Genomic DNA, 46,634 nt, shown 5'->3' with positions numbered 1-46,634 from the left:
TATATAAGGTATAAAAGACCCCTTACTTTCGACTAATAAATGACTTGGGTTTTGCATTGTAGCAACAGAAATAAAAAATTTGACATACTTTTGTTTCTTCAAAAACTGATGAATGGCTAAGAATTTAGTAATCGTAGAATCGCCTGCAAAGGCCAAAACAATAGAAAAATTTCTGGGAAAAGACTTTAAAGTTGAATCCAGTTTTGGCCATATAGCTGATCTTCCTTCCAAAGAGTTAGGGGTTGATGTCGAAAATGACTTTAATCCTAAATATATTGTTGACGAGGACAAAAAGGCCCTGGTTAAAAAGCTGAAGGCCCTTGCGAAAAAAGCAGACACCATATGGCTGGCGAGTGATGAAGACCGAGAAGGAGAGGCAATTTCGTGGCATTTGGCGGAGACACTGGACCTTGATAGATCCAAAACTAAACGTATTGTGTTTAATTCCATTACCAAATCAGCTATTCAAAAGGCCATTGAAAACCCCAGAGAAATAAATTATAACCTGGTAAATGCCCAGCAGGCAAGAAGAGTTCTTGATAGGTTGGTTGGATATGAGTTATCACCTGTTCTTTGGAAAAAAATTAAACCCGGTTTATCTGCAGGAAGGGTTCAATCTGTATCTGTTCGTTTAATTGTTGAGAGGGAACGGGACATTGAGGTCTTTAATCCTGAAGCTTCCTATAAAGTAGTGGCGGAATTTAAAACAGTGAATGGGAATGTATTTGGAGCAAAACTTGGGAAGAGCTTCCAAACCAAAGCAGAGGCTCAGGTATTTTTAAATAAAAATGCGGGGTCGCTATTTAATGTTGCAAGTCTGGATAAAAAACTCGCAAAAAAATCACCTGCCGCACCATTTACTACTTCCACTTTACAACAGGAGGCATCCCGTAAATTATATTTCTCAGTAGCCAGAACTATGCAGGTTGCCCAGCGTTTATATGAAGCTGGTCTGATTACTTACATGAGGACAGACAGCGTAAATTTATCAGGGGAGGCAATAGGGGCTGCTAAAGACACCATTATTCAGAATTATGGTGAACAGTACAGTAAAGTCAGAAATTATAAGGGCAAATCTAAAGGAGCTCAGGAAGCACATGAGGCGATACGGCCCACGGATATGAATTTGCAATCTCCTTCACTGGAAAGAGATCAGTCTAAGTTATATGAATTGATTTGGAAACGTACACTTGCCTCACAAATGAGCGATGCACAATTAGAACGTACTAATGTAAAAATCAAGTCGAACTCTTATCAGGAAGAATTTACTGCGAATGGAGAAGTCATTAAATTTGATGGGTTTTTAAAAGTTTATCTTGAAGGTAAAGACGAAGAGGATATAGCTGAAGAGCAGGAAGGTTTGCTTCCGGCAATGAAAACCGGTGATCAGTTATTCTATAATTATATAACGGCAACAGAACGGTTTACAAGACCCCCGTATAGATATACAGAGGCTACTTTGGTAAAGAAACTGGAGGAGCTGGGTATAGGAAGACCCTCAACTTATGCCCCAACAATTTCGACCATTCAAAACAGGGGTTATGTGGAAAAAGGAAGTATTGAAGGTCAAGAGCGAAAGTATTCACAACTGATTTTAAAATCAGATAAAGTTGAGGAAAAATCTCTCACTGAAGTGATAGGTTCAGATAAAGGCAAATTGGTGCCCACAGATATAGGGATGATTGTCAATGATTTTTTAGTGAATCATTTTGCGCATATTTTGGATTATAACTTTACCGCCAAAGTGGAGAAAGATTTTGACGAAATTGCTGAAGGTCAGGAAGATTGGAAAAAGGTAATGAAAGATTTTTACAAGGACTTTCACCCAAAAGTACTGGACGTTGAAGAAAACGCGGAACGTGCAAGCGGAGAACGTGTCCTGGGTAAAGACCCTAAAACGGGAAGACAAGTTGCTGTTCGTTTGGGACGATTTGGCCCTATGGTTCAAATTGGTACGGTCGAGGAAGAGGACAAGCCATTATTTGCCAGTTTACTCCCTGAACAATCCCTTAATACGATTACTTATGAGGAAGCAATGGAGTTATTCCAACTACCCAGAAAGTTAGGAGTATTTGAAGGAGAAGAAGTAGAGGCTAATGTTGGCAGATTTGGTCCTTATGTTAGATTCGGCAAAAAATTTGTCTCTCTGGACAAAGGTGAGAGTGCCTTTGATGTCGATCTTGAAAGGGCAATAGAATTAATTCGCGAAAAGCAAAAGGCAGATGCACCTATTGCAGTTTATGAAAAGAAAGATGTTATCAAAGGTAAAGGTCGCTTTGGACCCTTTATCAAATGGGACGGTATGTTCATAAATGTGAATAAAAAGTATGACTTTGACAATCTTTCGGAAATTGATATTATTGAGTTGATAGAATCTAAAAAGCAAAAAGAGGCAGAGAAACTTATCAAGGAATGGTCTGATGAAGGCATCCGGATTGAAAAGGCGCGATGGGGAAGGCATACAATTATCAAAGGGAAGACTAAGGTTGAGCTTGCCAAAGAGGTAGATGCTGCCAATGTTTCCCTGGAAGATGCAAAAGCATTACTCGAAAAGAAAAAACCGAAAAAGAAGACTAAGAAAACCTAAGATTAACGTACCAATATGGCGTTTGATTTTTTACTTCCTGTTGATGAAATGGCCCTCGCGCACTGTGAGCTATTACCACCACAATCTCTTGGCAGGAATATTCACAAGCATACAGAGAAAAAAGGGTTACCTGTCCTGGCCAATGCATCATTTGCATTAATGGGAGTTCTGGAATCGAGAAATGCATTTGAAAAGAAAACAGAACGACTAGATACCACTGAGATCAGAATTCAGCTGTACAAGCTAATGATGGGCAATTGGAATTCAGTCTTTGTCGACCTCGGTGATATAGAAGAAGGAGAATCGGTTGAGGACACCTATTTTGTTGTAAAGGAAATTGTAGCAGAATTACTTGAAGAAAATGTAATTCCGATTATAATTGGTGCGACTCAGGATATTACTTACCCTACCTATAGGGCATTTGATAAAATTAAGGATATGGTAAATCTGGTGTCAATAGACAGCAGGTTCGATTTCGGGGCAGATGAGGAACTTATTTCTTCGCATTCCTATATGAGTAAAATAATTACTGATAAGCCCAACAATCTTTTCAATTTTTCTAATATTGGTTATCAAAGCTATTTTAATGCTCAGGAAGAAATAGATTTGATGGACCGCCTATTTTTTGATGCCTACAGACTGGGAGAAATAACCTCCGACATTTCCCTTGCAGAACCCGTATTGCGAAACGCACATATTGTAAGTATGGATGCCAGGGCAATTAAAGCTGGCGAGATTGATGGGTCTAAGAATTTTTCACCAAATGGATTTAATGGAAGAGAAATATGTGCTATAGCCAGATATGCGGGAATGAGTGATAATGTCGCAATATTCGGAATATATGAAAGCGAGAATACCGTACAATCATTTCAATTAATATCACAGATAATATGGTATTTTATAGAAGGATATAATTTTAGAATAAAAGAGTTACCGAGTGCTAAAAGCAAAGACTTCAACAAGTTTAATGTGCCTACGGAAACCGAACAATTGATTTTTTATAAAAGTTTACTTACCGAAAGGTGGTGGGTTGAGATTCCATCAATTTTATCTTCACATAATAAAATAAATTCACCTGCGTTATTACCATGCACCGAACAGGACTATTTAGACGCATGTAACCAAAATATTCCCGAAAGGTGGTTCAAGGCCTATAAGAAAGGTTTTAACTAACACTAAATTATTTTAAAGGATAGACCGTTTTATACAATAAATTATTCAAAATGCAGTTTTAGAGAATAATAATTGTGAATACTGTTTATAGTCTTAATCGAAATTTAACCTAAAGTATGAAGAAGCTATTGTTATTATCTATAGCGTTTGTTTTTTTGCTCACTAGTTGTGGGTCTAAGACAAAAGGAGAACTAGTCGGAGTCCAGGGTAAAAAGTGGTATCCGGAAAAACCTTATGGAATGGAACTGATCCCTAGAGGAGCATTTATCATGGGTAAAAGTGAGGAAGATGTAGGAAAGGTTCTTAATGCGCCAACCAAAACTGTAACCGTAAGATCATTCTACATGGATGATACGGAAATAACTAACAGTGAATATCGCCAGTTTGTAGAATGGGTGAAAGATTCCATTGTAAGAACTAAGTTGGCCATCCTGGCTGATGAACTGGGAATGGGACCGGAGGATGAAGGTATTGGAGAATATGCATTTAAGGATGCAGATACTACCAATATGTCTACATATGATAAGTACATGTTGGATAATTATTCCGGGATGGGTGAGACTGGTTATGAAGGAAGAAGCCTAAATAGAGATCAGGATTTGGTCTGGGATATTTCGGAATATCCTGATGAATACTATACAGAAATAATGGATTCAATATATATTCCTGAAGAGGAATCATATAATGGTCAACGCACTGTAGATGTCACAAAGCTTAAATACAGTTACAACTGGATGGACATTGAGGCAGCTGCACGTTCAAGAGATGCCAGAAGAAAGGATTTTATTAAACATGAGGAATTGGAGATCTATCCGGATACGACAGTTTGGATAAGAGACTTTCAATACTCCTATAATGAACCAATGCATAATGACTATTTCTGGCACGATGCCTATAGTGATTATCCGGTTGTTGGAGTTTCATGGCAGCAGGCCCAGGCTTTTTGTAACTGGAGAACGAAATTTAAAAATGATGACCAGAAGAGCAGAGGCAGACAATTTGTTAACGGATTCAGGTTACCTACAGAAGCCGAATGGGAATATGCCGCCAGAGGGGGAATCGAAAGTGGAACTTATCCATGGGGTGGTCCTTATGTGATTAGCGATACGGGTTGCTTTATGGCTAACTTTAAACCACAGCGAGGTGATTATGCAGCTGATGCAGCTTTGTATACAGTAGAAGCGAAGTCTTATGAGCCAAATGATTATAATCTTTACAATATGGCTGGGAATGTTTCTGAATGGACTAATTCCAGCTATGACGCAAATTCATATGATTACGTATCTACTATGAATCCCAATGGAGGTGATTATGGTAATAAAAGAAAAGTTATACGTGGAGGTTCTTGGAAAGATGTTGCTTACTTCCTACAGGTAAGTACCAGAGATTATGAGTATAGAGATTCGGCCAGAAGTTATATCGGTTTTAGGACCGTACAAGATTATATGGGCGAGGAAGACTCAACACAATAGTTTTTCCGTATATAAATAAATCAAACAATAAACCAAATACTTATTTTTAACATTAAACTTAAATTAAATTTAGAATTATGGCACAGTCAAAATCAACAAAGAAATTATTTAACATGGCCTATGGCCTGGGAGCATCGGTGGTTATCATTGGTGCATTATTTAAAATCCTGCACTGGGAATTTGGACCTCTAACAGGTGGTCTTCTTCTGGCGGTAGGTCTTATTACAGAAGCTCTTATTTTTGCAATTAGTGCATTTGAACCGGTAGATGATGAATACGATTGGTCTCTGGTATACCCTGAATTAGCAGGTGGTATGTCTGGTAACAAAAATGATGTTCAAGATGCGAAAGAAGCAGAAGGCATATTATCCAGAAAATTAGATGAGCTTCTAAAAGAAGCTAATATAGACGCTAACCTTATGGAGAGCCTTGGAGAAAGCATTCGCAATTTTGAAGGTGCTGCAAAAGGTATTGCTCCTTCAGTAGATGCAATGGAATCTACCAAAAAATATTCAGATGAAATGGTAGAGGCAGCGTCTCAAATGGAGTCTTTAAACAGCTTGTATAAAGTACAATTGGAAAGCGCTAGCAGACAGGCTTCTGTAAATGAAGAAGTTGTTCAAAATGCAAGTGCTCTTAAAGACCAAATGGAATCTCTTGCTTCCAATCTTTCTTCCTTAAATGGAGTATATGGAGGTATGTTATCTGCAATGAGTAAAAACTAATTAGTGAATTAGTAAACCCAAATCAAAATTTTAATCAAAACTAATTAGAAAACATGGCAGGAGGAAAATTGTCACCACGTCAGAAGATGATAAACTTAATGTATTTGATCTTCATCGCGATGCTGGCGTTAAATATGAGCAAGGAAGTTCTGGCTGCGTTCGGTCTTATGAACGAAAAGTTGGAAGCTTCTAACGCAAAAACCACGGAGAACAACGTAGCGTTCTTAAATGGTTTAGAAACTAAAGCATCTGAAAATGCGGAAAAATTTGGTCCGCTACTGGAAGATGCCAAAAAGATTAAGGAATTGTCCCAGGATTATTATGACTATCTGGAGGCCCTTAAAGGTAAAATGTTAACCGAGATTAAAGATCCTAAAGACTATCAGGTTATGGATAAGTCTGATTATTTAGATCAGAAATTTTTTCAAGGTGATAACCTGGCTCCGGAAGGAAAAGAATTCTTAAAGAGGATTACTGATTACCGTACTCAAGTTTCGGCTGTTTTACCAGAAAGCATGAATGAAGTTAAGGCTTCTGTTCAAACCAGATTTGAAACTGGTGATGCTAATGGTAAAGTTGAGAAAAGAGATGGAACAAAACAGGATTGGATCAATTATCATTTCGAAGGTTTTCCGGTTGTTGCTTCTCTAACTAAAATAACACAGATACAAGCTGATGTTAAGGCTACAGAGCAGGATGCTTTACAGTCTATGTTAGAAGGTCAGTTGACCAGTGAAGTTTCTATGACTAATTATACCACGCTACTGGAGCAGGAAAAATCGGCATTTTATGCTGGTGAGAAATTCTCAGGGGCAGTTGTATTAGGTCGTAAAGATGCTACAACAAGGCCAAATGAGGTAAATCTTACTTTAGATGGAAGAAAGCTGAATGAAGGTAAGGATTATGAGATCAAAAATGGTCAGGTAAAACTTTTAGTTAGTGCCGGAGCTCCCGGAGACCATAAGATTGCCGGTAACCTGGTATTTATTCAGGATGGTGAGAGAACGGAAGTTCCTGTTTCTCAAACATTTGCCACGATCACTAAGCCTAATGCAGCATTAATTGCAGCAGATAAGATGAATGTGGTATATCGAGGGGTTTCTAACCCAATGTCGATTTCGATTCCTGGAATTCCAAATAACAAGGTTAGTGCATCGGCACCAGGTCTTAAGAAAAGAGAAGGCAGTAAGTATATCATGAACCCGGGAACGGGAAGAACAGTTACAATTGTCGCATCTGGTACGTTGCCTGACGGCCAACGTGTTTCCTCAAAATCTGAGTTCAGAATCAAGGATATTCCAAGACCATCCGGATCTATTCGAGGAGAAACAGGAAGTGCTAAGATGCCCAGAAGAAATCTTGAAATTGCAACAATTGGTGCATTACTTGAAGATTTTGATTTTGACTTGAATCTTGCAATTAGTGGATTTAAATTCAAAGTGCCTGGACAACCTACGGTAAGTGTAAATGGCAATAAGCTGGACACAAGAGCTAAATCGGCCTTAAAAAGAGCTAAAAGAGGTGATGCTGTTCAGGTATTCGATATTCAAGCGTATATCACGAATAACAAAAGCTATAAACTGAAGAAAGTATCTCCGGTAATTATAGAGATTACGAACTAAGAATAGTATAAATTATAATTTTATGAATTGGAAGAATGTTTTAATTGCTGGAGCTGTAGCGCTACTACCAATATCCATGATGGCACAGGCTAATATTTTAAATGCCAAGATGCCTGAGGAAATTGGAAAAAAGACAGAAGCGCAAATAGCGGCGGATAATGATTCTCCGCTGCCATACGGCTATGTGGATGACAGGGATATCCTTTGGTCTAAGACTGTATGGGAGGTAATTGATCTTGATGAAAGAGTAAATTTTCCACTGTATTATCCGCTTGACACCATTGATATTGGTGCGGACAGAAGGTCGTTATATGATGTTTTTATGAAAAACATTAAAAACGGTAAACTTACTGACGTATATGTGGATTCCTATTTTACTGAAAAAAGAAATTTCAGTGACCTGGCAGCTACTTTGAAAAAAGTAGATACCACAGATCTTGGATATGAGCAAATCAATGCCGGTGAACAACTTTCCCCCGAATATATTAACCGGAGGGAACTTACTGCAGCGGATATTGAAGAATATCGTATCAAAGGGATATGGTATTTTGATAAGCGGCAGGGCGAATTGAAGTATCGACTGTTGGGTATTGCCCCGGTAGCACCCGATGTCAACTTTGTAGATGATGAATCTATGGATCCCAATGAGAATAAAGTTGAACTTTTTTGGGTTTGGTATCCTAGTGCCAGAGAGATATTACACAGAGCCAAGGTTTTTAACCAACAAAACTCAGCGCAGCCAATATCTTTTGATATGTTGTTGAATGCCAGACGTTTTAATGGTCTGATCTATAGAGAAGACAATGTTCAGGGTGATCGTATAATTAATGATTACATAGCAGACAATGCGCTATTCCAGTTGCTTGAAGCAGATCGTATTAAAGAAACAATACGAGACAGGGAACAGGACATGTGGGCATATTAGAAGCAAGCTTTAAATTCCAATTCAGAGATAAATTAAAAAACGCTGCACCATTTGGTGCAGCGTTTTTTAATTTTACATTATGGTAGATTACTTAATAGTAGGCCTTGGACTGGCCGGGATAGCATTTTGTGAAAAACTTGATGAGCATGGTAAAACCTTCACAGTGATCAATGATGACTCTCAAACATCATCTAATATTGCTGGAGGCTTATATAATCCTGTAATTTTAAAAAGGTTTAATCTTGCCTGGAAAGCTGATGAACAACTGGGCCTGGCTCAGAACTTTTACAAAAGCTTAGAGGTTAAACTGGGCGTATCCCTGGATCATAAAGTACCGGTTTTAAGAATATTTGCATCTGTTGAGGAGCAAAACCTTTGGTTTGAGGCGGCTGATAAAGAAAAATTACAGCCATACCTTTCTACAAAATTGCTCATCAATGATAATCCTTGCCTAAAAGCCCCATTCGGTTTTGGGGAGGTCCTGCATACGGGAAGAGTAGATACGCAGAAGTTGGTGAAAGCATATTCCGGTTATTTATCTAAAAAAAGGCTATTATATGCAGAGACTTTCAACTTTGAGGAATTAAAGACAGGAACAAACGGGCTTACCTATAGAGACATTAGTGCCAAAAGAATTGTTTTTGCTACAGGATTTGGACTAAAAAAGAATAGCTATTTTAATTACTTACCCCTCAACGGAACAAAAGGAGAACTCTTAACTATAAAGGCTCCGCTTCTTAAGGAAGAGAGGGTTATTAAATCTTCCGTCTTTATAATTCCTATAGGGAATGATCTATACAGAATAGGGGCTACCTATAAATGGAAGGATAAAAACAATGAGCCAACTTCTGAGGCCAGACTGGAACTCCTCACAAAGCTAGAAACCTTTTTAAATTGTGAATATAAAATAGTGAACCATGTAGCCGGAATTAGGCCAACGGTGGCCGATAGGAGGCCTTTGGTAGGTAAACATCCTGTTTTGGATCATATATATGTATTAAATGGTTTTGGCTCCAGGGGTGTTATGATTTCCCCTTATGCTTCAAACCAGTTATATGAATATATAGAGAGAGGTGTGCCTATTGACCCCGAAATGGATATCTCAAGATTTAAAAAAGCCTATATTAAAGTTTAATCTATTTGAACAGTTCCTGGGTCGTATTTTATAAAGATGTTGATCCATATATTTCTGGAAAGCCTTATAATAAAGGGTAAAAAGACCACCATGGTAACCACTATTGCAATAAATGTATTAAGTAAACTCGTGCCAATTATTAAAAAAGCAATGACAAAGGCCGCTACCGCAAATGCTATTCCAACAGCATAACTTACGTACATTGCCCCGTAGAAGAAGGACGGCTCAATTTTGTACTTTGTCTTGCAGTGCGTGCAACGTTCCTGCATTTTAAAAAGAGAACCCAGATGATAAGGATTAGTATCTGTATACATACTTTCCTGGTGGCATCTTGGACAACTTCCTGTTAAAATGCTGTAGAGTTTGTTTCCTTTTTTTAACATTTGCAAAAGTTTAGGCAAAACTACGATTTTGCAAAGTTTCTAATTGTAACACCAATCACAAAATGCTAAATATTCATAATCTTTCTGTTTCTTTTGGAGGAGAATACCTATTTAAAGAAATCGCCTTTAGATTAAATGCCGGGGATAGGGTTGGGCTTATTGGGAAAAATGGCGCAGGGAAATCTACCTTGCTTAAATTGCTTTCTAAGGAAATGGAACCAGATGCGGGTACATTGGCTACAGAAAAAGATATAAAAATAGGCTGTCTAAAACAGGATCTCGATTTTGAGCATGGAAGATCGGTACTTGATGAAGCCTATGAGGCTTTTGTTGAATTAAAAGCATTAGAAAAGCAGTTGGAGCATATAAATTTGCAATTGGCAGAAAGGACCGATTACGAGAGTGACTTATATAATCAACTAATAATAGACTTAAATGATTTAACCCATCAATATGAAGTTCACGGAGGATACAACTATCAGGGCCAGACTGAAAGAATCCTTTTAGGTCTTGGCTTTAAAAGGGAAGATTTTGATAAAAGCACAGATACATTCTCCGGTGGATGGCGGATGCGTATAGAATTAGCTAAATTACTCTTACAGAATAACGATGTTCTCTTATTGGATGAACCTACAAACCATTTGGACATTGATTCTATACTTTGGCTGGAACAATTTCTGCTTAATTATTCCGGTGCACTGGTGATAGTGTCGCATGATAGAATGTTTTTGGATAATGTCACAAATAGAACAATAGAAATTTCCCTTGGAAGAATTTATGATTACAACAAACCATATTCTAAATATTTGCAACTGCGGGAAGAAATCAAAGTACAACAACTAAGTGCCCAAAAAAACCAGGAAAGAGAAATTCAACAAACAGAACGGCTAATAGACAAATTCCGGGCCAAGGCCTCAAAAGCTACAATGGCTCAATCACTTATTAAGAAACTGGATAGGATGGAACGCATTGAAGTTGATGAGGATGACCTTAGTGCGATGAAACTGCGGTTTCCAATTTCCGTAACTCCTGGAAAAGTGATATTTGAAATGGAGGACCTTTCCAAAAGTTACGGTAACAAAGAAGTATTAAACGGAGTAGACATAATTTTGGAAAGGGATAGCAAAACAGCTTTTGTAGGACAGAATGGACAAGGAAAAACAACCCTGGCGAAAATTCTTGTCGGGGAATTGGAATATCAGGGCAGGTTAAAATCCGGTCATAACGTTGAGATAGGTTATTTCGCCCAAAATCAAATGGAATATCTGGATGGCAATAAAACCATTCTTGATACTATGATCGATGCTGCCAATGAGAAGAATAGGAGTAAGGTAAGGGATATATTAGGATCTTTTCTATTTAGCGGTGACGATGTAGATAAATATGTAAAGGTTTTGTCTGGTGGAGAAAGGAACAGGTTGGCTTTGGCTAAAATGCTGCTGCAACCCTTTAATGTACTTGTTATGGATGAGCCAACAAATCATCTCGATATCAAATCCAAGCATGTTTTAAAAGAGGCATTGAAACAGTTCGAAGGTACATTGATTGTAGTTTCACACGATAGGGATTTTTTGCAGGGCCTTACTAATAAGGTTTATGAGTTTAAGGAAAAAAGAATAAAAGAGTATTTAGGGGACATCAATTATTTTCTTGATCAACGCAAAGTTGAAGATTTCCGGGAAATAGAAAAGAAACAAAAAGATCAGAAAAAGAAAGAAAAAAGTACCAGCAAGCCTTCTGATTATGTAGGTCAGAAAAAATTAAAGTCGCTAAAGAATAAGTTAAGTACTCTTGAAAGTGACATAGCCGGGTTAGAGAAGGAGATTGCTAAAACAGATCACGACCTGCTGATGGATTATGATACTACAATAGCGATTCCGGATTTTTTCGATACTTATCAGGCTAAAAAAAAGAAGCTGGAGGAGTTGATGATAAAGTGGGAAAATGTCACTTTAGAGCTGGAAAATAGTGGGATGGAGGGATAAAATGTAGCGCGAAATTTTTTTCACAACAGAAAAGAGGGCTTTCACAACAAAAACGTGCACTTCATCGATTATATGGGTTGTTTATCTATTAAAAATAGTATTTTTGTAGGGTAATTCTTTAGTAAAGTGGTGTTTTTATTTAATAAATATACAACTATTTCTTAAAGTCGAATTCTATGAAAAAGCTGCTCCTTATTCTGGTTGTGTCAATAACTGTAAACCAGGTGATAAATGCGAAGGTTAGTAAAGCTGAAAAAATGGCTTTAATTGATCTTTATGAAAGCACCAATGGAACTTCCTGGTTAAAACCATGGTATATAGACCAGCCGGTATCAGAATGGTATGGGGTTAAGGTTGAAGGAAATCATGTGGTGGAGATAAATTTATTTCGCAATAATCTTTCTGGTCCAATTCCTGAAAGCGTTGGCAACTTAAATCACTTGCGAATTCTTAATCTGGCATTTAACACCTTGAGTGGAGAATTACCTGGTACTATTACACAGCTACAAAGCCTGGAGGTTCTGAAAATAGAGATGAACAGGTTTAAAGGAAATCTTCCGGACGAGATAGGAAACATGGAAAATTTATTGGAGCTCACTGCTTTTAACAATTTTTTCTCAGGAACGATTCCTAATAGTATAGGGAATATAGCTAAGTTGCGGGTACTAAACCTTTCCAGTAATAATTTTGTTGGCCATATACCAGATTCAATAGGAAATCTTACAAGACTGGAAAGTCTGGGGCTTTTTGAGAATACATTGGAGGGTGATATCCCACGAAACTTAGGACAACTGGTTTTACTCAAGGAACTTGTACTGGCAAATAATCAATTAGGAGGGGAGATCCCGGCAGAATTTGGTCAGCTGGCTAGTCTTAAGGTCTTACAAATTCAGAATAACAAATTTAATTCATATAAAAACCTTGAACTTATGGATACCAGGGAGTTTCTGGTTTTTGATTATGACAAGGGAGATGTAAAATTAGATTTCAAGGATGTCAATTTTTCTAAAACCCGGATGGCGGATACGAAATTTGAGGATGAAAATGAAAATGAATAGTTGGCTTATACTTTAGTTAGTTTGGTTAAAGGGATGCAGACTGCATCCCTTTTGTTTTATAAAACAACAAAATACTTAAACAAAATTTAAGAATTATTTAACATTAGTTGCATATGCAACTAATCATTTTTAACGTTACATTTGCAGCATGAATAATACAGACATTTTAGTGGATTTTGATAAATCTGTAGGTCGCTGGATTGGCAGCACCTCTAAGATGGTTGATAATTATTTACACGAAGCTTTTCAATGCGAAGGACTTGATCTTAGTAAAGAGCAAATGATAGTTCTTAAAAAATTACATGAAAATGATGGTCTTATTCAAAATGAACTGGCCTATCTAACCTTAAGGGATAAATCTTCTTTGGCAAGATTACTGGCCAAAATGGAACGTAAAAACTATATAAGCAGGGAACAGGATGATTTCGATAAGCGGGTAAACCGGGTTTTTCTTACGGAATCCGGTAGAATAACATTTAAACGAAGCAGGCCAATAATAGTTGGACTAAAAGAAATCATGGAAAAAAATATTACAGAAGAAGAGATATTTCAACTTATAAATACGCTCCAACGTATTCAACACAATATTACCTCCACGGAGGCACTACTTAAATAATAAACTAATGAGAAAAATAGTATTATCCATATTAGGAATTGTAATTATAATAGCCTCATTTTTTTTGGCTAAACAAATTGCTAACAGTAAATCCAGACCAAAGGCGAAAGTAGAAAAAGTGGTGAAAACAGTTTTTACTCAAACTGTGGTGAATGGTACCGTTCCAATTATAGTCCCTGCGAATGGTAATTTAAGGGCAAAAAGGAGGGTTGAACTCTATGCCGAAGTTCAGGGCGTTTTCCAAAAAGGGAATAAACTGTTTAAAGCTGGACAACCTTACAAAACAGGTGAAACAATTATCAAAATAGATGCCTCTGAATACTATGCAAGTGTACAGTCGGCCAAGAGTAATTTATACAATTTAATTACTTCGATCATGCCCGATTTGCGGCTCGATTATCCTGAAGTATTTCCAAAATGGCAGGCATATCTAAGTAATTTCGACCTCAATGAAACCACTCCACCTCTTCCGGATATGTCCAGTGAGAAGGAAAAATATTTTATTTCGGGTCGTGGAATTTTGACAAACTATTACAATGTTAAAAATATGGAGCAACGGTTGCGAAAGTATCGCATCTCGGCCCCATTTTCAGGAATACTTACAGAGGCTTTAGTTACGGAAGGTACGCTGGTGCGACCAGGTCAAAAATTGGGAGAATTTATAAATACGGATATCTATGAAATGGAGGTATCTATAAGTAAGACTTTTAGTGACCTTTTAAAAGTTAATGAGGAAGTAGAGTTGGTGAATTTGGACCGTACGAAAACTTATAAGGGCTTTGTTGCCCGGATTAATGGAAATGTAGACGTAGCTACACAGACCATAAAGGCATATATAGATGTTAATGATCCGGACTTAAAAGAAGGCATGTATCTGGAAGCTAACCTTAATGCAAAACAAGAAACGAATGCCATTGAAATAGATAGGAATTTGCTTCTTGAAAACAATCAGATTTTTGTAGTTAGAGACACCTTGCTTGACCGTATTGATGTGAATCCAGTATATTTTTCTGATAAAAAAGTAGTTCTTAAAGATGTTCCTGATGGAATTTCAATACTAACCAAACCCGTTGTTGGTGCTTTTGAGGGAATGTTGGTAAAAAAATATAAAGGTGAAACAGCCAAAATAGAAAACTAATGCGAAAAATAATCTCTTATTTCATAAAATATCACGTTGCTGTAGACGTGATAATTATAGCATTTTTCGTTTTCGGAATTGTTGGAGCTATTTCTTTGAAATCTTCATTTTTTCCTTTGACAGATTCAAAAAACATCTCAGTAAATATAACCTACCCCGGTGCATCTCCACAGGAGATTGAAGAAGGTATCGTTTTGAAAATTGAAGATAATCTTAAAGGACTCGAAGGTGTTGATAGGGTAACCTCAACTTCAAGGGAGAATAGTGGAAATATCAACGTGGAAATTGAAAAAGGACGGGATATTGATTTTATGCTTCTGCAAGTAAAAAATGCAGTTGATAGGGTACCTACATTTCCTACCGGGATGGAACCCTTAATAGTTTCAAAATTAGAAGCAGTAAGACAAACAATAAGTTTTGCAATTAGTGGCGAAAATATTCCTCTGGCAACCCTTAAACAAATTTCCCGTCAGATAGAAAATGATATTCGGGCAATGGATGGAATATCCCAGATTGCTATTTCCGGGTTTCCACAAGAAGAAATTGAAATTGCGGTAAATGAAAATAATCTCCTGGCATATGGTTTGTCTTTCTCTGAGGTTGCAAATGCAGTCTCGAATGCCAATATCCTGGTGACTGGAGGGAATATAAAAACTAGTGAGGAGGAATACCTTATCAGGGCGAATAACAGGTCCTATTACGGGGATGAACTTTCCAATTTAATAATAAGGGCTGATGCGGCGGGACAGACAGTTCGCTTAAAAGATATTGCCTTACTTAGGGATAGATTTTCAGAAACTCCAAATGCTTCTTATTTCAACGGAGACCTTTCGGTACGAACTACAATTACAAGTACGAATACTGAAGATCTTATTTCTTCTGCTGAAAAAGTTCGTAATTATATTGAAGATTTTAATCAGAAAAATAATAATGTTAAGTTAAGTGTGGTAAGTGATCTTTCAACGACACTCACACAGCGTACCCAACTGCTAACAGAAAATGCCATATTGGGTATGATTCTGGTGCTTATTTTCTTATCCGTATTTCTTAATACGAGATTGGCTTTTTGGGTCGCATTTGGTTTGCCTGTTGCCTTCTTGGGGATGTTTATTTTTGCCGGTTTTTTTGATGTTACAATAAATGTACTGTCACTTTTTGGAATGATAATAGTTATTGGTATCCTGGTAGATGATGGGATTGTAATAGCTGAAAACATATATCAGCATTACGAGAAAGGGAAAACCCCGGTACAAGCAGCAATAGATGGAACTATGGAGGTAATTCCTCCTATTGTATCTGCAATTATTACCACGGTACTTGCGTTCTCAATTTTTTTATTTCTGGACGGAAGAATCGGGGAATTCTTTGGAGAAGTTTCCGTAATAGTGATACTTACTCTGGTAGTTTCATTGGTAGAAGCGCTTATAATTCTCCCAGCTCACCTGGCTCATTCCAAAGCATTACATGCAGAAGATAAAAGACCAAAAAAGGGGATTGCCAAAATATTTTCAAGGCTTAGGATTATCAATAAAGGTGGGGATCAGATTATGGTGTGGTTTCGGGATAAGGCCTATAGCCCCACATTAAAATTTGCCTTGCGATATAAACTGTTAACTTTTTCTTTTTTCGTATTTGCACTAATTCTCACCTTCGGATCAATAGGTGGGGGAATTATCAGAACGGCCTTTTTCCCACAAATTGCCAGTGATAGGGTTCAGATAGAATTACTTATGCCCAATGGCACAAATGAAAAAATAACAGATTCCATAATAACCTTGATTGAAGATAAAGCTGAACTTGTCAATCAGGAATTAACAGAGCAATACCTTAAAGGCACAGGTAAAGTACTTTATGAAAATGTAATAAAAAATGTAGGACCTGGTTCTTCAGCGGCAACACTTACTATAAATTTATTACCAGGTGAGGAACGTCCGAATGCCATCAGGTCAGATATGGTAACCAATCGCCTACGGGAATTGGTAGGACCGGTAATAGGTGTTGAAAGTCTTATATATGGCTCCGGCGGCAATTTTGGAGGTGACCCTGTATCCGTTTCTTTATTGGGTTATAATATTGAGGAATTAAAGGCTGCTAAAGAGGAGTTAAAACAAGCAATGCTAAATAACCCAGACCTTAAAGATATTGCAGATAATGATCCGGCTGGGATCAAAGAAATCCGCCTGGAGCTTAAGGAAAATGCCTATATGCTGGGCCTTAATCTAAGGACAGTAATGAATCAGGTTAGAGCGGGCTTTTTTGGAACTCAGGCTCAACGATTTCAAAGGGGCCAGGATGAAATACGAGTTTGGGTAAGATATGATCGTGAAAACAGATCCTCAATAACAGATTTGGATGAAATGCGCATAGTTACTCCAAATGGCAGTAGGATTCCATTAAAGGAAATAGCCACTTATACCATTGAACGGGGAGATGTAGCTATAAATCATTTAGAAGGTCGTCGCGAAATACAATTATCATCGGACCTTAAAGACGCCAAAAAAGTAAGTGCCACAGATGTTATGACTGATATACGTACAGAAATAATGCCTGAAATTCTGGCCAAATATCCAACGGTTACTCCTTCATATGAAGGTCAGAACAGAGAAGCAGGTAAACTTTTGGGTTCCCTTCGCTTTGTTGGCCTTACAGTATTACTTCTTATTTATATTACAATTGCATTCACATTCAGGAGCTTTAGCCAACCATTAATGCTTCTACTATTGATTCCTTTTAGTTTAACTGCCGTGGCCTGGGGGCATTGGATTCATGATTTCCCAATTAATATCTTGTCTATGTTGGGAATTATAGCTCTTATTGGGATTATGGTGAATGATGGTTTAGTACTTATTGGGAAGTTTAATAATAATCTGAGAGCGGGGATGACGTTTGATGATGCCATTTATGATGCAGGTCGCTCCCGATTCAGGGCTATCTTTCTAACTTCATTGACCACAATTGCAGGTTTAGCGCCTTTAATACTGGAACAAAGCAGACAAGCACAGTTTCTGATACCAATGGCTATTTCAATTGCCTATGGGATAGCTTTCGCCACTGTTCTAACGTTGGTAATGCTGCCTATTTTTCTATCTTTTAGTAATAAGGTTAAGGTAAATGCTAAATGGCTGGCTACTGGTAATAAAGTGGCTAAAGAAGATGTTGAACGTGCTATTAAGGAGCAAAAAGAAGAATTGGATCAACACAACCAATTGGTTACTAAACTTATTAAAGAATCGCCAAAAGGTTCAGAGAATGGGCAAAGGAAAGAACAAACTTCAATTGAACTAGAAGGTAAAGAAAAATGAAAAATTATATCAAGGTGATTGTGCTTTTAGCATTGAGTACGAATGCTATTGCACAAGAAAAATTATTGTCAAAAAGTGAGGCTATAGCCTTGGCATTAGAGCAGAATTTTGGTATAAAATTTGCTGAAAACACGGTTGAAATTGCCGATAATAATCAGGGAGTACTAAACACAGGGTTTTTACCAACCCTAACGGGTACAGCAGGAGCTACTTATAACAGGGATGATTCTACTATTGAATTTCCAGGCCAGGTAGATGAAAATGGAAATCCCAGGCCGAATTTTGAAATTAATAAGGCAGAAGCACAACGCTATAATGCGGGACTAAATTTAAATTATATTCTTTTTGATGGCTTAGGGCGCAGATACAATTATAAGATACTGAAGGAACAGTACCAATTAACCGAATTGCAGGCCAGGGAAACTATCCAAAATACCATACTTCAGTTGCTAAGTATCTATTTTGAAGTTGCCCGTTTATCTGAAAATGAATATGCACAGAAACAAGCTTTGGAGGTTTCTAAAGACAGGATTAAAAGGGCCCAATACGCCTTTGAGTATGGGCAAAATACACAGTTGGATGTTTTAAATGCGGAAGTTGATGTTACCAATGATAGTATAATTCTCCTAAATACCCAGCGATTATTGAATAATACCAAACGCGATTTAAATGTTGTATTAAATCAGGGGGTATCCAACTTATTTGAAGTAGATACCCTAATTAGTTTTATCCCCATGTTGGAAATACAGGCGATGGTTGATGATGTGTCCGTAAATAACCTTGCCATCCTTCAAACCGAAAGGAATTTAGCAATAAATGAATACGACATCAAGGTAAGTAAATCTGGTTATTTGCCGGTGATTGGCCTAACGGGTTCATATGGTTGGAATTTAAATCAGAGTGCTGCCTCAGCATTCTTTCCCGGGACCAACAATAACAATTTAAACCTTGCGCTTAATGCCGGCCTTACCTGGAACCTTTTTGACGGAGGAAGCACAATAACCAGGGTTCGAAACGCTAAAATAGTTTATGAAAATCAGGAGTTATTAAAGAAGCAGGTTGAACTAGAGGTTGCAAGGGATATTGAGAATGCACTGGAAACTTATGAAAACAGATTAACGATATATGAAATTCAGGAGAAAGCTGTCATTACCAATCAGAATAATTTTGAACGATCAAGGGAGCAATACCAACTGGGAAGGATTACGTCAATAACATTCAGACAGGCTCAGATTAATCTTTTAGCGGCGCAAACAACCAAAAATCTTGCAAAATACGATGCTAAACTAGCCGAATTAGAGCTATTGCAACTAACAGGTCAGTTATTGAATGTAGATTTTTAATACTGTTTTCTTAATTTGAGAGAGGTCATTTATAAATTAAAATTTATATCTCTTTAATGTACGAACACTACTTTCAATGCCCCTATTGCTGGGAAGAAATATCGATGCTGTTAGACCCCTCGATTCAACAGCAGAATTACGTTGAAGATTGTGAAATTTGCTGTAATCCAATAGAAATTAATTCACAATTCAATAATAGCAACGATCTTGAAAGTTTCCAGGCCAATAATCTGGAACAATGATTACTTCTCAAAACAATACCCATAATTACCCGATTTTTATTTAATTTCATCTCTTTACTTGATCTCTAATTATCACCTCAGTATTCCAGGTATATTCATAATTAGTATCTGGTTAATCGGTTTTAAGTATCTTAACAATTGGAAAATCGCATCAGAAGTAATATTCCGTTTTTCTTTTTGAACAGAGACGCATTAAAAAGTATAATTTATGAAAGGACTTGATTCATTAGATTGGGTGGTAATTACGGCTTACTTCCTTATATTACTGGCAGTAGCCTGGTGGGTTATTAAGCAGAAGCAAAAGAATACAGAGGACTATTTCCTTGCCGGCCGGAATATTGGGTGGTTTATAGTTGGGGCCTCTATTTTTGCTTCAAATATAGGTTCTGAACATGTGGTAGGGCTCGCAGGCAATGGCGCCGGAGACAAAATGCCGCTGCTTATTTACGAGTTACATGCCTGGATTGTATTAATGCTTGGCTGGGTTTTTCTACCTTTTTATGCACGAAGTGGCGTATTTACCATGCCCGAATTCCTTGAAAAACGCTTTGATTCCAGATCCAGATGGGTCTTGTCTGTTGTGTCCTTAATAGCCTATATTCTAACCAAAGTTTCAGTTACTATCTATGCGGGAGGTGTAGTGGTTTCCGCTTTGTTGGGCATTCCTTTTTGGATTGGCGCTGTGGCCACAGTAGTACTTACAGGCATATATACTGTACTTGGAGGTATGCGGGCCGTAGTTTATACAGAAACCATTCAGGCCGTTGTATTGGTTCTGGGTGCAGGAATACTAACTTTTCTGGGTTTGGACGCTGTAGGAGGATGGGGTGAGTTAAAAGAGACTATAGGGCCAGAATATTTTAATATGTGGCGCCCTAATTCTGACCCGGATTATCCCTGGCTCCCACTTTTTATTACCAGTACGGTTGTTGGTATCTGGTATTGGTGTACAGATCAGGTAATTGTACAGAGGGTGCTTTCTGCAAAAAATATTAAGGAGGGTAGGCGGGGAAGTATATTTGGAGCGCTTTTGAAGCTTATGCCGGTATTCCTTTTTTTAATACCGGGAGTAATTGCGCTGGCACTTAAAATGCAGGGCAAACTTCACTGGGATAGTCCGGATGAAGCCTTTCCCGTACTAATGAGTAATTTAATGCCTTCCGGACTTCGGGGTTTAGTTGCAGCCGGTTTATTGGCTGCTTTGATGAGTTCTCTGGCTTCAGTTTTTAATTCTTGTTCCACTTTATTTACACTGGATATTTATAAAAAACTAAGACCGGAAAAACCAGAAGAAGAATTGGTAAAAACAGGACGAATTGCCACCTTTTTTGTGGTAGGCCTTGGTCTTTTATGGATTCCAATTATTACTACACTTTCCGATGGACTTTATGAGTACCTTCAAAATGTGCAGGCCTATATTTCCCCGCCAATAGCTGCAGTTTTCTTATTGGGTATTTTTTATAAACGAATTAATGCCAATGGCGCTATTGCTACCCTGATTGGAGGTTTTATAATTGGTTTTGGCAAGCTTACCCTGGAGATTGTGAAATCGAGTTTTACTGAAGGTAGTTTTATTTATGCAATAGCCGATATAAACTGGCTGGTTTTTGGCGCTTATTTCTTTGCCCTGTGCATAGGAATAGCGGTAGTGGTTAGTATGATGTACCCGGCTCCTTCCCAGGCACAACTGCAAGGGCTCACTTTCGGAACTATTAGTCCTGAACAAAGGGCTGAGAATAAGGCAAGTTATAATTGGGTGGATATTGTTACATCGGTATTGATAATTGCAATAGTGGGATATATTATGATTTCTTTTAGCACAATGGCACTTTAGATTTTAGCAGTACTATCCATGAATTGAAAGAAATTACATGAAAAATTTAGCTATACTCGCCATACTGATGTTGCTTTCATCATGTGCGGAGCAAATAAAAGAGGAGAATACGAAACCCAACATTGTTTTTATTTTCGCCGATGATTTAACCTATACGGCAATTAATGCTTTTGGGAATAAGGAAATACAGACTCCCAATTTAGACAGATTGGTAAGCGCAGGGACCACCTTTAGTCATGCCTACAATATGGGTGCCTGGAACGGTGCCGTTTGTGTGGCTTCACGGGCAATGATGATATCGGGAAGAAGTGTATGGAATGCGGATAGATTCCGTCAGGAATGGCTGGTGGGTAAGGGGATGGACAAAACATGGGGTAAACTTATGGAAGGTGCCGGATACGATACCTATATGACCGGAAAATGGCATGTTGATGCTAAGGCAGAAAGTGTTTTTCAGAACGTGGTTCATGTAAGGCCCGGTATGCCCCGTGATGCATGGAAAAATGACGAAATGGTGGAAAATTTAAGAAGTATTGAAGGTACTGAAATATCTCCTGCAACGTTTATGCCTGTTGGTTACAACCGGCCGCTTGGCGAAGATGATTTAAGCTGGTCAGCCTCGGATCCTAAATATGGAGGTTATTGGGAAGGTGGAAAGCATTGGAGTGAAGTTTTAAAGGATGATGCACTTGGGTTCATCACGAATACTAAAAACAGAGATAATCCCTTTTTTATGTATCTCGCCTTTAATGCACCTCATGACCCCAGGCAGGCACCTCAGGAATACCTAGATAAATATCCTTTAGAAAATATCAGCATTCCAAAAAGTTGGATGCCTGAATATCCCTTTAAAGATAGTATTGGAAATGGTCCGGGTTTAAGAGATGAAGCTTTAGCCCCTTTTCCAAGAACGGAATATGCCACAAAAAAACACATCCAGGAATACTATGCCCTTATAACCCATTTGGATGATCAAATAGGGACCATTTTGGATGGCCTGGAAGAAAGTGGACAAATGCAAAATACCTATGTCATTTTCACGGCAGATCATGGATTGGCAATGGGCAGGCATGGGCTACTTGGCAAGCAAAGCCAGTTTGATCACAGTATCAGGGCACCTTTTATGATAATGGGGCCAGACATACCAAGGGGTAAAATAATTCCGTCAGACATTTATTTGCAAGACGCCATGGCTACAAGCCTCGAATTAGCTGGTATAACCAAACCAGAATATGTGTATTTCAATAGCGTTATGGATATCGTAAAAGGAAAACAGGACAAAGGTCATTACAATGCCATTTACGGTGCATATGTAGATTTACAAAGAATGATACGCAAGGATGGTTTTAAACTCATTGTTTATCCAAGGCTGGAAAAGGTTTTATTGTATGATATGGATCATGACCCGGAGGAAATGAATGATCTTTCTGATAAGCCAGCTTATCAGTCAAAAGTTGATGATCTTTTTCAGGATTTATTAAGCTTGCAACAAGAATTGAACGATACTTTGGATATCAGTTATATAAGAAAAAAGAGTGTTTTGTAAGAACCAGCGTGCTTAGTGATGAGTCCGGAAAAACGTAAAGATTCTATAGAAAAAATCAGTAGGAAAAATAACTCCGGGGTGTTATTATGACCAGATCTGGTTTAAATTAGTATGAACTCTGTAAGTTCTGTAACCATAGATTGCCACCACAATAAAACATATAAGTGGCAAAACAAATGAAAAATTCACTTCCGGAACGCCAAGTATTTTAATATCCGTATATCCGGAACCTCCCAAGTCCAAAATTGAACCCTGGAGAACAGGCATAATGGCACCACCCACAATGGCCATTACTAAAAAAGCTGCTCCAAACTTTGCATCTTCCCCAACACCCTCCAAAGCAATTCCGTAAATAGTTGGAAACATTACTGACATGCACAATGAAATACCAACCAGGGAATATAATCCTGTCATACCCGGTATAAAAATGGCCCCAAGTGTAAAGATTATTGCCCCCAACGCAAAATACATCAGCAATTTACCCGAACGGATATACTTTAATAAATAGGTGCCAATCCAACGTCCTATTAAAAAGAGAATCAATGCCCAATACGCATAGGTCACAGCACTTCGGTTGTCAATTCCCAAAGTCTCCGCATATTGATAAATATAGGTCCAACACATAATCTGAGCTCCAACATAGAACATCTGCGCTATTGTGCCTTCGACAAACTTTTTATTCTGAAACAAACGTTTTACTGCATTAGTCACTGAACCCCCGGCTTCTTCTTTTTCCTCAGGCATCTTTACGAGTGCGATAAGCACAAGCATGAACAATACAAACAATCCAAGAATGACGTAGGGGTTTCGCACAACCATTAAATCAGATGCTCTTATAGCTGTTTTTGCTGTTTCAGTAAGGGTATCATATATTGCATTTCCTTGCGCATCCAGGTCGTCTGACTGCAGAGAGCCCAAAATAAATGTTTGCGCTATAAATAGACCAGTTAAGGCCCCAATAGGATTAAAGGCCTGGGCCAGGTTTAATCTGCGGGTGGCTGTTTTTACATCACCCATAGATAAAATAAACGGATTTGCTGTGGTTTCAAGAAAAGCCAAACCAAAAGTCAGAATGTACAAGGCGGCAAGAAAAAAACCAAATTCCTCATAGGCGGCGGCAGGGTAAAATAACAAGGCACCAAAAGCATATAAAATCAGGCCTAAAATAATTCCTTTTTTATAGGTGTATTTTTTAACAAACATGGCCGCCGGAAAAGCCATAGTAAAGTATCCTCCATAAAAAGCCATTTGAACCCAGGATGCCTGGGTATTGTTCAATTCCAAAATCTTCTTAAAGGCAGATACCATGGGATTGGTGATGTCGTTTGCAAATCCCCATAATGCGAATAAAGAAGTTATTAATATAAAAGGGACTAACACTTGCTTAGAGACTACCGGTATTCTCTTTTCGTTTTCCATAATGGTTGTTTCCTGGCTGGTTTAGGTATTGTCTTGAGTTAATAAGGATCTATCCAGATGAACATAACCTCCATCAACAGTAATGAACTGCCCGGTAGTATGCGAGGATTTTTCAGAAATAGTAAACAAACATGTGTCTGCAATTTCCTGAGGGGTTGTCATACGGTTTTCCAATGGAATATTTTTTATGATAGACTTAAGTTTTTTGTCTCCGTTTTTAATAGATTTTATCCAGGTGTCGTATGAGGGGGTCCAGCTTTCCGCAATAATTATGGCATTTGAGCGTATTCCATATTGAATGAGGTCTACCGCCCATTCACGCGTAAGTCCCAAAACGCCGCCTTTAGCAGCGGCATAGCCCGATGTTCCTCCCTGACCTGTCAGGGCTACCTTAGATCCGATATTAAGAATATTCCCCTTTGATTCTTTTAATAAGGGTAAGGCATGTTTGACTATCAAAAAATAACTTACCATATTCAGTTTTAATGAATTCATGAATTCCTCATATGACGCATCTAATCCTACGCCATCATTTACTCCTACATTATTAATGACCACATCTATCCTTCCGTACTTTTTGGAGATAGTTTCGATGGCATTTTGAATTTGTTCCGGATCAGTCACATCTGTTTTGCAAAAGATGGCATCAATACCTTTTTCCTGAATTTCTTCAACATATTTAGAGCCTCTGTCATTCCTGTCAATAATGGCAGGAATAGCCCCTTCTTTTACCAAATTCTGCAAAATGGTTTCCCCAATGCTGCCAACCAGTCCTGCAGCTCCGGATATTACAACAACCTTGTCTTTTAACCCTAAATCCATATCCTTGAGTTTTAGATTATATCCTTATATTCTTGTATGTTTCAAATTTGGTCAGGGGCTAAAATGTTATACATTTAAAATGGCTTTTTTCATTCCTTTATTAATGATTGCATCCAGCGCCGAAGCAATTTCAATTTCCATGCCTTTAATTTTCGCTAAATTTATACTCCACAAATTTGTATTAGATAATACGCTATTAACGATTTTGGCTATGCTCTTTTCGGAACCATCTACCTGTGACCATTGGGATTTAAAAAAATCCAGTACTTCCGGATCATCAGCAAGATTAATTATTTCACCATTTCGATCCCCTTTATAGAAAGCAATCAATGCTGCAAGGGAGAATAACAAATGTTTGGGAAGCTCATTTTTTCTTTTTATGTATTCCAATACAGAAGGTAAAACCCTTGTTTTGTATTTGGAAATGGAATTAAGTGAAATACTCATTAGGGCATGTTCTAAATATGGGTTTTTAAATCTGTCCAGAACATCATTGGAGAACTTAATTAATTCTTTTTCAGGGAGGTCCAGGGTTGGGCATATTTCATTAAATATGACATTTTTTAAAAATCTACCAACTACAGCGTCTTCCAAAGATTCCCGCACCTTTTCTATCCCATACAGGTATCCAACCGGGACTAGTGAAGTATGTGCTCCATTTAATATTCGCACCTTTCTGGTTCTGTATGGTTCCATATTGTCTGTGAAAACAACATTCAATCCACATTGTGAGGCAGGAAACTCCTCTTTCACTTCTTTCAGTCCTTCAATAACCCATAAATGAAATTGTTCACCTTCAACTACTAAATTATCTTTATAACCTAATTCTTCTGTGATGACGTCTATTTTGTCTTTTGGATAGCCGGGTACTATTCTATCTACCAAGGTATTACAGAAAATATTATCTTCATTAATCCATCGGATAAATTCATTCCCCAGTTCCCAATCTACCGCATATTGAAGAATTATTTTCTTTAAGTTATCTCCATTTCGGTCTATTAATTCGCATGGAAGAATGATTAGTCCATTCTTTGAAGCACCCTTAAAAATTTGGTATCTCCTGTATAAAAGTGCGGTCAGTTTTCCCGGATAACTTTTCTGTGGGGCATCTTCTAACCGATCATCTTTATGATAGGCAATTCCGGCTTCTGTAGTGTTGGAAATGACGAATCTTAAATTCGGATTCTCAGCATTTGCCAAATAAATAGGATAATTTTCATAAGGGTTGATTGCCCTTTGGATACAATCGATGATTTGATATTCGCTCACCGCCTTTCCATTTTTAATTCCGTTTAAGTACAGGGTATACAAGCCATCCTGATCACTAAGTATTTTGCAAAGTCCATTAGCTATGGGTTGCACAACCACTACTCCTGAATCAAAGCCCACTTTTTTATTCATTTCGTGAATCATCCAATCCGCAAAAGCCCTCAAAAAATTTCCTTCCCCAAATTGTATTACCCTTTCAGGATAGGAATGGGTGGGTACTATGCTTCTGCTTAATTTTTTCAATGGTTCTTAAGTTTTTTGAGCTGCTTTGGTGCTTTTTTCAGGCTTATAATGAGATGCCTCTTTTCCATGGAATAAAATCGTTCTGTCCTTTGGTCACAGCCTTCGCCACAAGTTCCCCACTCGCAGTCGCAATCAAATACTCCAGGATTTTTTCTCCCATACTTTCAATACTATCTTCACCACTTATTACCGTACCTGCGTTAATATCTATGATATCCTTCATTTTTTCATACAAATGGGTGTTACTTGAGAGCTTTAAAACAGGGGCTATTGGATTTCCTGTTGGCGTCCCCAAACCAGTTGTAAACACTATAATATTGCATCCCGAACCAGCGAGGCCGGTTGTGCTTTCCACATCATTTCCGGGGGTACACAAGAGGTTTAATCCGGGTCTTGTAATTTTTTCGGTATAATCTAACACATCAACAACCGGTGAAGTTCCTCCTTTTTTTGCTGCCCCGGCAGATTTCATAGCGTCCGTAATAAGGCCATCTTTAATATTGCCTGGTGACGGATTGTTCTCAAAAGCGGAACCCACAGCTTTAGCCGCTGCAGAATAAGAATCCATAAGTGCTGCAAATTTTTTTGCTGCTTCATCGGTCTCACATCTATTTATAAGTTCTTGCTCAACTCCATTTAATTCCGGAAACTCTGAAAGTACGGTGGTGCCACCTAATGCGACCAATAGATCCGAAGCGTAACCCAATGCCGGATTGGCTGAAATTCCCGAAAACCCGTCAGATCCCCCGCATTCCAATCCTAAAACTAAATTCCTTAATGGAGCTGGCTTTCTTTCCAATTTATTTGCCATTGTTAATCCTATAAACGTGCGTTTTACGGCCTCTTCAATAAATTCACGTTCACTTCTGCTATTTTGCTGCCGCAGGTAAACTACTGGTTTTGAAAAGTTTGGGTCCTTTTGTTGAATCGATTTTTGCAGAATTTCAACTTCTGCGTTCTGGCAACCCAAACTTAATACGGTGGCTCCGGCTACATTTGAATTTGTAATATAACCGGCTAAAAGATTACATAGTGCTTCAGAATCCTGACGGACTCCGCCACAACCCCCGTCATGTTTTAAAAATTTTATTCCATCGACATTGGGAAAAACTCTGTTTTTAGATATTTCATCTTTGGTATGAATGATAGATGTAGCGTATATTTCTTCTTCACTCGCCCCCGAATTATACTTATTTATCAATGCCTGGGTATCCACAGCAAAATCCTTTTTGGTTATATATCCTAAAGCTTCAGACAGGGCTGCTTCCAGGACATCTACATTCCGGTTTTCACAGAATACCATGGGAATAATCAACCAATAGTTAGCAGTACCAACACTACCGTCCTCCCTGTGATACCCCATAAACGTTCTTTCTTTAAAATTTGAAACATCCGGTGCGTTCCATTTAAAGTTTTCTTTTGTGTTATTATATGCTGAGGATGCATGTTTGACATTATCAATGGTTATCGCACAACCACTGTGTATTGGCATGATAGCCTTCCCAATCAGGACACCATACATGTAGATTTCATCACCCAGACTAAAATTCTGTAAGGCGAATTTGTGTTTTGCCCTGATATTTTCCCGTAAAATAATGTTCTCACCATTGATATCTATCACGGTTCCTTCTTCAAGGTCTGTAATAGCTACGATAATATTATCCCTGGGATCTATTTGAACATATTTTTTGGACATATCTTTTGGTTAATTAGCTCCTGACTGATTTAATTATATCCAGTGTCTTTCTTACATCTTCTTCCAACTTTTTAAAATCTTTTTGTGCGAGGATTTCCTTAGATATCAATTTAGATCCCATCCCCACGCAGGTGACTCCTGCTTCGAACCACCCCCTGAGATTAGATTCTTCTGTGCTGACACCCCCAGTGGGCATAATATCTGTCCATGGAGATGGCCCTTTAATCGCTTTTACAAAACCCGGTCCATAGGTAGATCCCGGGAATAGCTTTACTATTTCACAACCCAGTTCCTCTGCCCTGGCTATTTCTGTAAGAGAACCGCAACCGGGAGACCAAAGTACTTTTCTCCGGTTGCAGACTAATGCAATGTCTTCCCGAAGAACAGGCGTGACAATAAAATTGGCCCCTAACTGCATATACAAAGAGGCTGCCCCCGCATCTGTTATTGATCCAACACCCATTATCATTCCTGGTAGTTCGGCCAGTGCAAATTTGTTGAGTTCGGCAAATACTTCATGTGCAAAATCACCTCTGGAAGTAAATTCCAGCAGTCTTGCACCGCCCGAATAGCAAGCTCTTAGTACTTTTTTGCCTAATTCTACATCTGAATGAAAGAACAAGGGTATCATCCCACTTTCTCGCATCGCCATTGCCACTTCTAATCTTGAATATTTTGCCATTGTACGTTATTAAATAATTATCTGGCTACTCTGCCTGAGGCATCACCGCCCATCAATTTTTGGACCTCTTCCACTGTTACCAAATTTGCATCTCCCTTTATCGTGTGTTTTAAACAGGATGCTGCCACTGCAAAATTTAAAGCATTCTGATCATCTTCGGGGTAGGTTAATAATCCATAGATCAAACCCCCCATAAAAGAATCTCCTCCGCCAACTCTATCGACGATATGGGTTATTTGATATTGGGGTGATTCAAACAAAGTCTTACCATCATACATTACGCCGGCCCAGGTATTGTGTGAAGCAGAAAGTGAGCCCCTAAGCGTTGTGATCACTTTTTTTGCCCTGGGAAACTTTTCCATCATTTGTTGGCAGACCGAGAGAAATGCTTCGGCCTTTACATCATGCCCCTGGGTAGTGATGTCGAGACCTTCGGGTTTAATTCCAAAATGTTTTTCAGCATCTTCTTCATTTCCTAAAATAATATCACAATAGGAGGTAAGTTCGGTCATGATTTCCTCGGGTTCAACTCCGTACTTCCAGAGCTTTGCTCTATAATTCAGGTCGGTGGATACAGTTATCCCCATTTCACTGGCTTTTTGTACAGCTTCAAGACATGCATCTGCTGCTCCCTGTGAAATGGCCGGTGTGATGCCTGTCCAGTGAAACCACCCTGCTCCTTTAAAGACCTTTTCCCAATCGATCATACCCGATTTAATTTCGGCGATGGATGAATGAGCTCTGTCGTAAATTACTTTACTTCCCCTTGATACCGCGCCTGTTTCCAGAAAATATATGCCTAACCGGTCTCCACCAAAAATAATGTCATCTACCCCAACACCTCTTTTACGCATTTCCATTAAAGCGCATTCTCCAATATCATTCTTTGGCAAACGTGTTACAAAACTAACCGGAATGCCATAATTGGCTAATGATACGGCAACATTAGACTCGCCTCCGCCATATATTATATCAAAAGAATTTGTTTGGGAAAACCGTAAAAATCCCGGGGGTGCCAGACGTAACATAATTTCCCCAAAAGTCACTACTTTTTTCATTCAAAAAATCGTTTTTAGTATCTTAAAAATTAACTGTTGCCTTTATCACGCCGTTTGTCGGCTCTAACCAACTATCGAAATGATGAATCATTTCGTCAAAGCTCACGTTATGAGTTATGAACGAATCCACAGGAAATTTACCCAGTTTTAAAATGTCTATCACATACTCAAAGTCTTCCAAGGTAGCATTTCTGCTACACATTATTGTGGCTTCTTTTGCGTGTATAGTCGGATGCTCAAATTCAATCTTCCCTTTAGATAAACCAACCAGAATATAGCGGCCACCATTAGCCATATAATTTAATCCTTTCTCCAGGGCCTCTTTATTACCGGTAGCATCAAAGACGGCAGTAGCCATCTCACCGTTAGTAATTTCTGTGATGATGTCCACTGCTGCATCACCAGCCAAAACGCTATAATCAATATCAATTTTATCTTTGGCGTACTTTAATCTTCCACAATCTACATCCATTGCAATTACCTTTGCGCCTTCGATCTGTGCAAATTTCATTATGCCTATTCCAATTGGGCCACAACCCACGACAACAATATACTCATTGGGCAGAATTTGAGCCCTTCTGATGGCATGAGCTCCAATAGCCAATGGTTCCGTAATTGCCATCTCAGCATAAGTTAATTTGTTTGCCGGGATCAAAAGGTTTATAGGCACCGAAATCTGCTCCTGCATCCCGCCATCGGTATGTACACCAAGTACCTTGAGTTCAGTACAACAATTGGTTTTTCCATTTTTACAGGCAATGCATTGTCCACAACTGATGTAAGGCATTACAATTACCTTATCACCTGCTTTGATATTTTGCTCATTTTCTTCTATTTCTATTACTTCAGCGGCCAGTTCGTGTCCTAGTACCCTGGGGTAGGTAAAAAATGCCTGTTTACCTTTATACGCATGCAAATCGGTTCCGCAAATCCCAATTTTCTTTATGCCAAGAATAGCCTGTCCTTCTACTTTTTGAGGTTTGCTTTTTTCTCTGAGCTTAAACCGACCAGGTTTTTCACATACAATATACTTCATCAATAGCTCTTCTAATTTTGAAAGGACACACGCTTAGGAACGATCTTTACTAAACTAATTCAAAAAAATTAAATAATTATTTTATTTGCCTTATAAAGTTATATAAACCAAATATAACTGAAGATGAACTCAACATTTTTGTAATTTAAGACTTTAAACAAACTTTGAGGAGACCGGTAAATTTTCTTATCTGAGCTTTCGTTAAGTATTTTTTTAGTAAATAATTTAAGCTTAAACCCTTTATTAAAGTAATGCACAACATCTAAATCATGCCTGTAAAATGCAAAGCTGCCATTGCAATGGGAAATGGCAATTTCACTATTGAAAATATCGTGGTTAATGAACCACGGGCGGATGAAGTTTTGGTAGCAATTAAGGCAGCTGCTTTGTGCCACACAGATTATGATTCATTAAATTGGGGAAAACCTCTGGTATTAGGTCATGAGGGGGCAGGCGTGGTTAAGGCGATCGGCATGGATGTTAAAGGTCTTCATGTGGGGGACTCAGTTATTTTGAATTGGGCTACTCCATGTTATAATTGTTTCCAGTGTAATTTAGGTAATCTGCACATTTGTGAAAATAATTCCCCTGTGGTGGCAGGAGCCAATGGATATACAAATGGACATGCACATTTGGAAGGAACCTTATGGAAAGACAAACCTATTGAGCGCTCTTTTAATATTGGGACTTTATCCGAATATACGCTTGTTAAGGCATCAGCAGTTGTCAAAAACACATCGGAAAGAATGTCTTTTGCATCAGCCAGTATAGTCAGTTGTGGTGTAATGACCGGATATGGATCTGTTATAAATTCTGCAAAAGTAAAACCCAATAGCTCTGTCGTGGTTTTAGGCACGGGTGGCGTTGGTTTGAGTGTTATTCAGGCAGCAAAACTGAGTAAGGCTTCCATGATTATCGCAATAGATATAAATGAACAAAGATTGGCTATGGCCAAAGAGTTTGGTGCAACTGACCTTATTCTTGCCAGTAAAGAAGATAAGGGCTTATTGAAGGCGGCTGAAGCTGTAAAGTTACTGACCGAAGGTAGGGGAGCAGATTATGCTTTTGAATGTACTGCGGTGCCGGAGCTCGGCGCAGCACCCCTGGCGATGGTCAGAAATGCCGGTACTGCGGTCCAGGTAAGTGGAATTGAAGAGGAAATTACTGTAGATATGAATTTATTTGAATGGGATAAAATTTATATAAACCCTTTATATGGTGGATGCAACCCTCAGATAGATTTTCCAAAAATCATTGGACATTACAAATCAGGTGAATTAATGCTTGACCAAATGATAACCCAAACCTACGATTTGGACCATTTGCAAGAAGCTTTTGATGATATGTTAGCAGGAAGAAATGCCAAAGGTGTTATTCTATTTGATTAATTTTAAGGATGTTCAGAACTATTGAAAAATCGGACCCGGCTTTTGAAAGCAATCATCTGAGTTTTATAACGGTAAAAACCAAAAACTTAAAAGGCAGGGGTGATATTTGTCTTTTTGTTCCTCCTGTAAAAGGCCTGAAGGACATCCCTTTGGTTGTGCTCCTTCATGGGGTATTTGGCAGCGCCTGGGCATGGTCGCAAAAGGCAGGTGTACACCTTACCGCATGGGATATGATTCAAAATAAGGAATTAGAGCCAATGGTGATAGCCATGCCCTCCGATGGACTCTGGGGTGATGGCTCAGCCTATTTGCCGCATAATGATTTTGATTTTGAAAAGTGGATTGTTGACGATGTAATCAATGCTGTTATTGATAATGTTGAGGTCTTGAGCGAAAAATCTGATTTGTACATTTCCGGGCTTTCTATGGGTGGTTTTGGGGCGCTGCGTTTAGGAATCAAATATTCCGATAAATTTAAGGCAGTTTCTGCACATTCATCAATTACCGAATTGGAGCAAATGTCTTTGTTTGTAGAGGAATCTATCAAAGATTACAAGCAGATTAACAAGCAGGACGAATCCGTTTTAGAGTTGGCACTTAGCAGAAAAGAACATTTACCGCAATTGAGATTTGATTGTGGGACCGAAGATTTACTGATTAGCCATAACCGACTTTTGCACGATCAATTAAAGAAGGCCCAAATAGCCCACGAATATGAAGAATTTGTCGGGGGACACGAATGGGATTACTGGCAGAAACACATAAAAGACAGTTTGCGGTTTTTTAATAAGTTTATCAAATAACTAAAACTATTTGTAACTTAAAATTAATTCTAAGAATTTGATTCGAAAATAAACCAGTAGAATTTTAGATATGGCAGCAATAAAAGACCTTGCGGATTATCATGAATTGGTATCCGACCTTTTTAAACAACCAAAGTCGCGCGAAGAATGGGATCAATACAGGCTGAGTGATGAACAGGTAGCTCATTTTCATGAATATGGGTATTTGTCGGGAATTAAATTATTGGAAGATGATCAGATTGAAGTTTTACGTGACCAATTAACGGAGGTTATGGATCCTAAACACCCTGCTCATGATTTATTCTATGAATTCCATAGCAATGAGTCACAAAATTCCGATTCTATTTTGTTTCATTCTTTAGGACAATGGCGTATTACCAATGCGTTTCATGATATTCTTTGGAATCCGGCATTCCTAATGGCTGCACATCAGTTGTTGGAAAATAAGCCGGTCAGATTCTGGCATGATCAATTATTTTATAAACCAGCTAAACACGGTGGTGTAGTAGCCTGGCACCAGGACTATTCGTATTGGACGCGTACGGTAGCCATGCAGCATTTAACCTGTTGGACCGGGCTTGATGATGCAACAATTGAAAATGGGTGTTTGCACTATGTTCCTAAAAGTCATAAATGGGGATTGCTGGATGCACCTTCATTAGCTGGCGATATGAACGGATTAATGAAATATCTCACCGAAGAACAAAAAAAGGAATTTAAACCGGTTGCTATAGAAATGAAAAAGGGTTATGGAACTTTTCATCATCCTTTAATGGTTCATGGTTCTTATGAAAACAATTCTGAAATGAGCAGGCGGGCATTTGTGATCAATGTATTTGCAGATGGTACCGTGAGCAATACGGATGATGAACTCTTAACCGGGGTTCCAATAATTCCCAAAGGAAGCAAAATGCAGGGTAAATTTTTCCCTTTACTTTATAATCCAGATGCTTAATTGCAAACTGAGATGTAGTACTCATTTAAACCGGGAGAACGCAATAGAATATTAAACCAATAAAAACCATGAAAGTTAATATTTTGAAAAAGGCATTAGAAGAAGGCAAAACTGTATTTGGGCCCTTCTGCAAAATGCTTGATCCCACTGTTGTTGAACTAGCGGCATTGGCAGGCTTTGATTTTGTAATCATAGATATGGAGCATGGGCCATACAGCATAGAAACTGTTCAACAAATGGTAAGAGCTGCAGAAGCCAGAGGTATCTCAGCAGTGGTTAGGGTACCAGAAAATAGTGAGACCTCCATTTTGCGTGTTCTGGATATTGGCGCCAGATCTGTCCAGGTCCCTCAAATTTCCACTGCAGAAGATGCGGCGAAGGTGGTCAGTTCTTCTTTGTTCTATCCTAAAGGGGAACGTGGGATGTGCCGATATGTAAGGGCTGGAGAATATACAGCCATTGAAAAAGAAGAACATTTTGGGAAATCTAATGAAAGCATATTAACTATTATACATATCGAAGGTGTTGCAGGTCTGGAGAATTTACCAACTATTCTCACTTATGACGGCATTGATGTTATTTTTTTAGGACCCTATGACTTGTCACAATCTTGCGGTGTTCCCGGACAAGTACATCATGAAAAGGTCGTAAAACGCATGGAAGAGGCTGTGGCGCTGGCCAGAAAAAGCGGAAAAGTTGTTGGTACTTTTGTGGAAAGTGTTGAGGATGCCAAAAAGTGGGAGAAAATAGGCGTTCAGTATATCTCATATGCTGTTGATACGGGCTTGATTTTAAATGCATTCAAAAATATAACCACAGGTTTAACAAATCATTGACCAATACCTTTTTAAAGCAGCTGGCTTTGCTCATCCATCGTTTCCCTAAAGGCTTTCCATTTTGTTGGTTCGCCGTTAATATAATAGGTGTCCGACTTTTTAAAAGTTGCGGATATTGCACCTACTCCCGTACCCATGATCCCAAATAATACCCCTGCCATGCCAGTAGTTTCACCTTGGCTAAACCATCCATCATCGCCTGTTGCTAACCCTAAAATTGCACCGGTTCCTGCCCCTATTGCCGCACCCAAAAAGATATTATGCCCTGCAGATCGTTTTGTTTTTATAAGACCAATCCTGCTTACTTCAATAGTCACAGGTTTTTCTCTGGGACCAGTTATCAGGGAGGTGTCAGTTACACTGGCAATTCTGCCCTTGGATATTTTTTTACCATCCTGGTCATATACTCTAACAAAAGGAGCCGCCTTATTTTTTGTTTCTTGAGCATAAAGCATACTGCAGGATATTAATACCAGAGTAAAAAACAAGAATTTCATAGGATGATGGATTAGATTATTTTGGATATAAATCAGAATAATTAATAGAAATGAAAAAATAATATCTTACTTATAAAAAAGGCCAATGCGACGAACATGGCAGGATGTGCCGCCTTTGAGGGAGTATTTAAAAATAGAAAAATATTTTCAAATAGTTCATAATATTTCAATTATTTGGAAGAACCAGGGCAGTGCTAAGTTAAATTTTCCAGGGCGGATTCTTCCTGTTCACTCCGCCGTAATATAGTATTACCAAATTACTATCCGGATCTTTTAATCTTGCTTCCCTCCATAACCAGGGTTTGTCATTAGGCAATTCATCAAATTGGATTCCTTTGGAAATTAATTCGTTCACCTGCGACTCCAGGTCTTCACATTCAAAATACACATATATTCCATCTCCTGTAGGTAGTTTCTCGGTTTGGTGTATGGAAAAAGTTGCATCACCAACAGGACATTCAAATCTTGCGTAATGTGGTAAGGCCTTAACAATTAGTTTTAAACCCAATTTTTCATAAAAAGGAATGGATTTTGTCAAATCCACAGATGGAACGGTAATTTGATTTAAGTTCATTTAAATGATCTATTCCGTTTTATGAACTTCCAATTCAATTTCTATCATAAATTCAGGTAATGCCAATTCCTTAACCCCAAGCCAGGAACCCGTAGGAAATTGTTTTGTATAAATGGTATTCCTATAAGCGGCGTGTTCCAGAAATAAAGACATATTAGTCGTAAATACATTTTCAACAACAACATCGTCAAAAGTGCAACCGTAATGCTTTAATATCTTATCCAGATCCGCGTAGCAATTTTTCATTTGTTGTTCAAAATCTCCTACAGCTGTAGGATTGCCGTCATTATCCATACTTACAGCACCCGAAATTTTAATGTCATTGCCAATTTTCACGGCATGGGAATATCCATAGGCTTTTTCAGTTTCCGGACGGAGAAGAAAATATTCGGGCTCTTCAACTTCAACAATTTGCTCTTTTTCGGCCTCCTTGGGTGCCTGATTGCAACTTTGAACTATAAAGGCAAAAACAAATAAGGGAGTAAGAAGTTTAATTAGGTTTGTGATAGGGTTCTTTTTTTTCATGTTTTTAGGTTGTGAGAGATTACTGATTTGCTGTTTCTGATTTTACGGTTATAAAAAACCGAAGTTAATAAAACTTTGATTTCAATGAATCATATATTCTCTATCTGGCAAGCAAATTAGTTTAATTGTTAGAATATTTTTTACCGTATGGAAAAGACGCAATAAGTATTGATAAGCACTCAACGTAATTGCTGTCCTAAATTTTCATAGCATATTTTTCTTCCCTCACTTATATTTCCTTAAATTCAAATCTTGTAAATCTTAATAATTTATGGCAAACTATAATATAGATGCAAAAAAGAATATGACTTATGACGCCATTGTTATAGGATCCGGAATCAGCGGGGGTTGGGCTGCTAAAGAGCTTTGTGAAGCGGGTTTAAAAACGTTGGTATTGGAACGGGGAAGAATCGTTGAGCATGTTGTTGATTATCCAACTATGAATAATGACCCCTGGGATCTTGAATTACGTGGAGCCCTGGGGCCAGAGGATCTTAAAAAACACGCAATAGGCGCACGGGCGGGTTTTGTCGGCGCAAATAATGAGCATTTTTATGCAAATGACGAAGAGAATCCTTATACCGAAGTTAAACCTTTTCTATGGGTGCGTGGTCATCAAATGGGTGGTCGTTCATTACTCTGGGGAAAGCAGTGTTACCGGTGGAGTGATCTCGATTTTGAAGCCAATGCCAAAGATGGTCATGGAGTTGACTGGCCTTTGCGATATAAGGATATAGAATCATGGTATACCTATGTTGAAAAGTTTGCAGGGATTAGTGGTCAGGCACTTGGTTTGCCACAACTACCGGACAGCCATTTTCTACCTCCTATGGAACTCAATTGCGTTGAAAAAGATATAAAAAGCAGAATAGAAAAAGAATTTCCCGGACGCGTTATGACTATTGGCCGGGTAGCACACCTTACAGAACCTTTGAATGGTCGCGGCCAATGCCAGTTTAGAAACAGATGTGATAGGGGTTGCCCATTTGGCGCATACTTCAGCAGTAATGCCGTGACTCTTCCGGCGGCTAATGCAACTAGTAATCTTACTATCAGGCCTTACTCTATTGTCAATTCCATTATTTATGATGATAAAAAGGGAAAAGCTACAGGGGTCAGAATTATAGACACAGAGACCAATGAGCATATAGAGTTTTATGCAAAAATTATTTTTTGTAATGCTTCTACCTTAAGTACTACTCAGATTTTATTGAATTCTACTTCCGACAGGTTTGAAAACGGCCTTGGAAATGACAGTGGTGAATTGGGTCATAACTTAATGGATCATACCTATAGAGTGGGTGCTATGGGCAGAGTTGAGGGCTATGAAGACAAATATTACAAAGGCAGAAGACCAAACGGAATTTATATCCCGCGCTATGTAAACATTGATGAAAAAACGAAAACAGATAAATTTGTACGAGGCTTTGGTTATCAGGGGGGTGGTGGCCGTGGAAATTGGAGTGCCGGGGCCAATCAGGAACAGTTTGGTGCAGAATTTAAAGATAGCCTAATGAAACCTGGCTCGTGGGAATTCTTTATTACCGGATTTGCAGAATGCCTGCCTTATTACGAGAATAAGGTTACGTTAGATAAAGAGAATGTCGATAAATGGGGCCAGCCTACATTAGCTATTGATTGTGAGTTCAAAGAAAATGAAAAAGCAATTAACAGGCAGATCAAGTCTGATGCAGTGGAAATGCTGGAGAAATCAGGAGTAAAAGATATTGTGGGATTTGACAATGAGCATGAACCGGGATATGGTATTCACGAAATGGGTACAGCCCGCATGGGTCTTGATCCGCGTACTTCGGTATTGAATGGAACAAATCAAATCCATGCCGCAAAGAATGTTTTTGTTACAGATGGTGCCTGCATGACTTCATCTTCATGTGTTAATCCATCTTTAACATATATGGCCCTCACTGCGCGGGCAGCGAATCACGCAATTTCTGAACTCAAAAAGAAAAACCTTTAAGATTATGGACAGAAGAGCAGCATTAAAAAAAACAGCCATGGCGGCAGGGTCTGCGGCCCTGGTGCCATCACTTTTTTCGCTATTACAAGCTTGTCAGAAGAAACCGCGATTGAATTGGGAGCCCATATTTTTAACCTTAAATCAGGCGGAATTAATTTCAACTTTAGTAGATACATTATTACCGAGAACAGAAACTCCCGGGGCGTTGGATATGAAAGTTGATCTATTTATTGATGTGGTATTTGCTAAATTGTTTGATAAATCTGCTCAACAAGCAATGATTGCTCAAATGGAGCGGTTAAATACAACTTGTGAAGAGAAATTTGGAAGCATATTCTCAGAATTAAGTGTGCAGGATCGCGAAGAATTTTTAAAAGAGCAAGAATCGACATCTGGGAAATATAATGGCAAAGTATGGGGGACAGCGGTAGGCGAACAAAAACCGGTAGGGTTTTATCGTACACTAAAATCACTCGCCTTATGGGGATATTTTTCCTCCGAAGAAATTGGAAAAAATGTATTGAATTATGATCCAATTCCCGGTGAATACCTGGGTTGTATTCCGCTTTCCGACATTGGGAATACCTGGAGTTTATAGAAGATGAACAAACATCTTCTAATCTCTATCTAATATTTTAGCCTCAATAATTATTTTTGTTACATTAAAAACTCTTTTATATGGTAGGATTAGAATTCGTTTAACTTAAAGTATCTGTGTTCATCGTAAACTTTATCGTTTTTGAAGATTGCATTTTTAAAAACACCTTCTTTTTTATATCCGTTATTTTCAAGTGCCTTCATTGAGGCGATATTAAATTCAAATACACCAGCATAAATTCTAATCAGTTTTAAGTCTTCAAATCCATAATTGGTAATTAATTTTACAGCTATTGTCGCTATTCCTTTTCTCCAAAAAGATTCTCCAATCCAATAACCAATTTCAGCTGATTTTCTGTAAACATCCTTTTGAATGATTAATCCTATTACCCCACATAGTTGGCCGTTGTATTCAATTCCGAAATTTTGTTTTGACTTTTGTTCTGTTAATGAGTTTATAAAAAATTCTGCATCACTTTCGCGATAAGGATAAGGAAAAGAATCTCTTAAATTATCCCGTATTTTTTTATTATTGGCAAGTTTTGCTAATTCCGATTTATCGGATAGATGGAGTTCTCGTAAATTTACTTTTTTTGGTTTCAACAGATACTTGTACTTTCGGTTTTGATGTCTGATATAAATATCAGTTGTAAGAGCGTCTCTTCTTATTGTAACCTTTTTTAATGAATTTTGTACAGTAAAAGTTCATCATCTTCATTGGGAAGTTTAATTGTACCTGCCATTTCTAATCCTAATTTTTCCAGAAGTCTTTGAGAGGAAATATTCTCTTTAGATGTAATTGCGTTAATTTCTTTAATTTCAAATTCTTCAAAGGCCGCTTGTTTCAATCTATTTGCAGATTCAAAGGCATAACCTTTCCTTTCATATCCGGGGAGAAATGCAAACCCCAGATCTATGCCATCTAATCCTTCTCTGTCATAGAGTCCGCAAGTTCCTATTTTTATATGGTCTGATTTTCGAAATATTGTGTAATTAGAATATCCAAGTCTTTTGAGCTGTGGCAACATTTTGGTTTTAATATAATCTTTTGCACTTTCGACTGATTTGATATCTCTATCTCCAATATATTTAATAAACTTTGGAGTATTCATAAGTTTATAAATAAATTCTGCATCTCGTTCGGAAGTTGGCCTAATTAGGATTCTTTCTGTTTCAAATTCTTTGTACATTATTTTTTATTAGGCGCATTTTCATCCTCTTTTATAGCGAATTTACCTGGTGACAGAGAAACTTCCCCTTTCGAAATATTTATAAGGCGTTTTGCATATTGATTACCTTCAACCTGAAGCGTTTGATCGCACAAAACAACCTTAATAATTACTCATTTTAATTCGGTTTTTTTATTGTCAGGGACAGGTTTGTTTTTGACATATTTTTCCAACCATTGATCCTGCTCCCAAAGTAGATGCAGAATAGTTTCCTTTGCCCGATATCCATGACTTTCGTTTGGCAACATAACCAACCTTACCTGAGCACCTAACCCTTTAAGTGCATTAAAATATCGGATGCTTTGCATAGGATAGGTTCCTGAATTATTATCTGCTTCACCATGAGTCATAAGTAAAGGTGTCTTCATTTTATCGGCATGCATAAACGGAGACATAGTGTAATAAACTTCCGGAGCTTCCCAATAGTTTCTTTCTTCACTTTGAAATCCAAAAGGGGTCAGGGTTCTATTGTAAGCACCACTCCTCGCAATTCCTGCAGCGAAAAGATTGGAATGGGAAAGCAGGTTAGCTACCATAAATGCTCCATAACTGTGACCTCCGACAGCAACACGTGTCCTGTCAATATAACCCAGTGCATCTACTGCATCAATAGCGGCTTTAGCATTTGCCACTAATTGCGTCCGAAAAGTATCATTTGGTTGATCATCACCTTCCCCTACTATGGGAAATGAAGCGCCATCTAGTACAACATAACCTTTGGTCACCCAAAAAATGGGTGATCCGTAGTAAGGAAAGGTAAATTTATTTGGGTTTGAAGTCTTCTGTGCGGCGCTTGATTGATCTTTAAATTCGCGGGGATAAGCCCATAAAATCATGGGCATTTTTTCTTTTTTCTCCTTATTGTAGCCTACGGGAAGATATAAAGTGCCCGAAAGTTCTAAGCCATCATCCCTTTTATAAGTAATTACTTCTTTATGGATATCCTGTATACTTTTAAAAGGATTGTCAAACCTGGTCAACTGCCTTAGTTGATTCTTCTTCAAGTCTCTAATAAAATAATTGGGATACTCATCAGGTGATTCTATTCGTACTAATAGTTCACTTTTTTCAACATCATAATCGTTAAGGTTTTCAAGTTTGTCTGTATATTCTGATTGATAAAGTCGGCTCGTTTTGAATGATTTAAGGTTGATCTTATCAATAAACGGGAACTGTCCTTTTTCAGAATACCCTGCACCATTAAGGAAGGCATAACTACCCTTTATAGCCAGGACATCGCTCCCCATTTTGTTTCTCTTTGTCACAAAACGCCCTGGATCGCTGTATCTATCCTGATAATTTCTGTCAAAAAGAATTTTAGGTTCGACAGAAGAATCAGACGGATTGAATAAATAAGTCTTGGTATTTCTGGTATTCCACCAGTCATCAATAATAAGTGCTGTATCTTCATCTCCCCACACTGCACTGTCATATCTGTTGATGGTTTTCATCAGACTCTTGGCTTCCCCATTGAACGGGGCATTTAGTTGAAAAATTTCATCCCTGTATAAGGCTTCTTTTTCAGGATCGCCTCCATCCAGAGCTTCGGCGTAAACCAGGCTTGCAGGCAGGTCATTCCTCCAGCTAAATCTTCTTTTCCCTTGGCGGACAGCCATGAAACCCTTTGGCAGATCTTCAATCAAAGGAACCTCTATAACTGTCTCAACCTTTTGTCCATCCTTCGAATAAATAACGGTTTTAGAAGGAAATCTGCGATAAGGCACAAGGTATGAAAATGGTTTTTCAACAGTTGTTACCATTACGTATTCTCCATCCGGGGAAAACATTATATTATTATACATAGCACCTTCAAGCCATTTTTCGCTTTTCCCATCCAATGTAACTTTGTAAAGCTCTGATAAAGCAAGTTGTTCAAAATTATGCTCATCATTTTTATTTTTTAATAAATCCTGATACGTTCTATTTTGTGCTTTTTTTCCATCATTTACAGAGACTGTAGGGCCGGTAGGTACCGCGTTCTTTTTATCAATAAGTTCCAGCCTGTCCGGAGAAATCATTTTCACCAGGATTGCATCGCCATCCTCAAACCAGTTTATCACATCACGAAGGTTGGCATTTACCCTAGGTTCGGTTAGTTTTTTCGCTGCCTGTTTTATGACATCGACTACCCAGACTTCTACCCCTGAAGACGTTGTATTTGTGAACGCCATCTTCTTCTGATCAGGAGAGAAAGTAAAGTTGGCTAACTTTGGTTCTGATGGTAGTCCACTTACTTGAACTATCTCCGATTCATTAGTTAGGAGAGGTTTTATTTTTAAATTATTATAATAAGTCACCCTGCTTCCAATATTGGTTTTCGGATTAATTCTTAACCCTCCCAATCTCAATTCTTCTTGAGATATTTCTTCGATACTTTTGAAGGTATTCCGATATAGGAAAATCATAAATTCCTTGTTGTCGTCAACAAGTACTGACGGGGCTAAAGGCACATCTACAAGGTCAAGAATTTCCTTTGATGGTTTTTGATACGTCAGTGATTCTTGGGCTTGTACTTTTACAATTAATAATAAAAGAACTACATAAATGGATAGTTTCATATTTTTTTGTTTATAGCTAATGGTTTTGTGTGTTAAAAAGAGCGTTTTACAAATCGATTCTTTTGAGCTGGAATAAATGTATGAAAAAAGTGCAAATTTGAAATACTTGCGCGGAGTAAACTGACTATTATTTGTCCGACCAAACTGCTAGTTCATTTTCAGAGGGGTCAACAAAGTGAAATCTGCGACCACCCGGAAAAGAAAAAATATCTTTTGTGATTTTACCACCAGCCTCGAGAATTTTATTTTTTATCAAATCAAGATTTTTATGATATAAAACAATTAATGCACCATTGATAATTTCATTTTCCGTTTTTTCAAATCCTCCTTCAAGTCCACTGTTCGAAAAAGCGGAGTATGTTGGTCCATAATCAGTAAAAGTCCAATCAAAAGAGGCCGTATAAAATTCCTTTATTTTTTCAAGGTCTTTCGCTTTAAATTCAACATAATTAATATGATTGTCTTTTATGTCCATTTATATCAGATTTAACTACTATTTATTGGTTATAATAGTCTCGTATATGAGCCGTTTTAATGGTTTATAGAAACTGTTAGGTGCTTTTCTTTTTGGATGATTTTATGCGTCAAATTTTTCTTGATAATTAACCCTGATGTGTTCAATTGGCGTTATTAAGCTAAATTCAACTAATCACCTTTAAATTGAATCTTTTTCCTGATCTCCTGAAATCTGGGTTCACCTTCCAAAGTCTTAAATTTTGGAATCAGACTTAAAAATACCGCGAATCCCCAATCTGTATTCTCAACACCTTGCTCAAGAAAATCTAAAGCTTTGTCAATATCATTTCTTTCCAAATAAATATCCGCAATAAAGAGGTTTAGATGATGTTCTCCAGCCGCATCACGATCCATCAATTCTTTGAAGTATAGCTCTGAAGTTTTGTTATCTCCCATTCTTAAGTACGTATTCGATAGTGTTGCCACTACCATTCCTGCCGCTAAGGGTGAATTTTCGTAAGCTTTAATGAGGTACTTAAGTGCCTCTTCGTATTGTTCATTATAATAATAACTCAATCCCAGAAAGGAATTGAAAAGAGGAATGTCTGCCTTTTTAACCGCAATGTCATAAAGATATTGAGCTTGGTCATAATTGCCATCCATCATTTCCACATTACCATTGTCCCAGTCAAAAAGTGCATGCCCCGGATCTACTTTTTTGGCCAATTGCCCATACTTTTTTGCTTCTACTATATTACCTAAGGCAATATAGGTGGAAGTAACTGTACAAATGCAATAGTTGGTCGGTATTTTGGGCCAGGAATTAATTGAAATAGCTTTATCTACATCTTCTTTTGCCTCCTGAATCTTATTTTGGGAATATAATTTCAAATTAGCCCTAACCAAATAAGTGTCTGAACTATTAGAGTCTAATTCAAAAGCTTTTACAATAAAAGGCATCGCCAGAGCAACCGATTCTTGAGTACTTTTATTACCTGGGATTAGATCTCCTGAAGCACCAACAGTATACCTCCAGGCTAATAAGGTATGTGCTTGACCATAATTGGGGTCTAGCTTGATGGCTTCTTCCAGATAATTAGTTCCATTTTCAAATCCATCAAGGCTTAATTTATTGATCTCAGCTTGTGCCTGTAGAAAAAGCCTAAAAGCTTCACCGCTCTTAGTGTTTGGTGTTTCCAGATCATTTCTTTCAGCGACTGTCAATTCGATATTAAGATTTTCCGCAACATTCTTAGCTACGGCTAATTGGATAGAAGGAGCATCGTTAAGTTCCTCATCAAATGTGCTATTCCATAAGCGAGTATTTGTAAAAGGATCAATTAATTCTATGGTAAGTTTTACCCTTTTGTTATTATCAAAAATTTGTGAACTACCAGAAATCAAATACTTTGCTCCCAATTCCGCTGCAATTTCACTGTGACTTTTCTCCTGATTTTTGTAAGGGTAAGTTGTGCTAAATGCAGATACAACAATTGAATTGATTTTTGCCAATTCATCAATAATTTCCCGTGTCACACCGTCAGAAAAATAGTCAAGGCCCTCACTTTTGGCATTGAGATTAATAAGGGGTAAAACTGCAATATTTTTTTTTAGCGTTTCATCGGAATAGGGTTCTTTATTTTCGGATCCAGAGCCTATAAAGTATTGTACGGCAAACACCGCTACAACCAGCAAAGCCAATATTCCCAGATACTGGAACACTTTATTTGGCTTTCTTGATGGTTCTTTGAATTTACCCTGAATTTTTGATTTTACCGGAACAGAAAGTCCATTATTCTCTAGTGCAAAAACCTCTATTGGTTCTGGTACATTCTTAAATTCAAATGTACCTAATGTCGTTAGCTTAAACTCTTGTTTGTTTTTAATCTGGTTACGAATCGCACTGGATAATAACACTGAGCCAGGGATACCCATAGATTCAATTCTGGAGGCTATGTTGACCCCATCACCAAAAACATTGTTATCTGTAAATACAACTTCTCCCAAGTGCATTCCTATTCTAATTGGAAGGTTTATTTCTTGAAAATCTTTCTGCAAAGAAATTGCACATTGAACTCCTGAAGTTGCACTATCGAATGAAAGGAGACATGCATCGCCAAAATACTGTACAATATGCCCTTCATATTTTGACACTTTATCCTCAAGTAATTTTTTAAAGTTTTGAAGATATTCCATGGCTTTTGCCTCATTACTATGCATAATGGAAGTATAGCCAGCTATATCAGCAAAAAGGATGGTATTTAATTTTCTGGTTTCTTTCATTAGTCCGTTTTAAGATAACAATTTCTCTTGACTAATCAGCGAAGATATAGTACCGTAATTGCACCTGACTCCTTATGTACTTACTAATATACCTTATTCTTCCAAAAACTTTCCGGATTAGGATACCGTTTTTGACTTTTTATAAGATTCCAATAACCCAGTTCAACGCATTAATTCTGCAAAGAATACCGTCCTAGCATTTTGCATTTATTGAGTTTTGGGATTTGAAATTTTATCCAGGGACCGGATTGATTCCTTCACTTCGCTCAGGAATCGGCCTTGGGGGTAGCTTTACAAAGAAAGCCGTCATAGCCTTGTGCATTTATTGAGTTTTGGGATTTGAAATTTTATCCAGGGACAGGATTGATTCCTTCACTTCGCTCAGGAATCGGCCTTGGGGGTAGCTTTACAAAGAAAACCAATAGCGCATAGCGCTATCTATTTTTTATTTCATGAAACGTCTCAAGCAAGCTTGGCCGTTTGTTCCATAAAAAAACCAGATACTTGCATATCTGGTTTTCTTTGTAGCGGGGACTGGACTCGAACCAGCGACCTTCGGGTTATGAGCCCGACGAGCTACCTACTGCTCTACCCCGCGATGTGAACTTTCAATATTTTTATTGGCAGTGTTTTTTGTTCTTTTC

Annotated in this window: 38 protein-coding genes and 1 tRNA gene; 22 read left to right on the top strand and 17 right to left on the bottom strand. The window is 38.1% G+C overall.

Annotated features, from left to right (window positions below):
* The first annotated feature begins 112 nt into the window (after window positions 1–112).
* The 7 genes from topA (at window position 113) to WBM60_RS06935 (ending at window position 9,639) form a co-directional block, all read left to right on the top strand.
* On the top strand, window positions 113–2,587 hold the full coding sequence (gene topA, locus WBM60_RS06965; RefSeq protein WP_424262810.1) for a type I DNA topoisomerase: 2,475 nt from the start codon (window positions 113–115) through the stop codon (window positions 2,585–2,587).
* A 15-nt stretch (window positions 2,588–2,602) separates the two neighbouring features.
* Entirely contained in the window at window positions 2,603–3,760 is a 1,158-nt protein-coding gene (locus tag WBM60_RS06960) for a formimidoylglutamase (RefSeq protein WP_299158050.1), read from the top strand.
* A gap of 116 nt (window positions 3,761–3,876) precedes the next feature.
* Window positions 3,877–5,232: a gliding motility lipoprotein GldK gene (gene gldK / locus WBM60_RS06955; protein ID WP_424263016.1), complete on the top strand. Its 1,356-nt coding sequence runs from the start codon at window positions 3,877–3,879 to the stop codon at window positions 5,230–5,232.
* A 77-nt stretch (window positions 5,233–5,309) separates the two neighbouring features.
* The gene (gldL, locus tag WBM60_RS06950; protein ID WP_299158045.1) at window positions 5,310–5,957 is read left to right on the top strand and encodes a gliding motility protein GldL; all 648 of its coding nucleotides are present in this window, start codon (window positions 5,310–5,312) and stop codon (window positions 5,955–5,957) included.
* 53 nt (window positions 5,958–6,010) lie between these two features.
* Window positions 6,011–7,579, top strand: a complete 1,569-nt coding sequence (gldM, locus tag WBM60_RS06945) for a gliding motility protein GldM (protein WP_424276911.1) — start codon at window positions 6,011–6,013, stop codon at window positions 7,577–7,579.
* 22 nt (window positions 7,580–7,601) lie between these two features.
* Entirely contained in the window at window positions 7,602–8,504 is a 903-nt protein-coding gene (gene gldN, locus WBM60_RS06940) for a gliding motility protein GldN (RefSeq protein ID WP_424261363.1), read from the top strand.
* A 79-nt stretch (window positions 8,505–8,583) separates the two neighbouring features.
* Window positions 8,584–9,639, top strand: coding sequence for an NAD(P)/FAD-dependent oxidoreductase (locus WBM60_RS06935; protein ID WP_424278667.1), 1,056 nt, complete (start codon window positions 8,584–8,586; stop codon window positions 9,637–9,639).
* Here WBM60_RS06935 and WBM60_RS06930 read toward each other — a convergent pair.
* Window positions 9,636–10,022, bottom strand: coding sequence for a DUF983 domain-containing protein (locus WBM60_RS06930; protein ID WP_424278668.1), 387 nt, complete (start codon window positions 10,020–10,022; stop codon window positions 9,636–9,638). The genes WBM60_RS06935 and WBM60_RS06930 overlap by 4 nt on opposite strands.
* Before the next feature lie 62 nt (window positions 10,023–10,084).
* On the opposite strand from WBM60_RS06930, the gene WBM60_RS06925 reads away from it, so the two are divergent.
* From WBM60_RS06925 to WBM60_RS06885, 9 genes are all read left to right on the top strand, one after another.
* Complete coding sequence (locus tag WBM60_RS06925; protein WP_424277419.1) at window positions 10,085–12,007, top strand: ABC-F family ATP-binding cassette domain-containing protein; 1,923 nt, start codon at window positions 10,085–10,087, stop codon at window positions 12,005–12,007.
* A 176-nt stretch (window positions 12,008–12,183) separates the two neighbouring features.
* A complete protein-coding gene (locus WBM60_RS06920) occupies window positions 12,184–13,065 on the top strand; it encodes a leucine-rich repeat domain-containing protein (RefSeq protein WP_424263268.1) in 882 nt (293 codons plus the stop codon).
* A gap of 148 nt (window positions 13,066–13,213) precedes the next feature.
* Window positions 13,214–13,681 (top strand): MarR family winged helix-turn-helix transcriptional regulator, encoded by a 468-nt coding sequence (locus WBM60_RS06915; protein ID WP_424263266.1) that lies wholly within the window; start codon window positions 13,214–13,216, stop codon window positions 13,679–13,681.
* A 7-nt stretch (window positions 13,682–13,688) separates the two neighbouring features.
* Window positions 13,689–14,819, top strand: coding sequence for an efflux RND transporter periplasmic adaptor subunit (locus WBM60_RS06910; RefSeq protein ID WP_424279040.1), 1,131 nt, complete (start codon window positions 13,689–13,691; stop codon window positions 14,817–14,819).
* Window positions 14,819–18,121 (top strand): efflux RND transporter permease subunit, encoded by a 3,303-nt coding sequence (locus WBM60_RS06905; protein WP_424277416.1) that lies wholly within the window; start codon window positions 14,819–14,821, stop codon window positions 18,119–18,121. Before WBM60_RS06910 ends, WBM60_RS06905 begins: the two co-directional genes overlap by 1 nt.
* Window positions 18,118–19,464, top strand: a complete 1,347-nt coding sequence (locus tag WBM60_RS06900; protein WP_424278792.1) for a TolC family protein — start codon at window positions 18,118–18,120, stop codon at window positions 19,462–19,464. The genes WBM60_RS06905 and WBM60_RS06900 overlap by 4 nt, the downstream gene beginning before the upstream one ends.
* Before the next feature lie 56 nt (window positions 19,465–19,520).
* Window positions 19,521–19,706 carry a CPXCG motif-containing cysteine-rich protein gene (locus WBM60_RS06895; protein WP_424261814.1) on the top strand — a complete coding sequence of 62 codons (186 nt, stop codon included), beginning with the start codon at window positions 19,521–19,523 and terminating at the stop codon, window positions 19,704–19,706.
* Between the two features lie 208 nt (window positions 19,707–19,914).
* Window positions 19,915–21,540, top strand: a complete 1,626-nt coding sequence (locus WBM60_RS06890) for a sodium:solute symporter (protein WP_424277415.1) — start codon at window positions 19,915–19,917, stop codon at window positions 21,538–21,540.
* A 37-nt stretch (window positions 21,541–21,577) separates the two neighbouring features.
* Entirely contained in the window at window positions 21,578–23,086 is a 1,509-nt protein-coding gene (locus tag WBM60_RS06885; protein WP_424259852.1) for a sulfatase-like hydrolase/transferase, read from the top strand.
* Window positions 23,087–23,170: 84 nt separating this feature from the next.
* Here the strand turns inward: WBM60_RS06885 and fucP are convergent, their stop codons facing one another.
* From fucP to WBM60_RS06850, 7 genes are all read right to left on the bottom strand, one after another.
* Complete coding sequence (fucP, locus tag WBM60_RS06880) at window positions 23,171–24,505, bottom strand: L-fucose:H+ symporter permease (protein WP_424282903.1); 1,335 nt, start codon at window positions 24,503–24,505, stop codon at window positions 23,171–23,173.
* Window positions 24,506–24,526: 21 nt separating this feature from the next.
* On the bottom strand, window positions 24,527–25,327 hold the full coding sequence (locus WBM60_RS06875) for an SDR family oxidoreductase (protein ID WP_424277413.1): 801 nt from the start codon (window positions 25,325–25,327) through the stop codon (window positions 24,527–24,529).
* 66 nt (window positions 25,328–25,393) lie between these two features.
* Window positions 25,394–26,839 carry a tagaturonate reductase gene (locus WBM60_RS06870; RefSeq protein ID WP_424282902.1) on the bottom strand — a complete coding sequence of 482 codons (1,446 nt, stop codon included), beginning with the start codon at window positions 26,837–26,839 and terminating at the stop codon, window positions 25,394–25,396.
* A 43-nt stretch (window positions 26,840–26,882) separates the two neighbouring features.
* The gene (locus tag WBM60_RS06865; protein ID WP_424277411.1) at window positions 26,883–28,535 is read right to left on the bottom strand and encodes a UxaA family hydrolase; all 1,653 of its coding nucleotides are present in this window, start codon (window positions 28,533–28,535) and stop codon (window positions 26,883–26,885) included.
* Between the two features lie 13 nt (window positions 28,536–28,548).
* Entirely contained in the window at window positions 28,549–29,217 is a 669-nt protein-coding gene (locus WBM60_RS06860; protein ID WP_424262658.1) for a bifunctional 4-hydroxy-2-oxoglutarate aldolase/2-dehydro-3-deoxy-phosphogluconate aldolase, read from the bottom strand.
* Window positions 29,218–29,234: 17 nt separating this feature from the next.
* On the bottom strand, window positions 29,235–30,275 hold the full coding sequence (locus WBM60_RS06855; protein ID WP_424277410.1) for a PfkB family carbohydrate kinase: 1,041 nt from the start codon (window positions 30,273–30,275) through the stop codon (window positions 29,235–29,237).
* A gap of 22 nt (window positions 30,276–30,297) precedes the next feature.
* Window positions 30,298–31,311, bottom strand: coding sequence for a zinc-binding alcohol dehydrogenase family protein (locus WBM60_RS06850; RefSeq protein WP_424262662.1), 1,014 nt, complete (start codon window positions 31,309–31,311; stop codon window positions 30,298–30,300).
* Window positions 31,312–31,580: 269 nt separating this feature from the next.
* On the opposite strand from WBM60_RS06850, the gene WBM60_RS06845 reads away from it, so the two are divergent.
* The 4 genes from WBM60_RS06845 to WBM60_RS06830 all read left to right on the top strand — a co-directional run bounded on the left by WBM60_RS06845 (window position 31,581) and on the right by WBM60_RS06830 (window position 35,293).
* The gene (locus WBM60_RS06845) at window positions 31,581–32,699 is read left to right on the top strand and encodes an alcohol dehydrogenase catalytic domain-containing protein (protein ID WP_424277409.1); all 1,119 of its coding nucleotides are present in this window, start codon (window positions 31,581–31,583) and stop codon (window positions 32,697–32,699) included.
* 8 nt (window positions 32,700–32,707) lie between these two features.
* The gene (locus WBM60_RS06840) at window positions 32,708–33,502 is read left to right on the top strand and encodes an alpha/beta hydrolase (RefSeq protein ID WP_424262666.1); all 795 of its coding nucleotides are present in this window, start codon (window positions 32,708–32,710) and stop codon (window positions 33,500–33,502) included.
* A gap of 70 nt (window positions 33,503–33,572) precedes the next feature.
* Window positions 33,573–34,457: a phytanoyl-CoA dioxygenase family protein gene (locus tag WBM60_RS06835; protein ID WP_424282901.1), complete on the top strand. Its 885-nt coding sequence runs from the start codon at window positions 33,573–33,575 to the stop codon at window positions 34,455–34,457.
* Between the two features lie 68 nt (window positions 34,458–34,525).
* Window positions 34,526–35,293, top strand: a complete 768-nt coding sequence (locus WBM60_RS06830) for an HpcH/HpaI aldolase family protein (protein ID WP_424278161.1) — start codon at window positions 34,526–34,528, stop codon at window positions 35,291–35,293.
* A gap of 11 nt (window positions 35,294–35,304) precedes the next feature.
* Here the strand turns inward: WBM60_RS06830 and WBM60_RS06825 are convergent, their stop codons facing one another.
* The 3 genes from WBM60_RS06825 to WBM60_RS06815 form a co-directional block, all read right to left on the bottom strand.
* On the bottom strand, window positions 35,305–35,790 hold the full coding sequence (locus tag WBM60_RS06825; protein WP_424278160.1) for a hypothetical protein: 486 nt from the start codon (window positions 35,788–35,790) through the stop codon (window positions 35,305–35,307).
* Between the two features lie 199 nt (window positions 35,791–35,989).
* On the bottom strand, window positions 35,990–36,364 hold the full coding sequence (locus WBM60_RS06820; RefSeq protein WP_424280177.1) for a VOC family protein: 375 nt from the start codon (window positions 36,362–36,364) through the stop codon (window positions 35,990–35,992).
* A 9-nt stretch (window positions 36,365–36,373) separates the two neighbouring features.
* Complete coding sequence (locus tag WBM60_RS06815) at window positions 36,374–36,889, bottom strand: RidA family protein (protein WP_424259158.1); 516 nt, start codon at window positions 36,887–36,889, stop codon at window positions 36,374–36,376.
* 271 nt (window positions 36,890–37,160) lie between these two features.
* On the opposite strand from WBM60_RS06815, the gene WBM60_RS06810 reads away from it, so the two are divergent.
* Both WBM60_RS06810 and WBM60_RS06805 read left to right on the top strand, forming a co-directional pair.
* The gene (locus WBM60_RS06810) at window positions 37,161–38,867 is read left to right on the top strand and encodes a GMC oxidoreductase (RefSeq protein WP_424277285.1); all 1,707 of its coding nucleotides are present in this window, start codon (window positions 37,161–37,163) and stop codon (window positions 38,865–38,867) included.
* 4 nt (window positions 38,868–38,871) lie between these two features.
* The gene (locus WBM60_RS06805; RefSeq protein ID WP_424277286.1) at window positions 38,872–39,465 is read left to right on the top strand and encodes a gluconate 2-dehydrogenase subunit 3 family protein; all 594 of its coding nucleotides are present in this window, start codon (window positions 38,872–38,874) and stop codon (window positions 39,463–39,465) included.
* Window positions 39,466–39,554: 89 nt separating this feature from the next.
* Here WBM60_RS06805 and WBM60_RS06800 read toward each other — a convergent pair whose 3' ends face one another.
* The 6 genes from WBM60_RS06800 to WBM60_RS06775 form a co-directional block, all read right to left on the bottom strand.
* Window positions 39,555–40,067, bottom strand: coding sequence for a GNAT family N-acetyltransferase (locus WBM60_RS06800; protein WP_424260574.1), 513 nt, complete (start codon window positions 40,065–40,067; stop codon window positions 39,555–39,557).
* Between the two features lie 77 nt (window positions 40,068–40,144).
* The gene (locus WBM60_RS06795; protein WP_424260576.1) at window positions 40,145–40,654 is read right to left on the bottom strand and encodes a GNAT family N-acetyltransferase; all 510 of its coding nucleotides are present in this window, start codon (window positions 40,652–40,654) and stop codon (window positions 40,145–40,147) included.
* A 152-nt stretch (window positions 40,655–40,806) separates the two neighbouring features.
* A complete protein-coding gene (locus tag WBM60_RS06790) occupies window positions 40,807–43,251 on the bottom strand; it encodes an alpha/beta hydrolase family protein (RefSeq protein ID WP_424282899.1) in 2,445 nt (814 codons plus the stop codon).
* Window positions 43,252–43,378: 127 nt separating this feature from the next.
* On the bottom strand, window positions 43,379–43,726 hold the full coding sequence (locus tag WBM60_RS06785; protein ID WP_424277288.1) for a VOC family protein: 348 nt from the start codon (window positions 43,724–43,726) through the stop codon (window positions 43,379–43,381).
* Window positions 43,727–43,896: 170 nt separating this feature from the next.
* Window positions 43,897–45,990, bottom strand: coding sequence for an adenylate/guanylate cyclase domain-containing protein (locus WBM60_RS06780; RefSeq protein ID WP_424282898.1), 2,094 nt, complete (start codon window positions 45,988–45,990; stop codon window positions 43,897–43,899).
* A gap of 525 nt (window positions 45,991–46,515) precedes the next feature.
* A tRNA-Met gene (locus WBM60_RS06775) sits at window positions 46,516–46,588 on the bottom strand.
* Window positions 46,589–46,634 lie beyond the last annotated feature (46 nt).

Origin of the sequence: Eudoraea sp. (assembly GCF_049669105.1) — a bacterium.
In the GTDB taxonomy this organism is placed as follows: Bacteria; Bacteroidota; Bacteroidia; order Flavobacteriales; family Flavobacteriaceae; genus Eudoraea.
The sequence above is the reverse complement of the archived record's forward strand: the minus strand, read 5'-3'. Positions and strand labels throughout refer to the sequence as shown.

Excerpts from the sequence above, each read along its gene's own strand:
- topA (WP_424262810.1), top strand. The coding sequence starts at position 113 with ATGGCTAAGAATTTAGTAATCGTAGAATCGCCTGCAAAGGCCAAAACA.
- WBM60_RS06960 (WP_299158050.1), top strand. The coding sequence starts at position 2,603 with ATGGCGTTTGATTTTTTACTTCCTGTTGATGAAATGGCCCTCGCGCAC.
- gldK (WP_424263016.1), top strand. The coding sequence starts at position 3,877 with ATGAAGAAGCTATTGTTATTATCTATAGCGTTTGTTTTTTTGCTCACT.
- gldL (WP_299158045.1), top strand. The coding sequence starts at position 5,310 with ATGGCACAGTCAAAATCAACAAAGAAATTATTTAACATGGCCTATGGC.
- gldM (WP_424276911.1), top strand. The coding sequence starts at position 6,011 with ATGGCAGGAGGAAAATTGTCACCACGTCAGAAGATGATAAACTTAATG.
- gldN (WP_424261363.1), top strand. The coding sequence starts at position 7,602 with ATGAATTGGAAGAATGTTTTAATTGCTGGAGCTGTAGCGCTACTACCA.
- WBM60_RS06935 (WP_424278667.1), top strand. The coding sequence starts at position 8,584 with ATGGTAGATTACTTAATAGTAGGCCTTGGACTGGCCGGGATAGCATTT.
- WBM60_RS06930 (WP_424278668.1), bottom strand. The coding sequence starts at position 10,022 with ATGTTAAAAAAAGGAAACAAACTCTACAGCATTTTAACAGGAAGTTGT.
- WBM60_RS06925 (WP_424277419.1), top strand. The coding sequence starts at position 10,085 with ATGCTAAATATTCATAATCTTTCTGTTTCTTTTGGAGGAGAATACCTA.
- WBM60_RS06920 (WP_424263268.1), top strand. The coding sequence starts at position 12,184 with ATGAAAAAGCTGCTCCTTATTCTGGTTGTGTCAATAACTGTAAACCAG.
- WBM60_RS06915 (WP_424263266.1), top strand. The coding sequence starts at position 13,214 with ATGAATAATACAGACATTTTAGTGGATTTTGATAAATCTGTAGGTCGC.
- WBM60_RS06910 (WP_424279040.1), top strand. The coding sequence starts at position 13,689 with ATGAGAAAAATAGTATTATCCATATTAGGAATTGTAATTATAATAGCC.
- WBM60_RS06905 (WP_424277416.1), top strand. The coding sequence starts at position 14,819 with ATGCGAAAAATAATCTCTTATTTCATAAAATATCACGTTGCTGTAGAC.
- WBM60_RS06900 (WP_424278792.1), top strand. The coding sequence starts at position 18,118 with ATGAAAAATTATATCAAGGTGATTGTGCTTTTAGCATTGAGTACGAAT.
- WBM60_RS06895 (WP_424261814.1), top strand. The coding sequence starts at position 19,521 with ATGTACGAACACTACTTTCAATGCCCCTATTGCTGGGAAGAAATATCG.
- WBM60_RS06890 (WP_424277415.1), top strand. The coding sequence starts at position 19,915 with ATGAAAGGACTTGATTCATTAGATTGGGTGGTAATTACGGCTTACTTC.
- WBM60_RS06885 (WP_424259852.1), top strand. The coding sequence starts at position 21,578 with ATGAAAAATTTAGCTATACTCGCCATACTGATGTTGCTTTCATCATGT.
- fucP (WP_424282903.1), bottom strand. The coding sequence starts at position 24,505 with ATGGAAAACGAAAAGAGAATACCGGTAGTCTCTAAGCAAGTGTTAGTC.
- WBM60_RS06875 (WP_424277413.1), bottom strand. The coding sequence starts at position 25,327 with ATGGATTTAGGGTTAAAAGACAAGGTTGTTGTAATATCCGGAGCTGCA.
- WBM60_RS06865 (WP_424277411.1), bottom strand. The coding sequence starts at position 28,535 with ATGTCCAAAAAATATGTTCAAATAGATCCCAGGGATAATATTATCGTA.
- WBM60_RS06860 (WP_424262658.1), bottom strand. The coding sequence starts at position 29,217 with ATGGCAAAATATTCAAGATTAGAAGTGGCAATGGCGATGCGAGAAAGT.
- WBM60_RS06855 (WP_424277410.1), bottom strand. The coding sequence starts at position 30,275 with ATGAAAAAAGTAGTGACTTTTGGGGAAATTATGTTACGTCTGGCACCC.
- WBM60_RS06850 (WP_424262662.1), bottom strand. The coding sequence starts at position 31,311 with ATGAAGTATATTGTATGTGAAAAACCTGGTCGGTTTAAGCTCAGAGAA.
- WBM60_RS06845 (WP_424277409.1), top strand. The coding sequence starts at position 31,581 with ATGCCTGTAAAATGCAAAGCTGCCATTGCAATGGGAAATGGCAATTTC.
- WBM60_RS06840 (WP_424262666.1), top strand. The coding sequence starts at position 32,708 with ATGTTCAGAACTATTGAAAAATCGGACCCGGCTTTTGAAAGCAATCAT.
- WBM60_RS06835 (WP_424282901.1), top strand. The coding sequence starts at position 33,573 with ATGGCAGCAATAAAAGACCTTGCGGATTATCATGAATTGGTATCCGAC.
- WBM60_RS06830 (WP_424278161.1), top strand. The coding sequence starts at position 34,526 with ATGAAAGTTAATATTTTGAAAAAGGCATTAGAAGAAGGCAAAACTGTA.
- WBM60_RS06825 (WP_424278160.1), bottom strand. The coding sequence starts at position 35,790 with ATGAAATTCTTGTTTTTTACTCTGGTATTAATATCCTGCAGTATGCTT.
- WBM60_RS06820 (WP_424280177.1), bottom strand. The coding sequence starts at position 36,364 with ATGAACTTAAATCAAATTACCGTTCCATCTGTGGATTTGACAAAATCC.
- WBM60_RS06815 (WP_424259158.1), bottom strand. The coding sequence starts at position 36,889 with ATGAAAAAAAAGAACCCTATCACAAACCTAATTAAACTTCTTACTCCC.
- WBM60_RS06810 (WP_424277285.1), top strand. The coding sequence starts at position 37,161 with ATGGCAAACTATAATATAGATGCAAAAAAGAATATGACTTATGACGCC.
- WBM60_RS06805 (WP_424277286.1), top strand. The coding sequence starts at position 38,872 with ATGGACAGAAGAGCAGCATTAAAAAAAACAGCCATGGCGGCAGGGTCT.
- WBM60_RS06795 (WP_424260576.1), bottom strand. The coding sequence starts at position 40,654 with ATGTACAAAGAATTTGAAACAGAAAGAATCCTAATTAGGCCAACTTCC.
- WBM60_RS06790 (WP_424282899.1), bottom strand. The coding sequence starts at position 43,251 with ATGAAACTATCCATTTATGTAGTTCTTTTATTATTAATTGTAAAAGTA.
- WBM60_RS06785 (WP_424277288.1), bottom strand. The coding sequence starts at position 43,726 with ATGGACATAAAAGACAATCATATTAATTATGTTGAATTTAAAGCGAAA.
- WBM60_RS06780 (WP_424282898.1), bottom strand. The coding sequence starts at position 45,990 with ATGAAAGAAACCAGAAAATTAAATACCATCCTTTTTGCTGATATAGCT.